Here is a 56,050-nt window from a genome sequence, read left to right as displayed (position 1 = left end):
CGTCGGCCCACTTGGCCTTGGCCGCTTCCTGCTTGGTCGGCACCGAGTTGAAGCCGCAGGCCGCAAGGCTCATCGCGGCGATGGCGGCAAACAGATAGCGCCCGGCGCGGGCGGCGAATGGAACGGACATGCAGCGATCCTCCTATGCGGGCGGCGAACCGCCAGCCCTCCTCTGTCCTGCTAGATAGCAGTCAGGGATGCGCGTTCAAGCGGCGCGGCTTTGCTTTAGCCGCTTGGCAGGCACAAATGGCTGTGGCAGGCGATAGGGAATCGAAGGCTGGACGGGAACGGGCCATGTTGCAGGAATTCAAGGCATTCATCTCGCGCGGCAACGTGCTCGACCTTGCCGTGGGCGTCATCATCGGCGCCGCTTTCGGCAAGATCGTCACTTCGCTGACCGAAAGCGTCATCATGCCGTTCATCGGCTGGATCACCGGCGGCACCGATTTCACCAACCATTTCGTTCTGCTCAGCGCCATTCCCGAAAGCTTCACGGGCGACCGGACCAATTACGCCGCGTTGAAGGAAGCCGGCGTGGCGATGATCGGCTATGGCGATTTCCTGACGCAGCTGGTCAATTTCCTGATCCTGGCCTGGATCATCTTCCTGATCGTCAAGGCGGCCAACCGGCTCAATCCGCCCGCGCCGGCCGCGCCCGCCGGCCCGAGCGAGGCCGACCTGCTCGCCGAGATTCGCGACGAGCTGAAGAAGCGCCCGGTCTGAGAGCGGCGCGCGGCCAAGGGGCCGGTGCCGGGCCGATGAGAAGGAAAGTGGGGCGTTTCTGTTGCCAGGTACGCCCCGAACCCCTGGAGTCCGCTTCTGTTGCCCGGTGGGCCCGAACCGCGTTCTAACTTTGTAACTTCAGGCCGTTAGGCCCTAGAATTACGCTGCGAGAGCAAGTGCTTCGTTGTCGTTGGCACTTATGAGTTTTGAGCCTTTAACGGGTTACTCAGCCCGGACGAAAACGCCGTCTTTCAACACACGTCGATCCTGGTTCGGCCCCGTCAACACCCCCGGAATGCGAGGATCTTGGTGGAGCCGCCGGGTACTGCCCCCGGGTCCGCTGTGCCTATTGCACGCCGCAATTTATCGTCATAGCCGGCCGAAACCGGCAGGGGTCTATATAGGCGCTCGCGGATGAATGTGAAGTGAGCGCGTGGTTCCTCCACCATACGCGGCTGCTAGGCGCGCTTGCGCGCGGCGGCTTCTTCCGCCTCGGTGTCGTTGGCCGCCACGGGTGCGAAGGCGCGGGCGTCCTTTTCGGCCTGCTCGTATTTCAGGCAATCGAGGATCTTGGCCCCGGCCATGAACACCGCGCCGGTGGTCGCCAGGAACAGCAGCTTGCCGCCGAATCCCGGAAACCGCGTGAGATAGGCGCTACCGCGCTCCACCGCGCCCAGCGCAAGGGCATAGATTATCAGGAACGCTTCCCAGCGAGTCTTGATCACGAAAAGGCGAGCGATTTTCCTGAACATTCCCATCCTCTTAGCGTGGACATAATCCAGCAATCATCGTGCCAAGCCGGCATTTGCGTCAGTTTTGGCCGTTAACGCGTTGTTATCTGTAAGCCCTTCCGACAAGCGCGGTAAGAGGCGGGGCGGGCGCCACGCGGCCGGTCCTGCAAAATTCCCCACGGGCCGTTAGCCGGCCTCATGCGCCGCTGGCCGCTGTTGCCTTCGGGCGAGGCTTGCGCCATAGGCCGCCGGTTCCCTCCCCAGGACGTTTTGGTGAAACACGGCCAGCGCGGCATTCGCGCGGGACGCAATCGGTGCGAGGCAAGATGACGGACAGGATTGAACGCGCGGGGCTGCAAGTCGATACGAAGCTGGCGGGCTTCATCGAGAGCGAGGTTTTAGCGCCCATCGGCATGGACGCGGCGGCGTTCTGGAGCGGTTTTGCCGCGCTGCTGGCCCGGTTCGCCCCGGCGAACCGCGATCTGCTGGCCCGGCGCGATGCGCTGCAGGCCGCGATCGACGCCTGGCACCTGGCTCGTGCCGGCAAGCCGATCGACCAGGCCGAATACCAGGCCTTCCTGACCGAAATCGGCTATCTCGTGCCCGAGCCGGGCGATTTCACCATCGGCACCCGCAATGTCGATGCCGAGATCGCGACCATGGCCGGCCCGCAACTCGTCGTGCCGGTGCTCAACGCGCGCTTCCTGCTCAACGCGGCGAACGCGCGCTGGGGCAGCCTTTACGACGCGCTTTACGGCACCGATGCGCTGGATGCGGCGCCGGCGCAAGGCAAGGGCTATGATCCGGCGCGCGGCGCGGCGGTGATCGCTGCGGGGCGCGCCTTCCTCGACAAAGCGGTGCCGCTTGCCGGTGGAAGCTGGGCCGACGTGGCCGGCATCGAGGTGGAACTGGCCGATCCGGCGCAATATGTCGGGACGACCGCCAAGGGCCGGCTGTTCCGCGGCAATGGCCTGCACATCGAAGTCGTGGTCGATCCTGCGCATCCGGTGGGCAAGACCGATCAGGCGGGCATCGCGGACATCGTGCTCGAAGCCGCGCTGACCACGATCGTCGATCTGGAGGATTCGATCGCGGCGGTCGATGCCCGGGACAAGCTGCTGGCCTATGCCAACTGGCTCGGCGTCATCCGGGGCGACCTGACCGATACGTTCGAGAAGGGCGGCGAGACGATGACGCGCGCGCTCGCCGGTGACAAGGCGGTCACCACCGCCAGCGGCGAAGCGGTGAACCTGCCGGGCCGCAGCCTGCTGTTCGTGCGCAATGTCGGCCACCTGATGACCAACCCGGCGATCCTGCTGCCCGATGGCGGCGAGATTCCCGAGGGGATCATGGACGCGGTCATCACCAGCGCGATCGGCAAGCAGGACGTCATCGGCCTCACCCGATACGGCAACAGCCGCGAAGGCAGCATCTATATCGTCAAGCCCAAGATGCACGGGCCCGAGGAATGCGCTTTCACCAACGCGCTGTTCGATGCGGTGGAAGACCTGCTGGGCCTGCCGCGCCACACCATCAAGGTTGGCGTGATGGACGAGGAACGCCGCACTTCGGCCAACCTTGCCGCCTGCATCCATGCGGTGAAGGACCGTATCGTCTTCATCAACACCGGCTTCCTCGATCGCACGGGCGACGAGATCCACACCTCGATGCGCGCGGGGCCGATGATCCGCAAGGGCGCGATCAAGGGCAGCACCTGGATTGCCGCCTATGAGAAGCGCAATGTCGCGATCGGTCTTCGCCACGGCCTTTCGGGCAAGGCGCAGATCGGCAAGGGCATGTGGGCCGCGCCCGATCGCATGGCGGCGATGATGGCCGAGAAGATCGGCCACCCCAGGACCGGCGCGAACACCGCCTGGGTTCCCTCGCCGACGGCGGCCACGCTGCACGCGATGCATTATCACGCGGTCGACGTGTTCGGCCTGCGCGATGCCATCGCCGCCGAGCCGGTGCCCGGCCTCGACGCGCTGCTGGCGATCCCGCTGGCCGACGGCGTGAACTGGTCCGAGGACGAAGTGCGCGAGGAGCTGGACAACAACGCGCAGGGCCTGCTCGGCTATGTCGTGCGCTGGATCGACCAGGGCGTGGGCTGCTCCAAGGTGCCCGACATCAACGACGTGGGCCTGATGGAAGATCGCGCGACGTTGCGCATTTCCAGCCAGCACATGGCCAACTGGCTGCTCCACGGCGTCTGCACCCGCGATCAGGTGATGGATTCGCTCCACCGCATGGCCGCCAAGGTCGATGCGCAGAACGCCGGCGACCCGCTCTATGAGCCGATGGCGGGCCACTGGGACACCAGCCTGGCCTTCCAGGCGGCCTGCGATCTGGTGTTCAAGGGCGTGGAACAGCCCAATGGCTATACCGAGCCGCTGCTCCATGCCTGGCGCCTGAAGAAAAAGGCGGCGGGCTGAGGCTTCAGCCCGCGCTCCTGCCTTCGTAAGTGATCCTGATCCGCACCCAGGTGCCGATCTGCGGCTTGCTGTTGATGCGCGGGGGCAGGACGAGGAATTGCCACGCGGCGTTCTGCACCGCCCGGCCGAAGCCCGAGCCGCGCGGCGATTCGCCCAGGATCTGGCAATCCTCGACGCGATAGTTCTCCACCGTGCGGCAGGCGATCAGGCCCCAGCCTTCGCGTGGGGCGTTCTGCGGCATGTAGGTGGCAAGCTGCGCGTCGGTCGGCTTGCGGTACCATTCGGCATCGTAAAGCTGCACGCCGCCCGGGCCTTCGCCGGGGCCATAGGCCGCTGCCGCGTTGTCGTTGCCCCTCGCGCCGCCGGCCGCGCCCGATGCGCGCATTCCGCCGATGTCGCCCGCGGCGAAATCGCGGCGCGACAGGCGGATGAAGGCGGGCTCCAGCGGGTCCTCGATTTTCGGCTGCTCGATCGGGCGGGGCTGCGGCGGTTGCGGCACGGGCCGTTCCCGCGCGCGCGGCTCGGGCTGCTTTCTGGCCGCCTTCTGCTTGCGCTTTTCCGGGGTGGCGCCGCCGGCCGGCCTGCCCTCCACATCGAACGTGGTGGTCACTTGCCGCGCCTCAGGCGCGGGCTTCACCTGCGTCTGCAGCAGGGCGAGCAGCAGCGCGATCAGGATGATGCACGCCGACAGCGTGATGGAGACCGCGCGCTGGCGCGGCGATCCCGGCTGGTATCCTGAAGGGGCGGGAAGCATCGCGCGCGTCCTCAGCCGGTGAGCAATCGGGCAATGCCGACGAATTCGGCCACGGTGAGCGTTTCGGCGCGGCGCTGCGGATCGATGCCCAGCCGCTCCAGCGCTTCGAGCGCGCCGGGCAGGCCCTTCAGGCTTTGCCGCAGCATCTTGCGGCGCTGGCCGAACGCGGCCTCGGTCACGCGTTCCAGCACGCGCATCGAGACGCCCGGCGGCGCATCGGCCGGCGTCACATGGACGATCGCCGACATGACCTTGGGCGGCGGGGTGAAGGCGCTGCGGTGCACTTTCATCGCCAGTTTCGCGGTGCCGCGCCACTGGGCCAGCACCGCGAGCCGGCCATAAGCGGGCGTATCGGGCGCGGCGACGATGCGGCGGGCGACTTCTTCCTGGAACATCAGCGTCAGCGATGTCCATTGCGGCGGCCAGGCCTCGCCCGAAAGCCAGCCGGTGAACAGCGCCGTGCCGACATTGTAGGGCAGATTGGCAACGATCGCGTAAGGCCCGGTGAACAGCGTTTCGGGCGCGATCTTCATCGCATCGCCTTCGATCACGCGCAACTTGCCGGGAAAGGCCTCCGCCACTTCGGCCAGCGCGGGCAGGCAGCGGCGGTCCATTTCGATCGCGGTGACATCGGCGCCGGCGCGCAGCAGCGCGCGGGTGAGGCCGCCGGGGCCGGGGCCGACTTCGAGCACCTGCTGGCCGGCCAGACTGCCGGGAATCGCCGCGATCCGATCGAGCAATTGTTCGTCGAACAGGAAATTCTGCCCCAGCGCCTTCGAGGCGGAAAGGCCGTGCCGGGCAATGACCTCGCGCAAGGGGGGAAGCATCATGCCGCCGCTCGCCGGATCGCGCATTCCCCCGCCAGCCGGATCGCCGCGATCGTCGCGCCCGCGCTGGCCAGGCGCTTGCCGGCGATGGCGAAGGCGGTGCCGTGATCGGGCGAGGTGCGCACGATCGGCAGGCCGAGCGTGACGTTCACGCCCTGATCGAAATCGAGCGTCTTGATCGGGATCAGCGCCTGATCGTGATACATGCACAAGGCGACATCGTACCGGCCGCGCTCATGCGCGGCGAACATCGCGTCGGCCGGATGGGGGCCGGAAACCGCCAGCCCCTCCGCGCGCAGCGCGGCGATGGCGGGCGCGATCATGTCGATCTCCTCGCGCCCCATGCGGCCATCCTCGCCGGCGTGCGGATTGAGCCCGGCGATCGCCAGGCGCGGGCACGGCAGGCCGAAATCGCGCGCCAGCGCGGCGGCGACGATGCGCGCGCGCCGCTCGATCAGCGCGCGCGAGAGGCGCGCGGGCACGTCCGCCAGCGCCAGATGCACGGTCAGCGGCACGGTGCGCAGCGAAGGGCCGGCCAGCATCATCACGGCGTCCTCGTGCGCCACGCCGCAGGCATCGGCGACGAATTCGGTCTGGCCGGGCTGGGTGAAGCCCACTTGCGCCAGCCGCGCCTTGGCGATCGGGCCGGTGACGATCGCCCCGGCCGCGCCTTCGCACGTCAGCCGCGCGGCCTCGCCCAGCGATGCCAGCGCCAGTTCCGCGCCTTCGCGCGAAGGATCGCCGGGCCGGTAGTCGCCATCGCCGCCGGCCAGCACGGGCAAGCCCGCGGCGAAGGCGACGCGCGCTTCGGCAGGGTCGGCGATGGCGATCGTCGGCACGTCCAGCCCGCGCCGCCGCGCCGCTTCGCGCAGTAGGCGCGCGCCGCCCACGGCGAAGAACGGAGCGAGCGCTGCGGCCTCGCGGCGCGCCCATGCCTCGGCGATCAGTTCGGGGCCAATGCCCGCCGGATCGCCCAGCGAGACGGCGAGCGGCGCCGCGACGCCCACGTCAGTTGTAATCGATGACCGCGTCACGCCTCAGGTCGCGCAGGTACATCTGCGCGCGCTTGTTGATGCGATCGTCCTCCATCTGCGACATGAGCTGGTCGAAGCTGGGGCCGCTGTCGCTTTGCGGATCGTCGCGCCCGCACAGCATCAGCATCCGCACGCCGTCCTGGATCGAGCCGAACGGGGGCGAGGTCTCGCCGATCGAGAGGTTGAGGATCGCGTTCTGCAACGGTCCGGGCAAGTCGCGCGCGCGCACCTGATCGTTGGTGACGACTTGCGCGCCAAGCTGCGCGGCCACGCCGTCGACGGCGCCGCAGCCCTTGGCCTGCTGGATCGCTTCGGCAAAGCGCTTGGCCTGCGCGTTGGCCTGCGCCTCGCTGGCGCCGGGCGGGAAATTGATCGAGATCTGCTTGAGCGCGAGCACCGCGTCGCGCGGATCGGCGGTCAGCACCTGGCGCCGGTCGATCAGGTAGATGATCGAATAGCCGCCCGGCACCTCGATCGGGCCGACCAGCTGGCCGGGGCTCAGCTCGCGCGCGGCGCTGGCCAGTTCCGGGGGAAGCTGCGCCAGCCTGATCCAGCCCAGATCGCCGCCGACCGCCGCCGTCGAGGCTTGCGAATACTGCCGCGCGTAAGCCACGAAGCTGCCGCCGTCGCGCAACTGCTCGACGATGCGCATGGCATTGTCGCGCACTTGCGCCTGCACTTCGGGCGTGGCGGCAAGGTAGATCTCGCCGATGCGGTATTCGTCGGTGCCCTTGGCCGCCTTGAGCCGGGCGAGCATCTCGTTCACTTCGTCTTCCGAGACGTTGACGAAAGGCGCGACATTGCGGCTGAGCAGCCGCTGCCAGGCCAGCTCGCCGTGGATCTGGCGCTTGAGCGAGGCGGGCGAAGAGCCGATCCGCTTCAGGTAGGCGTCCATCGCCTCGGTGCTCTGGCTGAAATTCTGCGCCGCGACGCGGGCATAGGACTGGTCGATCTCGGCCGTGCTGACTTCGATATCAGAAGCCTTGGCTTCCTGGATCTCCAGCGTCTCGTCGATCAGGTTGCGCAGCACCTGCTGGCGCAGGCGGCCCATTTCCTCCGGGCTCACCTTGTTCTCGTTGGCCGCGACGATCAGTGCCAGGCGCTGGTCGACATCGGTGCCGGTGATGACATCGCCGTTAACCACGGCCGTGGCCTTGCGGATATTGGGATTGCTGTCGCCGAAGATCTTGATGTCCTCGGGAATGACGATCTCGCCTTGCGCGGCGCCCTGGGCATGGGCCACCGGCGCGCCAAGGGCGCCCGCGAGGCCTGCGGCCAGGAGGGCGCGCGAAATAAACGTGCTGCGATTGACTGCTTTCACCGTGATCTCAATCCCGTCTCCGGCCGGATCGGTCCGGCCCCTCAAAAGGTTCGGGCCTGCGCCGGACCGATTTCCGCGCCAAGCCCGCTCCTGTCCCCAGGCGGCTTAACCTGATCTGAGCAGGTCCGATAGCGGCTTTGCGTAAGGCTGGCAAACGCCCTCCACCGCACTACTGGAAGCCCAGATTGCGCAGCGCGAAGCGGATCTGGAACGAGTTGCCCTTGCGCACGTCGCCCGTGGCGACATAGTCGCGCCGCCAGGTCAGCGCGATTTCCAGGCAATCGTCCTCATAAGCGGCGCCGATGCGGGTGCGGATCGGCTGGAAGCCGTCCGATCCGAACGTCGGGTCTTCCTTGCGGTCGGTCAGGTTGACCACGGCCGAGCCGAACAGCGACCAGTACTTGGCGAAGGCGACGCGGCCGGCGAAGCGGGCTTCCTCGCGGTCCTGCAAGTCCTCGATCGCGCTGGAGATGTCGCGGTTGAGCTTGGTATAGCCGATCTCGGCATAAGTGCCGCTGTTGCCGACGACCGCGTCGAACTCGTTGCGGCGCACCGCGAAGCCGTCCTTGTCCAGCCGGAAGCGGTGCACCAGCTTGACGATGTTGCGATAGCGCACTTCGGTGCGGCCGACGATGTCGGAGGTCTTGCTGGTCAGCCCGGTGCCGTCGGGCAGCAGCGTCGGCTCGTCGCTCAGCCGGATGGATTGTCCGATCGTCGTCTTGATCCGCCAGAGCGGCCGTTCGAACTGCCAGTCCAGCCCATAAGTGAAGCGCACGCCGTCCTCGATCCGGTCATAGCCGGGGAAGCGGTTGAGCGCGAAGAGGTTGCTGTCTTCCAGCTCGATCGCGCGGGCATCCTCGTTGGGCACCGAAAGGTTGGCGATCGAGGGGCTGGCGACGAGCTGGACGCGCGGGGTCAGCACTTGCGTGCCGCCGAACACCTGGCCGACGAACGGCCACTTCACGTCAAGCGCGGCCGTGGCGACGCCGCGCGTCTTCCAGCCCTTGTCGCCGCGATAGATCTCGGTCGAGGTCAGCTCGTTCTCGTCGGAGTGATAAAGGTCGCCGCGCAGCAGCCCGGTCAGCGTCACTTCCTGGCCCAGTCCGGTGATCTGGCGCAAGGTCCACTGCGCGCGGGCGAAGGCGCGCTGCGTGTCCTGCCCCTGGTTGCGCAGGATCGCCAGCGAGTTCACTTGCGTCTCGATCTTGCCGCCCAGCAGCGGATCGTCGAAGCGGCGGCGATAGTCGATCGCCGGCAGCGCCACCGGCTGCGCACCCTGGACGACGCCGACGCGCATCGTCTGCGTGGTCCAGCCGGCGATCGAGAGATAGCTGTCCTGGTCGATCCGCTCCACTTCCACGGTCGATCGCAGCCGGTCGTCGCGGCTGATGTCATAGCGGCGCAGGAACGTGCGGTCGGACGCGCGGCGGATCGATCCGGTCACGCTCCAGTGCGGGTCGAGCTGGAGGCGGCCATTGGCGAAGATATAGCCGCGAAAGTCGCTTTCGGCGGTGGGGGCGGAGCCGACGATCGGGATGCGGCTGCTGAACGTGGCATAGCCGGTGATCTGGTAGGCGCCCTTGTCGGTCAGCGCGCGGTACTGCAACTGCGCCATCGGCGCGACCTTGGTATAGACATAGCCGGTCGCGGTCAGATCGCGGTTTTCGGCGATGCGGACGTAGTAGGAATCGCTGATCTCCACGCCGTTCGATGGCGTGAAGCGGAAATCGGGCACCAGCAGGCCGGACACCGCGCGGCCATCGGTGGTGACGCGCAGGCCCGGCAGCGGCAGCGCCACCGTATCGAACAGCACCAGCCGCGCGCCGCGAAAGCTGATGCGCTTGTCGGCATCGTCATAGAGCACTTGCTGGGCGGTGACGCGCCAGCTCGGCTTGCGGGGGCAGCCTTGGGCATCCTCCACCTCGCAGCCGGTATAGGCGGCGCTGGTGAGGACGATATTGCCATCGCCCATGCGCTGGCCGCGCGTGGCGGCCAGCCGGCCGCCCTGGCGCAGCGCGATCAGCAGGTTCTCCATCGCGCCGGTCTTGAGTTCGTCGGTCAGCTCGACGCGTTCGGTGAAGAGCTGGTTGCCGTCCTCGTCGACCATGCGCACGTTGCCGGTGGCGACGATTTGCCCGCTGGTGCGATTCCAGGTGACGGTATCGGCCGCGACCGACTGGCCCTGCCGGCGCAGCACGACATTGCCGCTGGCGGTGACATCCTCGGTCTTTTCCGCGTATTCGATCCGGTCCGCCTCGAAAGCGATGGGAATCTCGCCCGCGGCGGTTTCGCCGGCCGGGCCCGGCGGGGGCGGAATCGCCGGCGAGGGATCGCCGATCGGCGCGGCCAGGTCCTGCGCCATCGCGGCGGCGGGCAGGGCGATGAAAGCGAGCGCCACCGCCAGCGCGCCGCGCGAAAGCGCCCCCGACGACAAGAGGCGCAGCCCCCCCAGCGACAGCGGGCGCAAGCGACCAGTAAAGGCTTGCAGCGATGACGGCGCGGCCGGGAGCATGGCTTGCCTATCGCACCGGCCGCGCCTAACTGCAATCCGGCGTTGCGGCAGTCCGCCGCCATTTCGGCACGACGCAGGAGTTACCATGCAGATCCAGTTCCTTGACGCGACATCCAGCCAGCCCTCTCGCCTGCTGGCCCGCCTTGTGAACCAGGATGCGATACCGGCCGATCTTGAACCCGTGCTGACCGAAGGCGCCCGGCTTTCGCGCTTTTCCGGCAAGGCCGCGCAGCTTTTCGAAGGTTTCGTGGAGCGCGACGGAGCGATCATGCGCGTGGCCCTGGCGGGGATCGGCAAGCCCGGCGCGGACGATCGCATCGGCGCGATCGAGCGGGCCGGTGCCAGCCTTGCCGCCAAGTACCTGACCTCGGGCGAGACCGTGCTGACGCTCGATTTCACCGGCGCGGGCCTTTCCGCCGCCGAAGCGGTGGCGGCGCTGCTGGGCCTGCGCCTGCGCGGCTGGCGGCACGATGCCTATCGCACCAGACTGACCGACGAGAAAAAGCCCTCGCTCGCCGAAATCGCCGTGGCCGGCGCGCCCGAGGGGACGGCGGCGCTCTGGGAAATCGAAGGCGCGCTGGCGCGCGGCGTCGAATTCACGCGCGAGCTGGTGACCGAGCCGGCCAATACGATCTATCCCGAAACTTTCGTCGCGCGCTGCCTGGCGCTGATGGAAGGCACCGGCCTGAAGCTGCGCGTGCTGGACGAGACGGAGATGGCCGCGCTCGGCATGGGCTCGCTGCTGGGCGTCGCGCAAGGCTCGGCCCGGCCGGCCCGCCTGCTGGTGATGGAATGGAACGGCGGCGCGGCCGGGCAGAAGCCGGTCGCCTTCGTCGGCAAGGGCGTGACGTTCGATACCGGCGGCATCTGCCTGAAGCCCGCGGCGGGCATGGAAGACATGAAGTGGGACATGGGTGGCGCCGGCGCGGTGGCGGGCACGATGCTCGCGCTCGCGCTGCGCGGGGCGAAAGCCAATGTCGTGGGCGTGTGCGGGCTGGTGGAGAACATGCCTGACGGCAAGGCGCAGCGTCCGGGCGATGTCGTCACCTCGATGTCGGGCCAGACGATCGAGGTGATCAATACCGATGCGGAAGGGCGGCTGGTGCTGTGCGACGCGCTGACCTGGGTGCAGCGCGAATACGCGCCCGCGCGGATTGTCGATCTGGCGACGCTGACCGGCGCGATCATCGCCGCGCTGGCGCACGAATATGCCGGCATCTTCTCGAACAACGACGATCTGGCCGCTGCGCTGGTGGCGGCGGGCGAGGCTTCGGGCGACCGGCTCTGGCGTTTCCCGATGGGCCCGGCCTATGACAAGCAGATCGACAGCGCGATCGCGGACATGAAGAATGTCGGCTCGCGCTTCGGCGGCTCGATCACGGCGGCGCAGTTCATCAAGCGCTTCATCGAGAACGACACGCCCTGGGCGCATCTCGATATCGCCGGCACCGTGTGGGCCGACAAGCCGGGCGCCACCTGGGACAAGGGCGCGACCGGCTTCGGCGTGCGCCTGCTCGACCGCTTCGTGCGCGACACGCTGGAAAGCTGAGGGCGAAGACCGGGGGCGGGCACGCGGCGATGCGGGTCGATTTCTACCAGCTCAGCCGCGATCCCGCCGAGGCGGCGCTGCCGCTGCTGGCCCGCGCCACGCTGAAGGCGGGGGAGCGGATGCTGGTGGTGTCGGGCGATGCCGCCCAGCTCGAACGCATCGGCCAGGCGCTCTGGTCGCTGCCCGAAAGCTTCCTGGCCAATGGTCGCGTGGGCGAGGGGGGCGAGGAACGCCAGCCGATCCTGCTGTCCGACCGGCCCGATCCGCGCAACGGCGCGCGCTTCCTCGCGATCACCGACGGCATCTGGCGTGAGGGCGAAACCCCGTTCGCGCGCACCTTCTTCCTGTTCGACGATCACACCGTGGCCGGCGCGCGCGATGTCTGGCGCCTGCTGCGCCAGCGCGAAGGCGCCGAACGGCATTACTGGAAGCAGGAAGGCGGCCGCTGGATCGAGGCCGGCTAAGGCCCCTGTCGCGGGGGCGATGGGCGCGCCTTGCCAGGACGCGCCATCGGCTTGCCGCGCGGCATTTTCCCGGCTAGGGGCCCGCGCAACTGCAGAACAGACAACCTCGCAAGGAATGTGAAACATGGCGGTCACCCGCACCTTTTCGATCATCAAGCCCGATGCCACGCGTCGCAACCTGACGGGCGCCGTCACCAAGATGCTGGAAGAAGCGGGCCTGCGCGTCGTCGCCTCCAAGCGCATCCACATGAGCCGTGAGCAGGCCGAGGGCTTCTATGCGGTGCACAAGGAACGCCCGTTCTTTGGCGAGCTGGTCGAATTCATGATCTCCGGCCCGGTGGTCGTGCAGGTTCTCGAAGGCGAGGACGCGGTGAAGCGCAATCGTGACGTGATGGGCGCGACCAACCCCAAGGACGCGGCCGAAGGCACGATCCGCAAAGCTTTCGCCGAAAGCATCGAGGCCAATTCGGTCCACGGCTCGGACAGCGAAGAGAATGCCGCGATCGAGATCGCCTTCTTCTTCAAGCCCGAGGAAATTGTCGGCTGAGCCATGGATCGCCGCAGGCGTTCAAGGCCGCCGGAGCGATCCGGCGGCCTTTTTTGCGTTTGATCCATCCTGTCTCACTGCGCTATCATCGCCGCAAAGGAGATGTGCGATGCAAGGCATGGGCGAAACAGGCGAAGCCTGCCCCTTCGAATTCAATTTCGATCCCGCCACCTTCAAGGTCGGCGATACGGTGAGCTACCGCGTCACCGGCAGTCTTGAGGGCTTTCCCTTCGTCGGCACGCTGGTCGAGGTGCATGAGGACCATGTGCTGATCGCCGGCGATCCGAACGATCCCGAAGCCCGCTATCGCGGCACGCGCGAAAGCCGCCCGGTGGTGGAATATTCACAAGTTTAGGGGATCAGGACGGGCGGCAGTTGATCTGGGGCAAGGTGGGAACCGTGCAACGGGCCTAGCCGTTGACTATCCAACACAGGAAGGAGCCCGGATGTCTCACACCCCCCACCAGCTCGTCGATGAATTCCCCGAGGATGGCGAACTGCTGCGCCACCTCAAGGCATCGAATGCCCATTTCGCCACGCTGGTCGAGCGCTACAACGAAGTGAACGAGGGTATCTATCGCATCGAGGCCGAACTCGAGCCGGCGAGCGACGATTACGCCGAGGAACTGAAGCGGCAGCGCCTGGCCCTGCTTGATGAGATCGGCAGCATCATCACGCAAGAGCGCAGCAAGGTTGCCTGATGCCTGATCCGGCGCGGCTGAATCACGGCCGGGCCGGGATCACGCGCTAAAACTCTTCCGCCGCGTCCATCAGGCTGGTCAGCTTCCGGGGTGCCACCGCGCGCCAGGAGCGGGCCAGCCAGTCGGCGATCTCGTCCCAGTCATTGCCGCCAAGGTCGATGCGGATGCCGATCCAGCCATCGCCGAAATAGGCCGGACGGAAGAAACGCGCCGCATCGCGCTCGATCAGCATCGCCTGCTCGTCCGGCCCGCTGATCTTGACGAGCAGCGCGGTTCGCCCGTCACCGTGATGATCGTGCGAGAAATAGGCGAACTTCTTGCCCTTGATGATGCCGAAGCAGGGCATCCCGTGCGAAATCGTCTCATCCGCCTCGGGCAAGGCCAACGCGCGTGTGCGCACTTGTTCGAGCAGGAATTCGGGCGAGCGGTCGCGCGTCACCAGCGCGGCCAGGCAGCGCGAATAGAGCTGGTGCTCGGCAATCAGCACGCGCGCGGCCAGCGTGCCGGGCGTGTCGCCGGGCAGGATCGCCACGGGCGTCTGGCCCAGCACGGGGCCGTCGTCCAGCGCGGCGGTGACGAGGTGCACGGTGACGCCGCCATGCGAATCCCCGGCGGCGATCGCGCGTTCGTGCGTGTGCAGCCCGGTGTACTTGGGCAGCAGCGAGGGGTGGATATTGACCATCCGGCCTTCCCACCGCGCGACGAAATCGGGCGTCAGGATGCGCATGTAGCCGGCCAGCGCGATCCATTGCGCGCCGCTTTGCCGGATCGCCGCGTCCATCGCCGCGTCATGCTCGGCACGGGCCATGCCCCGGTGCGACAGCGCGAAGGTCGGCACGCCTTCGGCCGCCGCCAGCTTGAGCCCGCCGGCCTCGGGGTCGTTCGCGGCGACCAGCACGATCTCGTATGGGCAGTCCGGCGCGCGGCTGGCATAGAGCAGCGCGGCCATGTTGGTGCCGCTGCCCGAGATCAGGACGGCGACCTTGGCGCGTTCAGCCATCGGCGCGATCAGGCATTGTGCGTGGCCGACCACGCTTCGCGCGCCGACCATGCCTCGGCACTGCCGGCAACCGTGCAGCCGCGCGCGCCCCGGCGAATCGCGCCGATGCGATAGACCGTCTCGCCCGCTTCGCTGAGCGCCCAGGTGATGTCGGGCACGTCCTCCACCGCGACCGCCAGCACCATGCCGATGCCGCAATTGAACGTGCGGGCCATTTCCTCCGGCTCGATATGGCCTTGCGCCTGCAGGAAGGCCATCAGCCGGGGCTGCGCCCAGGCATCGGCATCGACATGGGCGTGGAGCCCCAGGGGCAGCACGCGCGGCACGTTTTCCAGCAGCCCGCCGCCAGTGACATGCGCCAGCGCGTGGATGCGGCCCGATCGGACCAGCGGCAGCAGGCTTTTCACATAGATCCGCGTCGGTTCGATCAGCGCGTCGATCAGCAGCGTTTCGGGATCGAACAGGGCGGGGCGGTCCAGCCTCCAGCCCTTGTCCACCGCCAGCCGCCGCACCAGCGAATAGCCGTTCGAATGGACGCCGGAGGAAGCAAGGCCCAGCAGCACGTCGCCATCGCGCACCTTGTCGCCGGTCAGCTGCTCGCCGCGCTCCACCGCGCCGACGCAGAAGCCGGCAAGGTCGTAGTCGCCCGGCGCGTACATGCCCGGCATCTCGGCGGTCTCGCCACCGATCAGGGCGCAGCCGGCGATGCGGCACCCCTCGGCGATGCCGGCCACGACGCGCTCGGCGACGCCGTTGTCGAGCTTGCCCGTGGCAAAATAATCGAGGAAGAACAAAGGCTCCGCGCCCTGGACGATCAGGTCGTTGACGCACATGGCGACAAGGTCGATGCCGATCGCATCGTGCCGGTCATGATCGATCGCCAGCTTCACCTTGGTGCCCACGCCATCGTTCGCGGCGACCAGCAGCGGATCGGCATAGCCGGCCGCGCGCGGATCGAAGAAGCCGCCAAAGCCGCCCAGTTCCGCGTCGGCGCCGGGCCGCGCGGTCGCTTTCGCCAGCGGCGCGATCGCCTTTACCAGCGCGTTTCCGGCGGCGATCGAGACGCCGGCCTGTTCATAGCTATAGCTTGTCGGAGATTTATCGTCGGCCATTCGCGCCGCCTAGCGCTTTACAGCTTGGATTTCCACTTGCCTTTGGGCAAAAGGCGCCCGGTTCGAATATGGCTATGGCAAACCCCAGCGATTTCCCGCGCCCCCGTTTTCTCAAGGGCTTGCGCCCGGGGCCGGCTGCGCAGCTCCTGCTGGCGCTGGGGGCGGGGCTGTGCGCCGCGCTGGCGGTGATCGGGCCGGATCGGCTGATCGCCCAGATCGAGGGCGATCGCGGCATTCCCCCGATCGCCAATTCCGACGATATCCAGGTTTCCGGCATCGACGTGGAAACCACCGGCAAGACGGGCGAGGAAGCGCGCGCGGCGGGCTGGAAGCTGGCCCAGCGCAAGGCCTGGGAAAAGCTGAGCGGCCCGCAGATGAGCGACGAGCAGATCGACGCGCTGGTTTCGGCCGTGGTGATCGAGCGTGAGCAGATCGGCCCGCACCGCTATATCGCGCGGCTGGGCGTGATCTTCGATCGCGCGCGTGCCGGCCAGTTCGTCGGCCGCGCCGATGGCGGCGGCCTGCGCGCGCGATCGGCGCCGCTGCTGGTGATCCCGGTGCTTTATTCGGGCGGCGTGCGGCAGGTCTTCGAAGTGCGCGGGCCGTGGCAGCGGGCCTGGGCGAACTTCCAGACGGCGCAAAGCTCGATCGATTATGTCCGTCCGGCCGGCTCGGGCGGCGAATCGCTGATTCTCACCGCCGGCCAGCCGGGCCGGCGCAGCCGCCTGTGGTGGCGCAACATCCTGGACCAGTTCGAGGCGGCCGACGTGCTGATCCCCGTTGCCCGGCTGGAACGGCAATGGCCGGGCGGCCCGGTGCGCGGCACGTTCACCGCGCGCTACGGCCCGGACAACACTTTCCTCGAAAGCTTCACGCTCACCGCCAGCGATGAGCAGGCCGTGCCCAGGATGCTCGATCAGGCGATGCTGCGGATCGACGGCATCTACCAGCGCGCGCTGGCGCAAGGCGTGCTGACGCCCGACCCCTCGCTGCTGAGCGGGCAAATGGCGTTTGATCGCGCGATCGAGCAATTGCGCGCCCGGCTGCTCCCGCGCGAAGCGGCGCTGGCCGGGGAGGCGGGCGAAGGCCCCCTGGCCACCGGCGCGCCTTTGGCCACGCCTTCGCAGACCGGCGCGCCCGCGGCGATCGCCAGCGTGACCGTGCAGTTCGCCACGCCCGATGCGGCGGCGGTCGATTCCGCGCTGGCGGCGGTGCGCGGCATTGCCGGCGTGCAAGGCGCGGCAACGACCAGCCTGGCGATCGGCGGCACCTCGGTCATGCGGGTCACGGTCGCGGGCGGGGGCGATGCGCTGGCCGCCGCGCTGCGCGCGCAAGGCTGGCAAGTCACCGGCGGCGGCGGCACGATCCGGATCAGCCGTTAGGCGAGCTTCGCCGATGAAGCAGATCGCGCTTCCCCTGACCCCTGCCGCCGGCAGCCCCTCGCGCATTGTCGTGGGCAATGCCAATGCCGCCGTGCTCGATGCTTTCGCGGGCGCGGCAAGCTGGCCGTTCCGCACCGCGATCCTCACCGGGCCGCCGCGTTCGGGCAAGTCGCTGCTGGCGCGCTGGTTCGTGGAGAGCGGCGCGGGCGACGCGCTCGACAACGCGGACAGCATGGACGAGGCCGAGGTGTTCCACCGCTGGAACCGCGCGCAGGAAAGCGGCCGGCCGCTGCTGATCGTCAGCAACGCGGGCGAGGGGGGCTGGAATGTCACGCTGCCCGATCTCGCCTCGCGGCTGGGCGCGGCGCTGCCGCTTGCGATCGGCGAGCCGGATGACGACATGATGGCCGAGCTGATCGCGCTTCACGCGCAGATGCGGGGCCTCGTCCTTGACGATTCCGCAACCGCCTATCTTGTACCCCGGTGCGAGCGTAGCCACTTGGGCGCGGAAAGGCTGGTCGCGGCAATCGATCGGTTGAGTTTGGAACGCAAGCAGGCCCCCACCATGGCGATCTGGCGAGACGCCCTGGCGGAAAACGGCAAGGGATAAGCGTCCCGCTTGCCATGCGGGCGGAATGGTGGGAGATTCGGTAGATGTTCGGTGGTCTTGTCCGCTATCTGGATTCCGTCGTCGCGCGTGATCCGGCGCCTCGTTCGCGCTGGGAAGTCTTGCTGTATCCCGGCGTCTGGGCGCTGTTCTGGCACAAGATCGCGCATCGGCTGTTCAACGCGCGGCTCTATTTCCTCGCGCGCGTGGTCAATCACTTCTCCCGCTTCATGACCGCGATCGACATTCATCCGGGCGCCACCATCGGCCGGAATTTCTTCATCGACCACGGCTTTACCGTGATCGGCGAGACGGCGGTGATCGGCGACAACGTGACGATCTACCAATGCGTGACGCTGGGCGGCACCAACCCGACCAACGGCAAGGCGGGCAAGCGGCACCCGACGCTGGAGGACAACGTGATCGTCGGTTCGGGCGCGCAGATCCTCGGGCCGATCACGGTCGGCCGGCGCGCGCGCATCGGCGCCAGCGCGGTCGTGACCGAGGACGTACCCGAAGGCGCGACGATGATCGGCCTGAAGGCGCGCTCCACGCTCGTCGCGGCCGAAACCTGGGCCAAGGAATTCATGCCTTACGGCACACCCTGCAAGGAGCCGTGCGAGCCGGTCGGCGGCACCCAGCGCATCGACGAGCTGGAAACCGAAGTGGCGCGGCTGCGCGAACAGGTCGAAGGGCTCGCGGCCGAGCGCCGCCCGGCCGAACGCGTTGGGCCGACGGCCTGCAAGGGAAGCTGACCGCTAGATGGCGTCATCCGTGGCAGGGCTGAACCCGGCATCCGGCACCGTCATCGCATTTCCGGGCCAGCGGCCGCTTCAGGTCGGGTTCGACCGGCTTGAGCTTCAGCGCATCCTCGATCTTTACGGGCGCATGGTCGCGGCCGGGCTCTGGCGCGACTATGCGATGGATTTCGGCAAGGAAGCGGCGAGCTTCAGCGCGTTCCGCCGCGCCGCCGAACGCCCGCAGGCCCGCATCGAAAAGCGCCCGACGCTGCGTGGCAAGCAAGGCATGTGGACCTTGTTCGGCGAGGCCGGCCAGGTGCTCAAGCGCGGCCACGAACTGGCCGGCGTGCTCAGCCCGATCGAACGCAAGCTGCTGAAAGTGGTCGACGGCTGAGAATCGGTCTGGAAATGCGCGGAAAAGCGCATTTCAAAGCGGCACCGGCTCGCTGCCCCGCAACCTAACCCTTCGCGGCCCGCATCAGCAGTGCCATCGCGTGCTGTGACTGTTCCATGCCGTTGCCGATCGGCGCGTCGCTGGCGGGATCGGCGATGCGGTCCCACGCGGCGGCGAAGCCTTCGGGGGTGCGCTCCGCTTCGGGTAGCAGCACGCCTTGGTTCATCACGATCCGCGCGGTCTGGAAGACGCCGCCGCCCGCGCCGACGATCACGTTGGACGGGGCATCGTCGGAAACCAGATAGAGCGCGGCGGGCACCACGTTTTCCGCGCCGAACGCCTTGAAGGCTTCCTCGGGAAAGATGTCCTGGGTCATGCGCGTGCCGGCTGTCGGGGCGATGGCGTTGACGCGGATGCCGTATTTCGCGCCTTCCAGCGTCAGCGTGCGCGCCAGCCCGACCACGCCCAGCTTGGCCGCGCCATAGTTCGCCTGCCCGAAATTGCCGCCCAGGCCCGAGGACGAAGTGGTCATCAGGATGCGGCCATAACCCTGTTCGCGCATGATTTCCCACACCGCCTTGGTGGCAAAGGCGGTGCCGAGCAGATGCACGCGCACGACCAGCTCGAAATCGGCCGGGTCCATCTTGCCGAACGTGCGATCGCGCAGGATGCCGGCATTGTTGATCAGGATATGGATGCCGCCCCAGGCCTGCCTTACCCGGGCGGCCATCGCCGCCATTTGCGCGAAATCGGCCACGTCGCCGCCATCGGCCATGGCCTCGCCCCCGGCGGCGCGGATTTCCTCGACCACGGCGAGCGCCGCGTCGGAATGGCCGGTGCCATCGCGCGAGGCGCCCAGATCGTTCACCACCACTTTCGCGCCGCGCCGCGCCAGTTCCAGCGCATAGGCGCGGCCCAGGCCATTGCCCGCCCCCGTTACGATGGCGACGCGATCATGGAACGAGATGGTCATGGCAAGGCGGGCTCCGGGCGACGGTCTTGTAGGGTGAGTCTTGTGGGATGCGCCCTGGCGGCGCGCATCGGGGGATGACACGGGGGATAACGCCGTTCAATGCCGTGATGCGCCTGGCGGGCAATTCGGCTGGCGACTTGCCCGCGCGCGCCGGGAAGGCCATAGGCTGACCGCGAATCCTCACGTCCGCAACGCGAAAGGCCATGCGATGAAAGTGCGCGTGCACGTCAGCCTCAAGCCCGGAGTGCTCGATCCGCAGGGACGGGCCATTCACCACTCGCTCGAAGGGCTCGGTTTTTCCGGCGTGAACGATGTCCGTGCCGGCCGGCTGTTCGAGTTGGATGTCGACGAGGCGGTCTCCGACGAAGCGCTGGACGACATGTGCCGCAAGCTGCTGGCCAACATGGTGATCGAAAACTACCGCATCGAGAAGGTCGCGGCATGAACGCGTTTCGCTCGGCGGTCGTCACCTTCCCGGGCTCCAACTGCGACCGCGACATGGCGGTGGCGCTCGAGGCGATTTCGGGCGCCGCGCCGCACCGCGTCTGGCACGGCGATGCCGATCTGCCCGAGGGGCTGGACTTCATCGCGCTGCCGGGCGGGTTTTCCTATGGCGACTATCTGCGCTGCGGCGCCATCGCCTCGCGCTCGCCGATCATGCGCGCGGTGATCGCGGCGGCGGAACGCGGCGTGCCGGTGCTGGGCGTGTGCAACGGCTTTCAGGTGCTGACCGAAAGCGGGCTGCTGCCTGGCGCCTTGCTGCGCAATTCGGGCATCCGCTTCGTCTGCCGCGAAGTGGCGCTGAGGGTCGAGAACGCGCAATCGCTGTTCACCGCCGGCTATGCGGCGGGCCAGACGATCCGCATCCCCGTCGCGCATCATGACGGCAACTACTATGCCGACGAAGCGACGCTGGACCGGCTGGAGGGTGAGGGGCGCGTGGCCTTCCGCTATGCCGAAGCGGTCAATGGGTCCGCCCGCGCGATCGCCGGCGTGCTCAACCAGGCGGGCAACGTGCTGGGCATGATGCCGCACCCCGAACGCGCGATCGAGCCGGCCCATGGCGGCAGCGACGGGCGCGCCCTGTTCGAAAGCGCGATCAGGGGGCTGGTCGGGGTTTGAGTTTTGGTGGGGAAATGCGCGCAAGAGCGCATTTCAGAGCGGCACCGGCCCACCCCCCCACCCAGCCTCCCATCAAGTATGCTTCCATGGGAGGCCGGGTGGGGGCGCGGGCCGATGCCGCCATGCGCCGAGAGGCGCATTTCCCGACAACATTCACGCCGCGTTGGCCTTGCCGCTGTGCAGCGGCGGGCGCGGTTGGAACAGCTTGAGGGCATCGGCGGCCACCATCGGCCGGCCGAAGTAATAGCCCTGGATCTTGCGGCAGCCCAGCTTGCGCACAATGGCCAGTTCCGCCTCGGTCTCCACCCCTTCGGCGGTGGTGGACATCTCCAGGCTGTCGGCCATGGCGACGACGGCGCGGATGATCGCCAGGCTTTCCGGGTTGCCGCCGGCCGCGCCCTGCACGAAGCTGCGGTCCACCTTGATGGTGGAAAAGCGCAAGTTGCGGATATAGCCGAGCGAGGAATAGCCGGTGCCGAAATCGTCGAGCGCCACGCCGCAGCCCAGCGCCATGACTTGTTCCAGCGCCGCGCGGGCCATCGCCGCATCGCGCAGGAAGATGCTTTCGGTTACTTCGATCTCCAGCCGGTGCGCCGGCAGGCCGCTGGCCGAAAGTGAGCCGACGATGCTGGCCGCGAAGTTCGAATCGAGCAATTGCTCGCACGAGACGTTGACCGCGACTCGCACATGGCTGGGCCAGCGGGTCGCTTCCTGGCAGGCCTGGCGCAGAATCCATTCGCCGATCGGCACGATCAGGCGCGTATCCTCGGCCAGCGGGATGAACTTGGCCGGGCTCACCATGCCGTGTTGCGCGCTGTTCCAGCGCAGGAGCGCCTCGAAGCTGACCACCGCCTCGGTATCGGCATCGACCACCGGCTGGAAATTGAGCGAGAACTCGTCGCTTTCCAGCGCGCGGCGCAGCGCGAATTCCAGCTGGCGGCGCTCTTCGGCATGGGCATGGAGCGCCGGTTCGTACGTATAGTGCGCGCCGCCGCCGCCGTCCTTCGCGCGATAAAGCGCGAGATCGGCATTGCGCATCAGCGTTTCGACCGTGGCGCCATCGTGCGGGCCGATCGCCGATCCGATGCTGGCGCCGACGAACAGCGTGTGGTGATCCACCTCGTAGGGCTGCGACAGGCGTTCGATGACGCGTTCGGCGACGCGGTTGACGTGATCGAGGTCGGAGGCATCGCGGATGACGATGCCGAACTCGTCGCCGCCCAGCCGGCCGCAAAGCTCGCTTTCGGTCATCTGTTCCTTGAGCCGTTCGGACACGCGCGCAAGAAGCTGGTCGCCGATGAGATGGCCCAGCGAATCGTTCACCGCCTTGAACCGATCGAGGTCGATCATCAGGAAGGCGCAGCGGGTGCGCCACTGTTCGGCAAAAGTCAGCGCATCGCCCAGCGCCTCGGTCAGCATCATGCGGTTGGGCAGGCCGGTCAGCGTGTCGTACCGCGCGAGGTAGGCGATCTTGTCCGAGCTTTCGCGGGCCTCGGTCACGTCCGAGCCGACGCCGCGGAACCCGTCGAACATGCCGTTCTCGTCCAGCTTGGGCGTGCCGGACAGCTCCCACCAGCGCGGCTGGCCGTGGATCGTCACGCGCACCAGCAGGTTGGAGAAGTTCTCGCGGCGTTTGAGCCGCTCGGCCAGATCGTGCAGGCTGGACGGGAACTGGCCACTTTCCCAGGCGGAGCCGGCGACGAGCTGGATGAACGGCTTGCCTTCCACGTCGCGGGCATCCTCGCCCAGAGCATAGGCAAAGCGGGGCGAGACCGCGCGGACCCGGCGCGCGGGGTCGATCTGCCAGAGCCAGTCGGCCTCGCCTTCCTCGAACTCGCGCAGCAGCAGCGAGACCACCTCGTTGCGTTCGAGCACGCCGGCCTCGGCCACTTTGGTGGCCAGGAAGCGGCGCGCGTTCTCGATCGCGCCCAGGAACACCGTGGCGACAAAGGCAATGGCGATCGCCGCCATGTCGAACGCGCCTTCGAACAGGAAATAGACGATGCCCGCACCGCCGACGATGCCGGTGAACATCAGCGTGCGCATCGGCACGGCCGGCAGCAGGATGGCCGACGCCGTCATCAGCATGGCGAGCACGGTCCAGAACTTGAGCTGGATCTGGGCATCGGCCATGAAGCCGAAGCAGGCGATCGGCAGCACCCAGGCCAGCGCGTTGGCGGTGGCGGCCAGCGATTGCGCCTTGACCTCGTCATGCGAGAGCCGGCGCCGATCGGCATCGGCCAGCGAGCGATCGATGCGCTGCCCGTGATAAAGCGTGGCGAAGATCGCCGCGAGCCACGCGAGAATCGCGAAAATGCTGATATGGCCCAGGAACAGCCAGGCGGATGCCAGCGCCCCGCAGCACTGGATCAACATGCGGGTCAGCGCCGCGCCGGCCAGGCTTGAATATTGCAGGCCGCGCAGCCGCGCCCAGTCCTCCCCCTTGGGATCGGTCAGGCCCAGGACCGCCAGCGCGGGTAGCGCGGCTGGAAGCGTGGCGCTGGAAGGGTAATGTCTGAGCACACCCTGCGCATAACCGCGTAGTGGTTATTAGCCGGTAAAGTTTAATCCCGGCGGGCCGGACCAGCCCGGAAATGCACCGAAAACGGAGCAAAATGCCGGTGCCGGCGCGCCGCGAACGCCCGTGAGCGCGCCCGGCGATGCGCCGTCGGCTCGCGCCGGCCCGGAGGCCGGCGTTCACTCCACGGTAACGCTCTTGGCCAGGTTGCGCGGCTGATCGACATCGGTGCCTTTGACGCAGGCGACGTGATAGGCCAGCAATTGCACCGGCACGGCATAGACCAGCGGCGCGATCAGCGGGTGGACCTTGGGCATCTCGATCGTCGCGATGCAGCCTTCGCCGGCCTCGGCCAGCCCCTCGGCATCGGAGATCAGCACGATCTTGCCGCCGCGCGCGCGCACTTCCTGCATGTTGCTCACGGTCTTTTCGAACAGCGGGCCCGATGGGGCGAGCACGATGACCGGCACTGCCTCGTCGATCAGCGCGATGGGGCCGTGCTTCATTTCGCCAGAAGCATAACCTTCCGCATGGATATAACTGATTTCCTTTAGTTTCAGTGCGCCTTCAAGCGCCAGCGGGTAGTCCGGCCCACGCCCCAGGTAAAGCACGTCGCGCGCTGGCGCGATCAGGTGCGCCATGGCAGCGATCTCCTCGTCATGGGCCAGCGCGGCGTTGAGGCAGGCCGGGGTCTGGATCAGATGGCGCACCACCTCGGTCTCCTCGGCCCGGTCCATCCGGCCGCGCAGCACCGCCAGGTGCGCGGCGAGCGCGGCCAGCACGGCCAGCTGGCAGGTGAACGCCTTGGTCGATGCGACGCCGATCTCCGGGCCGGCGTGGGTGGGCAGCAGCAGGTCCGCCTCGCGCGCCATCGTGCTGGTCGGCACGTTGACCACCACCGCGATGGTCTGGCCCGCCGCCTTGCAGTGGCGCAGCGCCGCCAGCGTATCGGCCGTCTCGCCCGATTGCGAGATGAACAGGGCAAGCCCGCCCGGCTCCAGCACCGGGTCGCGATAGCGGAACTCGCTGGCGACATCGATGTCGACGGGCAGGCGGGCGAATTGCTCCAGCCAGTATTTCGCGACCATGCCGGCGTAATAGCTGGTGCCGCAGGCGACGATGGTGATGCGGTTGATCTTCGACAGGTCATAGTCGATCTGCGGCAACGCCACCGACTGATCGACCTGGCGCACATAGCTGCGCAGCGTCTGGGCGACGACGGTGGGCTGCTCGAAGATCTCCTTCTGCATGAAGTGGCGGTAATTGCCTTTCTCGATCGCCACGGCCGAAGCGCCCGAGGCCACGATCTCGCGTTCGACCGGATTGTTGGCGGCATCGAAGATCTGCGCGCCCTCGCGCGTGATGACCACCCAGTCGCCCTCGTCCAGATAAGTGATGCGCTGGGTGAGGGGGGCAAGGGCCAGCGCGTCGGACCCGAGGTAGGTCTCGCCATCGCCATAGCCGACCACCAGCGGCGATCCGAGCCGCGCGCCGATCAGCAGGTCGGGATAGCGGCGGAAGGCGATGGCCAGCGCGAAGGCGCCGCGAAGCTGCGGCAGCACCGCCTTCACCGCATCCTGCGGGCTTTGTCCGGCCTCGACCAGTTCGGATACGAGATGGGCGACCACTTCGGTATCGGTCTGGCTTTCGAAGGTGCGGCCGCGCGCTTCCAGCCCTTCGCGCAAGGGGCGGAAGTTCTCGATGATGCCGTTGTGGACCAGCGCCAGTTCGGCGGTAGCGTGGGGGTGGGCATTGGCGGCGGTGGGCGCGCCGTGAGTGGCCCAGCGGGTGTGGGCGATGCCGATCAGGCCGGGGGCGGGATCGCGCGCCAGTTCCTTGACCAGATTGAACAGCTTGCCTTCGGCGCGGCGGCGGATGAGCTGGCCGTCATGGACGGTGCAGACGCCGGCGGAATCATAGCCGCGATATTCCATGCGCCGCAGGCCATCGACCAGCCGGTCCGCGACTTCTTCCTTGCCCACGATGCCGATGATTCCACACATGCGCGTAACGGTCTTTCTCTAGAGGGTGTAGGGTATGCGGATGCCCGGCATGTTAGCCGGGAAATCCTTGGTATTTCGTGTCACCAGGATAGCGCCGTTGACTTGGGCCGTCGCCAGGATCAGCGCGTCGAGCAGCTTGATCCTCATGCGATAGCGGATGTCCGCCGCGGCCGATGCGATGCGGCCATCGATTTCGACGACTTCGAACGGGGCGATCAACTGCTGGATCGTCTCGCGCGTCTCGATCGGCTCGCCAGCGAGGATCTCGGTCCAGACGATCCTGCTGATCCGGTGGCTGGGATAGCGCCCGAGCTCAAAGGCTGCTTGCGGATGGTCGCGCAGCCAGTCGATCAGGATATTGGTGTCGAAGAACGGATCGGACACGGATCGTCAGTCGAAACTGCGATCTTCGCGCATGGCGCGCTGGTATTCCACCGCATCGCCAATGTCATCGCGGTGCTTCCAGTAGCCCGCGCCGCGCGCGATCCAGTCATTGCCCGAGGTGTTCAGCAGGTAGAGCCTGATCGCCTCGCGAATGGCGGCCGCGCGCGATCGCTTGCTCCGGGCCGCAAGGGCGTCAAGCTTCTCGATATCCTCATCGGGAATGTCGACCAGGGTTCGCATGATATCATGATATCATATCATGATATCATTGCAAGCCGGTCTTGCGTTCAGTCGCCGTCGAGCAGGTCGCCAAGGCCGCCCAGGATCGAGCCTTCGCCACGGCTCTGGCCGCCGCGCGATCCGGCCGCCGCCAGCATCCGGCCGGCAAGGCGCGAGAACGGCAGCGACTGGATCCAGATCTTGCCGGGGCCGCGCAGCCGGGCGAAGAACACGCCTTCGCCGCCAAAGAACATCGACTTGATCGAGCCGGCGCGGATCACGTCGAAATCGATGGTCGAGGTGAAGGCGGCGACGCAGCCGGTGTCGATATGCACTTCCTCGCCGGCGCGCAGCTCGCGTTCGATCACCGTGCCGCCCATCTGCACGAAGACCCAGCCATCGCCTTCCAGCTTCTGCATGATGAAGCCTTCGCCGCCGAACAGGCCGGTCATGATCTTCTGCTGGAAGTGGATGCCGATCGAAACGCCGCGCGCCGCGCACAGGAACGCGTCCTTCTGGCAGATCAGCCGGCCGCCGACATCGTCCAGCTTGATCGGCAGGATCGCGCCCGGCACCGGCGCGGAGAACGCGACGCGCGCCTTGCCCTGGCCGTGATGCGTGAATACGGTGGTGAACAGGCTCTCGCCCGTCACCAGCCGCTTGCCCGCGCCCAGCAGCTTGCCCATGAAGCCGCCGCCACCCGCGTCGCTGCCATCGCCGAACACGGTGGTCATCTCGATGCTGGCGTCCTTCCACACCATGGCGCCGGCTTCGGCCACCGCGCTTTCGCCGGGGTCCAGCTCGATCTCGACGAACTGCAGTTCCTGCCCCTTGATCTCGAAATCGACATCGTCGCTGACGGACGAGTTGCGGGCGTGGTTCCAGGGGCTGTTTGACATGGCAATGGCTCCGGTATGCGGATGTTGGAAAGCGATTATCGGGCCTTTTCGGCCTTTTTCTTCTTCATGGCATCGTGAAAGCGGTCAGCCCAGCCGGGCTTGACCAGCTGTTCGGCGCGCACCAGTCGCAGCTCGCCATCGGCGACGTCGCGGCTCACCGCGCTGCCCGCCGCCACGATCGCGTCGGCGCCGATCCGCACCGGGGCGATCAGCGCGCTGTTCGATCCGATGAAGGCGCGCTCGCCGATCACGGTCTTGTGCTTGAAATAGCCATCGTAATTGCAGGTGATCGTGCCCGCGCCGATGTTCGCGCCGGCGCCCACCTCGGCATCGCCCAGATAGCTCAGGTGATTGGCCTTGGCGCCGGGGCCGAGCACCGCCTTCTTCATCTCGACGAAATTGCCGACCTTGGATCGTTCCTTGAGCACCGCGCCCGGCCGCAGCCGCGCATAAGGGCCGACCTCGACCCCGCTGGCCAGGCTGGCGCCCTCGATATGGCAGAAGGCGCGGATGGTCACGTTGTCGGCCACTTCGACACCGGGGCCGAACACGACATTGGGCTCGATCGTCACGTCGCGGCCCACCCTGGTGTCCCAGGCGAACCAGACGGTTTCGGGCGCGACCAGCGAGGCGCCGTCGGCCATGGCCTGCCGCCGCCGCCGCGCCTGCCAGCGCGCCTCGGCCTCGGCCAGTTCGCCCCGGCTGTTGATCCCGGCCACCTCGTCGGGATCGTCGGTGACGATCACCGCGCAATGGTGGCCGTCGTCGGTGGCGATGTTGACGATGTCGGTCAGGTAGTATTCGCCCTGCGCGTTATCGTTGCGCAGGCGCCGCAGCAGCGCGAAGAGATCGCGCGAGCGCACCGCCATCAGCCCGGAATTGCACAGCTTCACCGCGCGCTGCTCGGCCGTCGCGTCCTTGTGCTCGACCATCTCCAGGATCTTGTCCGCATCGGCGACGATCCGGCCGTAATTCAGCGAATCCTCTGGCTCGAAGCCCAGCACGACGACGGGCGGATTGTGCCAGCCATGCAGCCGGTCGAGCATCGCGCGCATGGTCTGCGCGCGCACGAACGGCACGTCGCCATAGAGGATCAGCACATCGCCTTCGAAGCCGGCCAGCGCCGCTTCGGCCTGCAGCACCGCGTGGCCGGTGCCGTGCTGCGGTTCCTGCACCGCGATCGTGGCGCGGCCGGCCAGCACGGCTTCGAGCTGCTCGCGCCCATGGCCGGCGACCACGACTTGCCGTTCGGGCGCGAGTTCGGCCGCGCTGGCCAGCAGGTGCTCCAGCATCGGCCGGCCGGCGATCGGGTGCAGCACCTTGTGCAGCTCGCTTTTCATGCGAGTGCCCTTGCCGGCGGCGAGGATGACGATGGCAAGCGGAGATGCGGCGAGCGGAGATGCGGCGTCGGTCATGCAGCGCCATGTGCCAGCAAATTGTTGCCGTTTCCACTGCAAGCCGCCACTGGAGCGCGCATGAATCGCTTTCCTTTCGAAATCGTCGGGTTCGACCTCGACGGAACCCTGCTCGACACGCACGGAGACCTTGCCGCCGCGGTCAATTTCGCCACCGGGCTGGAGGGGCGGCCATCGATTCCCTCGGCCGAAGTGCGCGACCTGATCGGCGGGGGCGCGAAAGTCATGCTCGCGCGCGCGCTGGAAGTGACCGGCGGCATGGTATCGGAGGCCCGCTTCGAGGAACTGCATCGCGCGCTGATCGCGTTCTATGAAGACAATATCGCGCATCATACGCGCCTGTTCCCCGGCGGCGAGGCGATGCTGGACGGGCTGGCCACGCGCGGCGCGAAGATCGCCATCGTCACCAACAAGCTGGAACGGCTGGCGGTGCGGCTGATCGGCGATCTGGGCCTGTCGGAGCGGTTCTATACGGTGATCGGCGGCGATTCGCTGGGGCCGGGCAGGGCCAAGCCCCGGCCCGACATGCTCAATGCCATGATCGCGCGCGGCGGCGGCGGCCGCGCGGCCTTCGTCGGGGATACGACATACGATACCGGCGCGGCGCTTGCCGCCGGCATTCCCTGCGTCGTCGTCAGCTTCGGCTTTTGCGACCTGCCGCCGGCCGAACTGGGCGGATCGGCGGTGATCGACCATTACGACGCGCTGATCCCCACGCTGGAAGCGCTGGTTTGAGGATGCGGGTTTAGGCGCAGAGCGGTACCGGCCCGCTCCCCCGCCCGGCGCCGCGACGAAATGCGCTCTTCCGCGCATTTCCCGCCAACGCATCGCCACGGCGCGCTGATCGCGCGCGTGGGCACGGATGCTTGCCTCACGCGCGCGATCATGCAACCGCTGGCGCAAGCGGACGATCCGCGAGCGATACCATGGGGAGATGTGACGATGCCGACGCCGGGTGAGAAACTGCGTGCCCTGATCGACAAGGGCGAACACTTCGTCGCGGCCGAGGCCTATAGCGCGCTGACCGGGCGCATCGTCCAGCATGTCGGCTTCCCGGCGGCGTACCTGGGCGGCCATGCCTGCTCCGCCTTCCACTATGCGGTGCCCGACAACGGCATCTACAGCCAGGTCGAACAGATCGAGCAGGCGGGGCGCATCGCCCAGGCCATGGACATCCCGCTGATCGCCGATGCCGATACGCTGGGCGAAACCGTGGCCGATGCGTTCCACTTCACGCGCCGCTACGTGCAGGCGGGCGTGGCCGGTGTCCATGTCGAGGATGAGGTCAATCCCAAGCATTCCAAGCATGTGAACGGGCTGTGCTCGGTGGCCGACATGCAGTGCCGGATCGAGGCATCGCGCAAGGCCGCCGGCGATTCGGGCTTCGTCATCATCGCCCGCTGCGACGAGCTTTATCCCAGCACGCGCGGCGGCGGCGGCGGCGGCTCGATCGAGGAAGCGATCCGGCGCGGCAAGGCCTATGCCGAGGCTGGCGCCGATGCGCTGGTGTTCCCGATCGCCTCGCCCGAAGCTCACCAGCAGATCATTCCCGAAATGCCCGTGCCGGTCTGCACGCTGGGCTTCAACCTGCCCGATACGCTGTTCACGCTTTCGACCGGCTGGGGCTGGGTCTCTGCGGCGGTGGGCCACCTTCGCATGGCGCGCGAGCTGATGGAAACCGGCGCGGTCGCCAGCGCGGGGGCGTCCTTCGCCAACTTCCCCGAGAAGTACGACCTGATCGACCAGAACCTTTATGACGAACTGATCGTGGACTGGGCGGAGAAGACCGGCCGCCCCACGCGTCCCAACCACGCGCCCTGAAGGGCGCGAGCGGGCCGGTGCCGCAAGGCCATGACGGATGCCATGGCCGCTCCCTTCAAGGCTCCATGCCCGCCGCTGGCGGCGCGGCCTCGGGGGGAACCTCCACGCCATCGGGCAGGACGAGCACTTCCAGCACTTGCGCCGGTTCGAGATAGCGTGCGGCCATGATCCGCACGTCTTCGGCGGTCAGCGCGAGCAGCCGGTCCTTGCCCGTCAGATAGCGGTCGATCCGGTCAGGCTCGGTCTGCGCCTGATCGACCAGCGAGAGCCAGCCCTCGTTGGACTTGAGCCCGTTGAGGAAGCCTTCGACCATCGGCTGCCGGGCGCGCTGCAGGATATCGGGCGTCACCGGCGCGGAGCGCAAGTCCGAGACGGTGCGCAGGATCGCCGCGCGCGCCGCCGGCACGTCACGCACGTCGAGCGAGGCGGCGATGCCGAACGTGCCATAGCCCTTCCATTCGCGTGAAAGCGAGCTGGCCGCGGCGGGGGAATAGGCCTTGCCCAGCGCCTCGCGCAGCGTGTCGGACAGCTCGATGCGCACCACCCGCTCAAGCAGTTCGAGTTCCAGCGATTCGAGCGGATCGCCATCGTCGCGCGTTGGCCAGGTCAGGCGCAGCAGCGCCTGGTCCTTCGCGCCCGCGTGGCGCAGCACGCGCGGCGTCCGGTCCGCAGTGAAGAGGCGCGGCGGCTGGTTCTCGTATGCGCGGAACGCCGGCTCGCGCGCGGGCAGCGCGCCGAACGTGGCGGCGACCAGTGCGATCGCCTGGTCCTCGGCGATATCGCCCACCAGCCCGATCTCGATTGCGCCGTGCGCCAGCCGGTCGGAAACGTCCTGCCTGAGCCGGGCGAACGTGAGCGCGCGATAGGCATCCACCTGCTGGAGCGTGAAGCGCGGATCGTCATTCGACAGGATACCGCCCAGGTCCGCGCGTAGCGAGGAATTGGGCGTGGCGCGCAAGCGGTTGAAATAGTTGTTCATCTGATGGCGATACTGGATCTCGCCTTCGCGTCGGTAGCCCGGATCGGTGGTCAGCGCGGCAAGCAGCTGCAATTCCACTTCCAGATCGCGCGGGGTGGTCACGGCCGAGGCATCGAAGCTGCTTTCGCCCGTGCCGAAGCTGGCCGAAACCTTGCGCCCGGCCAGGATGGTCTGCAATTCGTCAGCGCTGTGCCTGCCCAGCCCGCCTTCGTCGAGGTAGGGCATCATCTCGGTCGCCAGCGGGTTCTTCGGGGTATCGAGCATGTCGCCCCCGTCGATGCTGACGGCGATATGCACGCGATCCTTTTCCAGCGCGGTCTGCTTGAGGTTGAGCATCACGCCATTGGCGAAGCGCACTTCGCGAATGGCCAGCCGGGGCTCGCGCCGATCGCTCACCACCACGCCGGCCGGGCCGAAATCGGTATAGGCGAAGCCCGCCAGATCGGTGGAGCTTTCCGCGCTGACCGATGCCTTCATCGCCTCGCGCCAGGCGGCGCGGATCGCCTCGGCCCCGCCGGCCGGAGCGAACCGGCTGCGCAGGCGCATCAGCGGATCTTCCAGCGGTACCGCTTCGGCGCGCATGGCTTCCAGCACGCGTTCGGGCGTGATCCGGGGGGCGACCGCGTTGAACCGTTCGAGCTGCGCCACCGGATCGGAAGGCACCAGCCGTTCGTGCAGCAGGGCGAAGACGGCGCCGACCAGATCGTCGTTGCCGCGCGTCTCGGCGGCGGCGGCACTGTCTTCCACGGCGGTGCGGACATTGGCGACCTGTTCGGCCACTTCCTCGGCGGTGAAGCCATACGTCAGCGCGCGGCGATATTCGCGCGCGACCGCGATCAGCCCGCGCCGCCACTTGCGCTCCACCGTATCGACGATGAGGCGAGTCGATCGCGCCGTTTCGAACACGTCGCCCGTGCCGAAGCCGGCGCCGCGAAACGGCGCGTCCTGCTGGCGCGAAAGGCGCTGCAGGCGGCGGTTGACGATGTCATAGCCGATGTTGCGCAGCAGGTTGTGCTCGCGGATCGCGGCGGTATCGGTCTGCTCGATCCATGGGCCGCTGCGCATCACGGTGACGCGTTCGGCCATGGCCGGGTCGATATAGATGTCGATCCGGTTGCGGTCGCGCGGGGCGATCGGGCCGGCGTCGGGCTGGGGCTCGGCCGGCGCTCCCGCCCAGTCGCCGAAGCGGGCGAGGATGGCGGCTTCCACCGCGGTGACGTCAAAATCCCCGATCACCACCAGCGTGGTATGCGCGGGCACGTATTCGCGCTTGTAGAAAGCCTTGAGGGTGTCGGCGGTGGCCGCATCGACGGTTTCGGCCATGCCGATCGGGAAGCGCTGGGTGAAGCGCGCTTGCGGGTAGAAGAAGCGGTTGCCTTCCACCGTCTCACGAAACTGCCAGGTGTTGCGATCGCGCATTTCGGCCAGCACCACGCCGCGTTCGCGATTGACCGCTTCGGGCGCGACGGTCAGCTCGCTGGCCGTCTCGCGCATCAGCATCAGCGCGGTATCGAGCAGCGCGGGATCGTTGCGCGGCAAGTCGAGCCTGTAGGTCGTGCGTTCGAACGAGGTGGAAGCGTTGGTATCGGCGCCGAAGGCCAGGCCATCGCGTTCCAGCAGCCGGACCATCTCGCCTTCGGGCACGCGCGTGCTGCCGTTGAAGGCCATGTGCTCGATGAAATGGGCATAGCCCTGCTCGCCCTCGGCCTCGTCGAGCGAGCCGGCGGCCACTTCCATGCGCACCAGCCCGGTGCCGGCCGGCGTCGCGTTGTGGCGGATGACATAGCGCATCCCATTGGCCAGCCGGCCGAAGCGGTAGGCGGGATCGAGCGGGATGTCGCTGTTTTCGAAGCCCCACGCCGTCTCGCGCGATGCGCGTTCGGGCGTGGAGACGATGCCCCCGGGCTGAGGGGCGCAGGCGGCGAGTAGCGCAAGAAGTGCGGCGAGGACCGCAAATCTCAGCGGCAAATCACTTCCCCCGCATTTTCCTGTGCTTGGAAAGGTCGAACACTTCGCTCGGGCCGCCATCGTCCTGCAGCAGGCCCAGCCGGCGGGCCACTTCCTGATAGGCTTCTTCCTCGCCGCCCAGATCGCGGCGGAAACGGTCCTTGTCCAGCTTTTCGCCGGTCTGCATGTCCCACAGGCGGCAACCGTCGGGGCTGATCTCGTCCGCCAGGATCACGCGGCTGTAGTCGCCGTCCCAGATGCGGCCGAACTCCAGCTTGAAATCGACCAGGCGGATGTTGATCGCGGCGAACATGCCGCACAGGAAATCGTTCACCCGGATCGCCATCGACGAGATGTCCTGCATCTCTTCGTTGGAGGCCCAGCCGAAGCAGGCGATGTGCTCTTCGGCGACCAGCGGATCGCCCAGGGCATCGTCCTTGTAGCAATATTCCAGCAGGGTGTGCGGCAGCGGCTCACCCTCGGGAATGCCCAGCCGCTTGGAGATCGAGCCCGCCGCGACATTGCGCACCACCACTTCGATCGGGATGATCTCGACCTGCCGCACCAGCTGCTCGCGCATGTTGAGCCGGCGGATGAAGTGGTTGGGCACGCCGATGTGATTGAGGCGGGTGAAGACGTATTCGCTGATGCGGTTGTTGATGACGCCCTTGCCCTGGATGGTGCCGCGCTTCTGCGCGTTGAAGGCGGTGGCATCGTCCTTGAAATACTGGATCAGCGTGCCGGGCTCAGGCCCCTCATAGAGGATCTTGGCCTTGCCTTCGTAGATCTGGCGCCGACGCGACATGGTGAAATCCTTGATCGAAAGACGACAAGCCCCGGTACTGGCGGATCGCCAAAGGCAATCGCGTGACCGGGGCAATTGCCGTTGGCATATAGGCCAAGCACCTTCAAAAGCAAACCGGCTAGGCCGCGAAGATGTGACTAATGCGCAGCCTTGAACATGGGCAAGCATCGGGGCGCGCGCGATTGCCGGCCGGAGGGCAGGATCGCGCGGGTTCTGAGAGTCTGTTTTGAAATGCGCCTATCGGCGCATGGCGGCACCGGCCCGCTCCCCCACCCGACCTCCCATCGGAATGATACTCTGTGGGAGGTCGGGTGGGGGAGCGGGCCGGTGCCGCCACGAAATGCGCTCTTCCGCGCATTTCAAAACAGACTCTCAGTCCGTTTCGCGGCCGAGCTTGCGCACCAGTTCGCGCGCCGCGCGCGTCACTTGCGCCCAGGTCTGTTCGAAGCCTTCGGCGTCGCCGAAATAGGGATCGGCCACGGCCTGCCCCTCAAGGCCCGGCACATGGTCGAGCAGCAGCGAGAGGACATGTTCGCGGCCGGCCGGCGCCAGCCGCGCGAGATGGGCGAGGTTATCGTGATCGAGCGCGAGGATATGGGTGAAGCGCGCGAAATCGGTCGGCCCCGCCTGCCGCGCGCGATAGCCGGAAATGTCGATGCCGTGGCGCCGCGCGGTGGCCTGCGCGCGCCGGTCGGGTGGCTGGCCCACATGCCAGTCGCCCGTGCCGGCGGAATCGACCAGCAGGTCGAGCCCGGCCGCCCCCGCCTCATGGCGCAGCGCCGCCTCGGCCAGCGGCGAGCGGCAGATATTGCCCAGGCAAACGAACAGCACGGCAGGTGGCGGCATGGTGCTTTGCCTAGCGCTCCGGGCTGGCGCCGTCACGCATTGCCGCACCAGCTTGGCGCAAATCGCTGATGCGCCAGCGGAATGGCGTGATATGAGGCAGGGATGACCAGGGGGCGAGCCCGGTTGCGGCAGGCGAGGCGCGGGCGGCGCGCGGAACAAGCGGTGAGGGCGGCGAACCGATCATGGTGACATCCAGCGAAATCGTCTCGACCACTGACTCGGGCAACATCTTCATCGATTCCCTGACCTATGATTTCGCCTACGTGCCCGGAACGAAGATCACTTACGTGTTCCAGGGCGCGATAGGGCAGGGGCAGAACGGCGGCACCACCTGGAGCGCGAACGGCGCGCGCGCCGGCTTCAACGCAGCGCTCGCAAGCTGGAGCGCGGTGGCCAATATCACCTTTATCGAAGCGCCCGGGCCCTACAACGGCACCGGCAGCATCGGCGCCTATGACTGGATCGAATCGCTCGGCGAGCTGGACGAGGATACGCTCGGCCAGCACGGCCTGCCCGGCGTCGGCACGCTGCTGGGCGAATACAACACGCTCGATGGCCTGATCACCAGCGAGACCACGCGGCCGGGCGGCTATTCCTACGATACCTTCGTGCACGAGATCGGTCACGGCCTGGGCCTGCTGCACCCGCATAACGACGGTGACGAGGCGCCGGGCGATCCCACCTTTCCCGGCGTCTATGGCGAATACCAACTGGGCCTCTACAACCTGAACCAGGGCGTGTTCACGGTGATGAGCTACAATTCGGGCTATGAGGAGGTCGGCCTCTCGCCCGATCCCGGCTATGGCTGGGCCCTGGGGCCGATGGCGTTCGATATCGCCGCGATCCAGCGGCTTTATGGCGCCAACATGAGCACCAATGCCGGCAATTCCACGTTCGTGCTGCCCGGCGCCAATGTCGCGGGCACGGGCTGGCTGGCGATCTGGGATGCGTCGGGCAGCGATACGATTGCGGCGGGCAATGCCGGCGGGGCGCCCGCGACCATCGACTTGCGCGCCGCGACGCTGCTCGACGCGCCGGGCGGCGGCGGCTTCGTCTCGCGGATCGGCGGCGTGATCGGCGGCTTCACCATCGCCAACGGCGCGACGATCGAGAACGCGCTGGGGGGCGATGGCGATGACCGGCTGCACGGCAACGCGGGGGCCAACCGGCTCGATGGCGGGGCGGGCTTCGATATCGTCAGCTATGAAGGCGTGACCGCCGATCTGGTGATCGACCTTGCCGCCGGAACCGCCACGGGCGACGGTGCCGATACGCTGGTCTCGATCGAGGGCGCGGTCGGCGGCGCGGGCAACGACACGCTGATCGCCAGGGCGGGCCAGGTGGATATCGACGCGCTCAACGAAGTCTACCGGCCGTTATATCTGGACAATACCAGCCGCGACACCGCGATGGACCTCGACTACAGGTTCGTTGCCGGCGCCAGCGACCCGGTCGTGCGGATGGATGCGGGGATGGCCAGCGTCACGGTTCATGCCGCGCCAGGAGGTGGATCGCATTTCTATTCCTTCACCGCTGGCGGCGCGGGGCCGGTCTATATCGATATCGACAGCAGCTTCGCGATCGACGCCGAGATATGGGTCTACGGCGAAAGCGGCGCGCTGATTGCCAGCAATGACGATGGGCCGGGGCTCGATCCCGGCGGTGCCAATGTCTTCGACAGCTTTCTGGAATTGAACGGCCTGCAGGCGGGGCAGCGTTATTACGTCAAGGTCAGCGATCATCGGGGCGGAATCGAGTCGGTCGCGTCCTACGATCTCAACATCGCGCAGGCGGCCGCGCGCTTGGCGGACAGCGCGGAACCGCTTGGATCGATGCTCGATGGCTGGGCGGGCGATGACACGCTGGTGGGCGGTTCCGGTTTCGATCGCCTGTTTGGCGGCTATGGCGACGATTCGCTGCGCGGCGGCGCGGGCAACGATCTGCTGGTGGGAGGCGAAGGGAGCGACTTCGCCCGCTATTCCGGGCTCCATTCGGCCTATAGCGCGAATGGCCTGGCTTCGGACGATATCGTCGTGGCGGGGCCGGACGGAACCGATCACCTGATCGGCGTAGAGGGGTTCCTGTTCGATGACGGGCTGTTCCAGTGGGCCGCCGATCTGGGATTCTTCCACGACAATCGGGGGCCTTTGCTCACGGTCGACACCGATGTGATGACCGCCGAGGACGTTGCCGTGGCATTCACCATAACGGCCAGCGACCCCGATGGCGATCCTGTCACCCTGACGATCGGCCAACCGACGCACGGTATCATAACCGGCGGTGAGGATGGGAGGTTCACGTACACTCCCGATCCCGATTTCTTCGGTGAGGACTATGTGTCAGTCCTGGCGAAAGACGATTCCTCAGGGGGCAACACTGCCCGGATTACGCTCCACGTCACGCCGGTCAACGACGCGCCCGAAGCCGCCACGAGCCAGACGGTGAGGACGCAGGCCGGCGGGCCGGCAAGATTCGCGATCGGTGCCTCCGATCGCGATGGGGACGCGCTCACCTATTCCGCCAGCGCGCCGGCGCATGGCACTGTCGCCTTTGCGCCGGGCGGCATCGCCACGTACCTCCCGGATGCCGGCTACAAGGGCGACGACGCTTTCACCATCACCGTCGCGGACGGACATGGAGGGACGATCATGCAAGCAATCGCCATCGAGTTCGGCGATCCCGCCTTCGGGGTTCTGGCCACCACGGGTTTCGCCGGTACGGTTGGCGGCAATGGCACGGTGTTCGGCACCACCGGCTTTCAGGACATCACCATCGCGCCGTCCGACAGCGCGATCGTGCTCGATCCCTCGTTCAACCGGGGCGGGGACATCGTGCGCCTGCCTGGCGACGCGGCCGATTATACCATCGCGCGTTCGGGCTCGCTCGCGGATATCATCGGGCCGGACGTGACGCTTTCGGTGCCGTTCGGGCCCAACGGCACGCTGATCGTGTTCGACGACGGCATCCGCTCGCTCCATGTCAACGCGACGGGAACCGCCGTGCTGTTCGGCGCTCAGGAAGTGACCGTAACCGCCACCGCCATCAGTGCGCCGCCGCAGAATCCGGTGCTGCCGACCGGCGAAGACCCCGGTGCGAGCGCGCGCGTGCTCTACGAGGAAGGCGCGCACGCCACGCTGGGCGGGGATTTCCAGATCTTCGGCACCGGCGGGGCCGAGACCGTGACCTGGCTTGCCGGCGACATGACGCTCGACCCCTCGTTCAACCGGGGCGGCGATACGCTGGAGATCGTCGATACGGCCAGCGATTTCGCGGCGTACCGGCAGGGATCGGCGGTGGTGCTGGTCACGGACGGCGGGTCGATCCTCGTCCCGGTCGGCCGGGGTGACATGACGCTCGATTTCGCGGGCGACGCGCGCACGCTCCATCTCGATACGGCGGCCGGCACCATCCTGGTCGGATCGCAGGCGATCACCGCGACCAGCCTTGCCACCGCGCAGGATCTGGCCGCGCCCACGCTGGCGATGCTGGTCCCGTTCGAGGCGGAAGCGAGCGCGCTGTCCGCCTGGGGCTGACCGCGCGCCGGCTTTGGTCTCTCAGGGCGCGGGTTGCACTGCCGCCATCACCGCTTGCCATGACACGAGCTTGAAGTTCTGCGCGTGCGGGCTGTTGTCGCCATCCTGCGCCACGAACAGCCCCTGCGGATAGGCCGCGCCGAAGCTGCCGCCGACCAGCGCGATGCCGTCGGTTTCCGAAGTGGCGCCGTAAGCGCCCGCACCGATGCGGAAGCGGCCGGCCGGCGCCATCCCCGGCAGGCGATAGAGCGCATAGGCATTGTCGCCCTGGCTCGATGCCACCAGCAGCCCGCCCTGATCGCCTTGCGGCAGGATCGCCAGCCCCTCGGTATCGGCGACAAGCTGCTTGCCGTCGGCCGGCGCCACCAGCGTGCCTTGCGTCTCGCTCGCGCCGAAACGCCAGATGCCGACGTCTTCCTCGCCGACGTAGAGCGTGCCGTCGCGCGGATCGACCACGCAGCCTTCGGTCTGCGTCGCCAGCTTGCGCGTGCGCAGATGCCGGGCCTGCGGCGCGCCGTCGAGCAGCAGCAGGTATTCCTCGATCGTTCCGTCCTTCAGCACCGAATAGGCGTGAAGGTCCGCGCCCTGGGCCCACAGGCACAGGCCATAGCCTTCACCCGTCCCGCCGCCGACCGTGCCTAGCGGCACCAGCCGCGCGGCGGCGGTATCGAGGCGGTAGAGCCGCAGCAGGGCGTGGAGCGGATCGTTGCGATCGCTGGCCGCCACGATCACGCCCCGGCCGGGCACGTCCACCAGATCGACATTGTTCAGCCGGCCATCGGCATCGAAATCGCGCCGCTTGCCGTCCAGGCCATAGACGTAGAGGCCGGCCTTCTTGTCGGTGGCGACGATCAGGCTTGCGGCCGGATCGGCGGGATTGCGCCAGATCGCCGGATCGTCGGCCGCGTCGGCGGCGGCCGTGCCCACCGGCTCGGTTTCGGCCGAGGCCGTCACCGTTGCGGCGGGAAGCGAGTTGACCGGCGGCGGCGTGGCGGCGCAGGCCGAACAGGCCAGCGCCGCCAGAAGGATGGTCGCCTTGCGCATCAGAAGCTCACCCGTGCGCCGAACTTCATCGTCCAGTTGTATTCCTCGAACTGCAGCAGGTTCCGGCGCGAGCCGATGGTGTTGTAGGCATAGTACTTCGCGTTGTTGATGTTCACCCATTCGTAGAACAGCTGCACCTGCTGGGTTACGCGGTACTTCGCGCTCATGTCGAGTTGGAAGTGATTGTCGATGATCCGGTCCTCGCTGACATCGTCGCCCAGCTCGTCAAGGTACTTCGAACGATAGGTGCCGGCCACGCGCAGGCTGACCGGGCCCTTCTCGTAACCCAGCGCCAGGTTGAAGGTGTGCTTGGACGTCGCGGGCAGGGTGATCTTGCGCAAGTCCAGCGGATCGCCGTCGACCGGCACTTTGCCGGTGGCGTCGGTGTAGGTGTAGTTGGCCTGCGTGATCAGCCCGTCGAACGGTGAGGGCAGGAAGCCGAAGGCTTGCGAATAGCTCAGTTCCAGGCCCCAGATCTTGGCCGACTTGCCGTTCTGCGGGATCGTCGCCTCGTCATAGGGGATGCCGTTGTACGTGCCCGGATCGTCGATATTCACGTCGAACGAAAAGTTCTTCACGTCCTTGTAGAAGAACGCCGCCGAAAGCGCGCCGTTGTTCGACAGGTAGTATTCGAGCGAGGCATCGAAGTTCCACGCCTCGTAGGGCCGCAGCTCGGGATTGCCGAACTCGCCCTCGCGCTCGTTGTCGTCGTTCTGCTCGATGGTGAAGCGCGGTGCCAGCTTGGACAGCTTGGGGCGAACCACGCTGCGATAGCCGGCCGTGCGCACGATCAGGTCCTGCGAGGGTTCCCAGCGTACGTTCAGGCTGGGCAGCCAGTGGCCATAGCTGCGCTTGAAGGCGTTGGGCACCACCAGCACGGTATCTTCCGCAGCGGTCGACCCGTCGGGCAGGGTGGCGTCTTCGGCGAAGAGCGTCACGGTGTTGGCGCGGATGTCGTTCTTGGTGTGCTCATAGCGCACGCCGCCGATCACCCGCAGCGTGCTGCTGTCCCAGCGGCCCAGCAGGTAGCCGGCCATGATGTCTTCATCGACCGTGTAGTCCTCGACCGCCGAATCGTACTGGCTGTCGATCGGGTTGAGTTCGAAGGCGCCGCGATCGCCGAAGAAGATATCGCGCACGCCGTTCTTGTTCAGCACCGGCGAGATGTCGGTGATGCGATAGGTCTGCTCGCCCAGCACGTCGGCGAGCGTCAGGTCTTCGTTTTCCCAGTACTCGGCTTCCAGGTTGTACAGCTTCTTGCGCCAGCGGCCCTTGGCGCCGGCCTGGACGGTGAACGTGCCGCCATCCATCTGGAAATCCCGGCCGAGATCGAGCCTGGCCGCGTATTCGCGGTCACGCGAATCCGACAGCGCGGTCAGCGTGATGTCGTCCAGCTCGAATTCCGAGGGGTTCGAGAAGTCGGCGACCGCGCCGGGGCTGCCCGAAACCGAATAGAGCGGCTTGCGCGGATCGGCGAAGTCGAGCCCCAGCTTCAGTCCGTCGCCATCGAAGCCCTTCTCGAAGTTGGCCGGGTCGATCGAGCCGTTCTCGCGCTCGGAGGACTTGGCCCAGCTCACCGAGTATTTCGCGTGCCAGTCGCCGTCGTTGGTTTCGCCGCCGAACACCAGCGAGCGGATCCGCTGGCGCTCGAAACGGTCCTTGAGCGAGCGCTGGACCGAGATCTCGCCATCGGCATCGTCATACAGCACGCTGTCGCCGCTGCCCGACGAAGGCGCTTCATCGAACTTGAAGCTGGTCTCGCGGCGGTATTCCTGATCGTCGAACTGGCTGTAGATGCCACGCAGATAGAGCGTCGTGGCATCGCCCAGCCTGAAGTCGAAGCTCAGGTTGGCGCTGAGGCGTTTGCGCTCGACGTCATAGTCGCGATAGTTGATCTCGTCGGGGAAGACGCGGCCATCGTCCTCGTCCCAGCCGTCGGCCTCGATGTTGTCGGTCTCGAACTTGCGCTGATAGTACGAGATGCCGCCCGAGATGCCGAAGTTGTCGGAGATCCGCCGCGAGAAGTCGAGGCTGCCCTTGGGCGTCACGGTGCCGGTGTAATCGTTGTAGCTGCCTTCGGCCTTGAGCGTCAGCAAGTCGCGCTTGCGGTTGAACGAGCTGGTCGTCTCGATCTCGATCGAGGCGCCGATGGTGTCGGCGTCCATGTCGGGCGTAAGCGACTTCTTGACTTCGATCGATTCGATGTTGTCGCTGGAAATCACGTCGAGCGCGACCGAGCGCACGTCGCTTTCCGGGGCGGGCACGCGCACGCCGTTGAGCGAGGTCGCGTTGAGTTCCGGGTCAAGCCCGCGCACCGAGACGAAGCGGCCTTCGCCCTGATCGTTGAGGATGTTGATGCCCGGCAGGCGGCGCAGCGATTCGGCCACGTTCTGATCGGGGAACTGGCCGATGGCATCGCGGCTCAGCACGTCGCTCACCGTGTCGGCGGCGCGCTTGCGCGACAGGGCGCTGGCCTGATTGGCGCTCTGGCCGTAGACGATGATCTCGGCCTTGTCGCCGCCCAGCGCGATATCGGCGCGCACCATGCCTTCGGCCGGCACCGTCACACGGCGCTGCACCGTGGGCGCGCCGACATAGCGGACTTCGATGGTGTAGTCACCGGCCGGCACGTCGCCGAACAGGAAGCTGCCGTCGTCTTCCGACACCGCGGTGCGCTTCAGTTCGACGATGGTCACTTGCGCCGAGCGCAGGGCGATCGTGTTGCTTTCGTCGATCACCGTGCCGACGATCTCGCCCGCCAGCGCCGGCGTTACCAGCGCCAGCGCGAGCGCCGACACCGAGCCCGAGAATATAACGGTATTGATTTTCATTTGCGCCTCCACCTCCTGAACCGGGTGGCGGCTAGCCGCGATTATTGACCTCGCGGTGACAGTTATGTGTCTCTTTTATGAAACATCCGTGGCGACATGCTTTCCGGCTGATGAACCCGGCGTGGTTTTCCAAGGCAAGACATGGGCTTGCTGCCGGCCGTTGCCAGCTATCGCTTGCGTGCTGGAAAATTGGTCGGGGAGAGAGGATTCGAACCTCCGGCCCCTGCCTCCCGAAGACAGTGCTCTACCAGGCTGAGCTACTCCCCGACCGATCGCGGCCACCCAGGGGCAGCGCGAGGCAGGAGCGCGCCTATAGAGAGGCAATCGCGCAGTGGCAACCCGCCTTTCGCCGCTTGTGACGAGAATCATACAGCGGGTCCGCCGGCGGGGCTTTGTCCGCCCCGCCGGCTTCGCGCTTGGCAGTGCCGGGGGTGGCGGTTACGATCAGGCATGGCCCAGCCCCTGACCCTTGCCCGCGACCCGCAACGCCGCCACTGGGAATGGCAATACCTCGACCTGATGCGCCGTATCTGGGAATCGGGTGATGAGCGGCGGGACCGTACCGGCGTCGGCACGCGCGCGCTTTTCGGGGCGACGATCCGCTTCGATCTGGCCGACGGGGTCATGCCCCTGCTCACCACCAAGCGCGTCTACTGGAAGACCGCGACGCGCGAGCTGCTGTGGTTCCTGACCGGCGAAACCAATATCCGCCCGCTCTGCGCGCAAGGCGTGGAGATCTGGACCGACTGGCCGCTCGATCGCTATCGGCGCGAGACCGGCGAGGCGATCGACCGCGCGGCGTTCTCGCGCCGGATCGTGGAGGATGTGGATTTCGCGGCGCGCTGGGGCGATCTCGGCCCGGTCTACGGCAAGCAGTGGGTCGACTGGCCGACGTATGTGCCCGCGGGCGACGGGCTGTTCCGCGCGGGGCCGGGCATCAACCAGATCGCGCAAGTGGTCGCAAGCCTGAAGGCCAATCCCGGCAGCCGCCGCCACATCGTCGAGGGCTGGAACGTCGCCGAGCTTGACGCCATGGCGCTGCCGCCATGTCACAAGACCTATCAGTTCCATGTCTCCGGCAATCGCCTTTCGGGCCTGCTCTATCAACGCAGCTGCGATCTTGGCCTGGGGTTCGCCTTCAACATGTGGTCGCTGGCGCTGCTGATCCGTATGCTGGCGCAGCAGTGCGAACTGGAACCGGGCGAGGCGGTGTGGATGGGCGGGGACGTGCACCTCTATCTCAACCACGCCCCGCTGGTGGCCACGCAGCTTGGCCGGGAGCCCGACGGCGAGCCGAGGCTGGCGATTCTCAGGCGTCCGGCCTCGATCTTCGACTATCGGATCGAGGACTTCGAAGTCACCGGCTATGCGCCGCAGGCGCATATCGCGGCGCCTGTCGCGGTCTGATTGACGTCGCGGTCTGATTGACATTGCGGGATTGCGAAATATTATGACGCCTCGTTAGAATTTTACTTCATTGGTCCCTGGTGGACCGAGCACGCGGGGGGAGCGCGAACGATGGCCGATGGTCGAACCGGTGCTGGCATATCGCGCGGCAATCTGCCGCCGCTGGAACTTCACGTGCCCGAGCCGCGCTACCGGCCCGGCGACGCGGTCGATTATTCCTATCTGGCGATTCCCGAGGCGGGCAAGCAGCCCCGCCCGGACGAGACCTGCCCGGCAGCGGAGACCTTCCCGCTGTGCGACGACCTGATTCGCGTGCTGGACGAGGATCATCGCGCGGTCGGCCCGTGGAATCCCCGGCTCGATGCCGAAACGCTGCGGCGGATGCTGCGCGCCATGGCGCTGACCCGCGCGTTCGATGACCGGATGTACCGCGCCCAGCGCCAGGGCAAGACCAGCTTCTACATGAAGTGCACCGGCGAGGAGGCCACCTCGGTCGCCTCGGCCTTCGCGCTGGCTTCGGACGATATGGTGTTCCCCAGCTATCGCCAGCAGGGCATCCTGATCGCGCGCGGCTATCCGTTGGTCGAGATGGTCAACCAGATCTATTCGAACCGCGCCGACGTGCTGAAGGGCCGGCAATTGCCGATCATGTATTCGGCGCGCGATTACGGCTTCTTCTCGATCTCGGGCAATCTTGCCACGCAATATCCGCAAGCGGTGGGCTGGGCGATGGCCAGCGCGATCAAGGGCGACACCCGCATCGCCACCAGCTACATCGGCGAGGGATCGAGCGCGGAAGGCGATTTCCATTCCGCGCTGATGTTCGCGGCGGTCTACAACGCGCCGGTGGTGCTCAACATCGTCAACAACCAGTGGGCGATCTCGAGCTTTTCGGGTTTCGCCGGGGCCGAGCGTTCGACGTTCGCCGCGCGCGCCATCGGCTATGGCATCGCGGGCCTGCGGGTGGACGGCAACGATGCGCTGGCGGTCTATGCGGCGATGCGCTGGGCGGCCAACCGCGCGCGCGCCAATGGCGGGCCGACGCTGATCGAGCATTTCACCTATCGCGCCGAAGGCCATTCCACTTCGGACGATCCTTCCGCCTACCGTTCCGCGCGGGAGCGCGAGGAATGGCCGCTGGGCGACCCGGTGATGCGCCTGAAGCGCCACCTCGTCGCGCTGGGCGAATGGTCGGTGGAGCAGCACGAGGCGATGGACCGCGAGCTGGTGGAAGAAGTCAAGACCGCGACCAAGGAAGCCGAGAAGAACGGCATCCTGGGCCACGGGATGCATCACCCGTTCCACACCATGTTCGAGGACGTGTTCGAGGAACTGCCCTGGCATTTGCAGGAGCAGGCCGAGCAGGCGATCCGCGAGCGTCGGGTCAAGTGGCCGGACTGGAAGGAATAAAGGCCATGCTTGAAGAGGAACCCGTCAGCCTGGCCGAAGCGCCCACGCGCAGCCTCAACATGATCGAGGCGATCAACGAGGCGCTCGACATCATGCTGGCCCACGATCCCGACGTCGTCATCATGGGCGAGGATGTCGGCTATTTCGGCGGCGTGTTCCGCGCGACCGCCGGACTCCAGAAGAAATACGGCAAGACCCGCGTGTTCGATACGCCGATCAGCGAATGCGGCATCATCGGCGTCGCGGTGGGCATGGGCGCTTACGGGCTGCGCCCGGTGCCGGAGATCCAGTTTGCCGACTATATCTATCCGGGGCTGGACCAGCTCGTCTCGGAAGCGGCGCGGATGCGCTATCGCTCGGCCGGCCAGTTCATCGCGCCGCTGACGGTGCGCTCGCCTTTCGGCGGCGGCATCTTCGGCGGGCAGACGCACAGCCAGAGCCCCGAAGCGCTGTTCACCCATGTCGCCGGCCTCAAGACGGTGGTGCCCTCCACCCCGCACGATGCCAAGGGCCTGCTGATCGCCGCGATCGAGGACAACGATCCGGTGATCTTCTTCGAGCCCAAGCGCATCTACAACGGCCCGTTCGACGGCTATTACGATCGCCCTTCGAAGACCTGGAAAGGCCATCCCGGCGGCGAAGTGCCCGAAGGCTATTACACGATCCCGCTGGGCAAGGCGCGGGTGGTGCGCGAAGGTTCGGCGATGACCGTGCTGGCCTATGGCACGATGATCCACGTCGCGGCCGCCGTGCTGGAGGAAAAGGGCATCGATGCCGAGATCATCGACTTGCGCACGCTGGTGCCTATCGACATCGAGACTGTGGAAAAGTCGGTGGAGAAAACCGGGAAATGCCTGGTGATCCACGAGGCGACGCGCACCTCCGGCTTCGGCGCCGAACTGGCCGCGCTGGTGCAGGAACGCTGCTTCTACCACCTGGAAGCCCCGGTCGAACGCGTCACCGGCTTTGACACGCCTTATCCGCACAGCCTGGAATGGGCATATTTTCCCGGTCCCGTTCGCATCGGCGAAGCGATCGACCGGCTGATGGAGGATTGATTCGATGGGACGCTATACGTTCCGGCTCCCCGATATCGGCGAAGGTATCGCCGAGGCCGAAATCGTCGCCTGGCATGTGAAAGTGGGCGACACGGTCGAGGAAGATGGCCGGCTTGCCGACATGATGACCGACAAGGCGACGGTCGAGATGGAAAGCCCGGTATCGGGCAAGGTGATCGAGGTCGCCGGCGATGCGGGCGATGTGATCGCCATCGGCTCGCCGTTGGTGGTGATCGAGGTCGAGGGCGCCGGGAACGAGGAGGGCGATGGTCCTTCGGGCAGCGGCGCACAGGCCGTGGAACCGGCAAGACCCGCTCCGCCCGAATTGGCGGAAGCGCCGGTGGCCGAAACGCCGCCCGCGCCGGTCCCCGCGCCCGCGATGGAGCGGCAGCAAGCCGCGCCGCCGCCGCCCGCTCCCGAGCCCGTGGCCGCTCCCCCGCCGGCCTCGCACGCCAAGGTCTTGGCCAGCCCCGCCGTGCGCAAGCGCGCGGCGGACCTTGGCATCGACCTTGGCGAAGTGCGCCCGGCCGAGGACGGCCGCGTGCGCCATGGCGATCTCGACGCGTTCCTGGCCTACAACGCGGCCGGCGGCTTCCGGCCGGCGGGGCGCAAGGGCAAGGACGAGCACGTCCGCGTCATCGGCCTCAGGCGCCGCATCGCCGAGAACATGGCGGCGTCCAAGCGCCACATTCCGCATTTCGCCTATGTCGAGGAATACGATGTCACCGCGCTGGAAGAAGCGCGCGCGCAGCTCAATGCGGCGCGGGGCGAGCGGCCCCGGCTGACGATGCTGCCGTTCCTGATCACCGCGATCTGCCGCCTGCTGCCCGATTTCCCGATGCTCAATGCCCATTACGACGATGAGGCGGGCGTGGTGAGGCGCCATGGCTCGGTGCACCTGGGCATCGCGGCGCAGACGCCCGCCGGGCTGATGGTGCCGGTGATCCGCGACGCGCAGGATCGCAACCTGTGGCAGCTGGCCGCCGAGATCGCGCGGCTGGGCGCGGCCGCGCGCGATGGTTCGGCCAAGTCGTCCGAACTTTCCGGCTCGACGCTGACGGTCACATCGCTCGGCCCGATGGGCGGCGTGGCGACCACCCCGGTGATCAACCGGCCCGAAGTGGCGATCATCGGCCCGAATCGGATTGTCGAACGGCCGATGTTCGTGAAAGATGCGAGCGGTATCGAGCGCATCGAGAAGCGCAAGCTGATGAACATCTCGATGAGTTGCGATCACCGCGTCGTCGATGGCTGGGACGCGGCGAGCTTCGCGCAGGAGCTCAAGACGCTGATCGAGACGCCGGCGCTGCTGCTGGTGAGCTAGAGGGGAATGCGGCATGGCGAAGGATACGCGGGTGGATGCATACATCGCCGGGGCCGCCGACTTCGCCAGACCGATCCTGGAACACTTGCGCGATCTGGCGCATCGCGCACTGCCGGATGCCGATGAGACCATCAAGTGGAGCAGGCCGCACTTCACCGTGAAGGGGAAGAACATCGCCGGCATGGCGGAGTTCAAGGCGCATTGCATTTTTACCATCCATGGCGAGGGCCGGCAGGGTGAGGCGATGGGCCAGTATGGCAGGATCACCGCGCTGGCGGATCTGCCGCCCGATGCCGATCTTGTCACCAGCCTGCAGGCGGCCAGGGCGCGCGTGCTGCAACAAGGCAGCGCCAGGAAGGAACCCGTCGTGCGCGCGCCTAAACCCGAAATCCCGATGCCCGACGATTTCGCCGCGGCGCTGGCGGCGGTGCCGGCGGCACAAGCCGCTTATGACGGCTTCCCGCCATCGGCCCGGCGCGAATACCTGGAATGGATCACCGAGGCGAAATCCGAAGCGACGCGCCACAAGCGCGTGGCCCAGGCGATCGAATGGATCGCCGAGGGCAAGAAGCGCCACTGGAAATACCAGAGGGGCTGAAACGTCGGTGCCCGTGCGCCTTGCCGCCGGAACCGAGTGGCAAGCGGACCTAGCGCACGATGCCGCTATAGGCGATATGGCCTGAGCCCCTGGCGGCGGTGAGCGCGGAAATGCGCCAGCGCACGTGCGTCACGTCCTCGGGCGTCGCCATGCGCGATCCGATGCGCAAGTCTTCCAGCTTGCCCCAGGTGCGGCCCCCGTCGACCGATACTTCCTGATTCTCGCGCGCGCTTTCCTGATAGGCCAGCCGCGCGGGCAGGGGATTGGTGATGACGAAGCTGCCGTCACCGCCCATCCGGTACCAGCTCACGATCGTCACCACCCGGTCGCCACGACTGAGCCGCGCGGCGGGTTCGAGCCGGCGGTCCCGGTCGGCCTCCTGCCGCTCGACATAGACGGCGCTCTGGGTCGAGATATTGGGCGTGGCCGCTGCCGCCACTGGCGAAAGCATGGCTGCCATGCCGGCAAGCGCAGCCGCAAGGCGCGCAAACGCGGTAACGGAATTCACGTGCGATGGTCCCCCTGTCGTCCACCCGGATGAAGGAATCTTGCCCGCCAAGCCCCAAGATATGGTTAACCGCCGTGCGGAAATTCCGGGTTTCCACAGGCCGATCGGGGAATTTCACGCAAACATGGCAAGGCGGTTGACAGGCTTTGCGACCTGCCTTAGTGGCGCGGCTCCCCAAGGGGTGCACGCCCAAACACGCGGGTGTAGCTCAGTTGGTTAGAGCGCCGGCCTGTCACGCCGGAGGTCGCGGGTTCAAGTCCCGTCACTCGCGCCACTTGGGGATTTTCCTTCCTGTTCAGCGGAAAATCCGGGCCGGCCGGGCGCATGATCGCCCGGACGCATGGCGCCTGTGTGACGGTGGCGGCAAGGAACGCGGCGGCGCCTTCCAGCTATCCCCAGCGGCCGGTTTCCATCCAGATCAGGAAACGCCGCAGCGGCAGGATCCACACGATTCCCAGCGCGATATAGACCGGCATCTGCGCCAGCGTGTGCCACCGGGCGATCAGCGGCGCGATCCAGGCGGCAACGGCGATGCCATAGAGCGCCAGCCCCAGGCAGAGCCCCAGGATGCCGGCGGGAATGCGCCAGGTTGGTTCTTCGCGCATCATTCGCTTTCCGTGTAGAGCCGCGTCGGGGTGACGACGGCGTGCAATGGGCGGTCGTGCGGTTCCACCGCGAGCGATTCGACAAGCTGGCAATCCCAGCCCAGCCCGATCGCCACGGTTTCAGGATGCGCGGCCAGCCAGCGGTCGTAATGCCCGCCGCCTTGCCCCAGCCGGTCGCCCCGCGCGGTGAAGCCCAGCAGCGGCACGAAGACCACGCCGGGCGTCACATCGTCCGCATCGGCGCGGGGCTGCGCCGCGCCGAACGGGCCGGCTTCCAGTTCATCCTCGTCGTAAGGGTCGGTCCAGCGGCCGAATGTCATCGGCGCGTCGCGGCTGGCGAAGCGGGGCAGGGCAAGCTGGCGCCCGTTCTCGTGCAGCCATTTCGCGTAAGCCAGCGTCGGCGCTTCGGCGCCCACCGGGCGATAGAGCCCGACAGTGACGCCTTCGGGCACCATCGCGGCCACCGGCACCGGCGGGCGCAGGAACATCAGCGCCATCATGCTTCCGGGCAGCGCGGCGACATGATCGCGCCGCAAGCGCCGCAGCGCTTCGCGCAGGCGCGCCTTCTGCTCGGGTGCTGGCAAGGGGGGTGACGGGTCCACCGTGGGTCGTTTTCCTAGAAATCCTCTGACGCCTCAACGTCAGGTGGGAACCATGTACGCCGGACCAGGATCCGGGCAGGGACAGCTCCCAAGGATTGCTTATAGCCTCAGGGATGTTCGAACGGTTCGTACCGGGCAGATCCCGTCAGCAGCCTATCTAGGCGCTGGGAGCCCGACCCTCAAGCCGGCTGGCGAGATTTTCAAGCTGGGTGGCGATCGCGGCGATCCGCGCGTCAAGGCCCGGCGGGATGCTCGCGGGGGCCGGCACGGGTTGCTGGCGCAGTTCGTACAGCTCGTCCGCCAGCAGCAGCGCGGCGAACAGCAGCATACGCGGCTCGCTCTGCCCGCTGACGCCGCCGGCCGCTTCCAGCCGCGCGTCGATCATGCGGCCCAGGCTGGCGATATGCGCCTCCTCGCCATCGGCGCAGGCGACCGTGAAGCCACGGCCGCCGATCACGAGCGAGACATTGCTCATCGCCGTGGCCCCACGCCGGCCGGCCTCATGCGTCGTCCCCGGCGATCAGCGCATCGAGGGCCGCGATCGAATTCGCCACGCTTTGCTTGAGCGCTTCGTGCCGCGCCGCCAGCGCATCGGCATCGCCTATCGGCTTTTGCGTCGCCGCCAGGATGCGCGAAAGAGCCGCCTCGATCCTGTCGAACGATCTTTCCAGAGACCCCCCGTTCATCGCCTCTGGCTAACCCAAAATGACAAAAACGCAAGCAATTACATGCGGCACTTCGTGTTCCGTATCGGACTGGCGCGAGCGCGGCGGGCGGGAAGGGCGGAGCGGGGAACGGGCGGTGAACTTGACGCGGCGGCCCCTCTCCCTAAAGGAGCCCCGAACTCGAATCGTCTTGTCTTTCCCGCTTTCGGAGCCTTTTCATGACCCTCGACCATACCCGCCTCGCGCCGATGGCCAATGCCATCCGGGCGTTGTCGATGGACGCGGTGCAGGCGGCGAACAGCGGCCACCCCGGTATGCCGATGGGCATGGCCGATGTCGCCACGGTGCTTTTCGCGCAGGTGCTGAAGTTCGATCCGGCCGCGCCGAAGTGGCCCGATCGCGATCGCTTCGTGCTTTCGGCCGGCCATGGCTCGATGCTGATCTACTCGCTGCTGCACCTCACCGGGTATGACAGCCCGACGATCGAGGATATCCGCAATTTCCGCCAGATGGGCAGCCCTTGCGCCGGCCACCCGGAAAACTTCCTGATCCCCGGCGTCGAATGCACCACGGGCCCGCTGGGGCAGGGACTGGCGATGGCCGTGGGCATGGCGATGGCCGAACGCCACCTCAACGCCATGTTCGGCGATGGCCTGGTCGATCACAAGACCTGGGTGATCGCCGGCGACGGCTGCCTGATGGAAGGCATCAACCACGAGGCGCTTGGCCTGGCGGGCACGCTCAAGCTTGGCCGGCTCAAGGTGCTCTGGGACGATAACCGCATCACCATCGACGGCGATACTTCGCTTTCGACCAGCGAGGACATTCCCGCGCGCTTCCGCGCCGCCGGCTGGGAAACGCTTTCGTGCGACGGGCATGATTTCGCCGATATCGCGCGCGCGTTGGCCGAGGCGGCCGCTTCGGACAAGCCGACGCTGGTCGCCTGCCGCACCGTGATCGGCAAGGGCGCGCCCAACAAGCAGGGCAGCCACGATGTCCATGGCGCCCCGCTCGGCGCTGAGGAAATCGCCGCCGCGCGCGCCGCGCTGGGCTGGACCGCCGCGCCGTTCGAGATTCCCGCCGAAATCCTGGCCGACTGGCGCTCGCTGGGCGCGAAGGGTGCCGCCGCGCGGGCCGCATGGGAAGCGCGGCTGGCCGCCGACAGCCAGGGCGCGGAATTCTCGCGCCGCATGGCGGGCGACTTGCCGGCGGGCGATGACGTGGCGCGCACCTTTGCCGGCTGGCTGGATGGCGACCAGAATGTCGCCACGCGCAAGGCTTCGGAAAACTGCCTCAACGTGCTGGCACCGCTGGTGCCCGAGCTGGTTGGCGGATCGGCCGACCTCACCGGATCGAACAACACCAAGGCCAAGGTGCAGGCACCCTTCACCGCCGCCGACTATGCCGGCAGCTACGTCTATTACGGCATCCGCGAATTCGGCATGGCCGCCGCGATGAACGGCATGGCGCTGCACGGCGGAGTGATCCCCTATGGCGGCACGTTCCTGATCTTCTCCGACTATTGCCGCAACGCGATCCGCCTTTCGGCGCTGCAGCAGGCGCGCGTCGTCTATGTGCTGACGCACGACAGCATCGGGCTGGGCGAGGATGGCCCGACGCACCAGCCGATCGAGCAGGTCATGTCGCTGCGCCTGATCCCGAACCTCAACGTGTTCCGCCCGTGCGACGTGATCGAGACCGCCGAGTGCTGGATGCTCGCGCTGCAATCGCCGGATGCGCCGTCGGTGCTGGCGCTCAGCCGCCAGAACCTCGCGCAAGTGCGCCATGACGGCGAGATGCTGAGCGCCAGGGGCGCCTATCGCCTGCGCGCCGCGAGCGCCGCCCGCAAGGTGGTGCTGATCGCCACGGGTTCCGAAGTGCAGCTTGCGCTGCAAGTTGCCGATCAGCTTGAGGCGAGCGGAATTGGATCGGATGTGGTCTCGATGCCGTGCATGGAACTGTTCGAGCAGCAGGATCATGGCTATAAGGCCGACATCCTCGGCGGCGCGGACGTTGTGCGAGTCTCGATCGAGGCCGGCTCCACGCTGGGCTGGGAACGCTATACGGCGGGGGGCTTGCAGATCGGCATCGACCGTTTCGGCGCTTCCGCGCCCGCGAAGGATCTGTTTGCCCGCTTCGGCTTCACCGCCGATGCGATCGTCCCCAGGATCATGGGAAAAGTCAGCAGCTAACGAGGAGTTTCTCATATGGCGACCAAGGTTGCGATTAACGGTTTCGGACGTATCGGGCGCAATGTGGCGCGCGCCATTCTCGAGCGCCCGGATTGCGGCCTTGAGCTGGTTTCGATCAACGACCTTGCCGACGCCAAGGCCAATGCCCTGCTGTTCAAGCGCGACAGTGTCCACGGCACGTTTCCGGGCACCGTCGAGGTGGATGGCAATGACCTGATCATCAACGGCAAGCGCATCCACGTGACGGCCGAGCGGGACCCGGCCAACCTGCCGCACGCCGCCCACGGCATCGACATCGCGCTGGAATGCACCGGCTTCTTCACCGACAAGGCGAGCGCGGGCAAGCACCTGGAAGCCGGCGCCAAGCGCGTGCTGATCTCGGCCCCGGCCAAGGGTGTCGACCTGACGGTGGTCTATGGCGTCAACCATGACCAACTCACCGCCGATCACCTCGTCGTCTCGAACGCCTCGTGCACCACCAACTGCCTCGCGCCGTTCGCCAAGGTGCTGCACGAGACGGTGGGGATCGAGCGCGGCCTGATGACCACGATCCATTCCTACACCAACGACCAGAAGATCCTCGACCAGATCCACAAGGACCCGCGCCGCGCCCGCGCCGCTGCGATGAGCATGATCCCGACCAGCACCGGCGCCGCTGTCGCGGTCGGCCTCGTCCTGCCCGAGCTGAAGGGCAAGCTCGATGGTTCCTCGATCCGCGTGCCGACGCCGAACGTCTCGGTGGTGGACCTGACCTTCCAGCCCAAGCGCGACACCACCGCCGAGGAAGTGAACGGCCTGCTCAAGGCCGCCGCCGAAGGGCCGCTGAAGGGCGTGCTCGCCTATACCGAGGAGCCGCTGGTCTCGATCGACTTCAACCACGATTCGCATTCGTCGACGATCGACAGCCTCGAGACCGCCGTGCTCGAAGGCAAGCTGGTGCGCGTGCTGTCGTGGTATGACAACGAATGGGGCTTCTCGAACCGCATGGTCGATACCGCCGGCGTCATGGCCGGCCTGCTCTGAAGCGAAACGCGGCGGCAGGGACCATCCGGTTTCCGCCGCCGCGCCACTTGTAGAACGCGACACGCACGCAAACGAGACAAGGATCGGGAATGGCCACCTTTCGCACGCTGGATGATCTGGGCGAGGTAAGCGGCAAGGTCGCGCTGGTCCGGGTCGATCTCAACCTGCCGATGCAGGATGGCCGCGTCAGCGACGATACTCGCGTGCGGGCTTCGGCGCCAACGATCCTGGAACTGGCCGCGAAGGGCGCCAAGGTGCTGCTGCTGGCGCATTTCGGCCGTCCCAAGGGAGAGCGCGTGTCCACCCAGTCGCTCAGCATGGTGATCGGCGCGGTCGAGGCGGTGCTGGGCAAGGAAGTGATGTTCGTGCCCGAAGTCGCCGGGCCCGTGGTCGAACAGACCATCGGCATCCTGCGGCCGGGCGATATCGCCATCCTGGAGAACACGCGTTTCTGGAAGGGCGAGGAAAAGAACGATCCCGAATTCGCCAGGGCCATCGCCGCGAACGGCGATTTCTATGTGAACGATGCCTTTTCCGCCGCGCACCGCGCGCACGCGACCACCGAGGGGCTGGCGCGCCTGCTGCCCGCCTATGCCGGCCGGTCGATGCAGGCCGAACTGGAGGCGCTCGACAAGGCGCTGGGCAACCCGGAAAAGCCGGTCGCGGCGGTCGTCGGCGGGGCCAAGGTCTCCTCCAAGCTCGACGTGCTCAAGCATCTGGTCACGCAGGTCGACCACCTGATCATCGGTGGCGGCATGGCCAACACCTTCCTCGCCGCCAAGGGCGTCGATGTGGGCAAGTCGCTGTGCGAGCATGATCTTGCCGCCACCGCGAACGAGATCCTCGAACGGGCCGACAGCGCGGGCTGCACCGTGCATTTGCCCTATGAAGTGGTGGTGGCCAAGGAATTCGCCGCCAATCCGCCCAGCCTGCGCACCTGCAATGTCCACGAAGTCGCCGGCGACGAGATGATCCTCGATGTGGGGCCGGCCGCGGTCGAGGCGCTGGCCGACGTGCTCAAGACCTGCCGGACGCTGGTGTGGAACGGACCGCTGGGCGCGTTCGAGACCTCGCCGTTTGATGCGGCGACGGTGGCTCTGGCGAAGACGGCGGCGGCGCTGACGCGCGAAGGATCGCTGATCTCGGTCGCGGGCGGCGGCGATACCGTGTCGGCACTCAACCACGCCGGTGTCGCGCAGGATTTCACATATATTTCAACCGCCGGGGGCGCCTTCCTGGAGTGGATGGAAGGCAAGGAACTGCCCGGTGTCGCCGTGCTTGCCGCCTGAAGGCGCGGCCCGCGCGCCGGGTTCGCGCGCGTGAGGGCGCCGAACCCCGCCGAAACCGCATCGCATGGGGCCGATCGCTACGTCACGCTGGACGGAATGCGCGGGATCGCCGCGCTGGCGGTGGCGCTGTTCCATTTCGATCAGTCGCTGGTGCCGCACGGCTACCTTGCGGTGGATTTCTTCTTCGCGCTGTCGGGTTTCGTGTTGTATCGCGCGTACCGGCCGCGCTGGGAAGCCGGGCTGGGCACGCGCCAGTTCCTGCTCCAGCGCGTGGTGCGGCTCTATCCGCTATTCCTGCTCGGCGTGCTGCTGACCACCGCCCTGGCGGTGCACAAGGTCACGCATGGCCTGCCTTTCGGGCTGGATTTGCGCGGCATCGCGGTGAGCGCGATGTTCAACGCGGCCATGCTGCCATCGCCGATGGACATGCCGCTGTTTCCGCTCAACGTGCCGTCGTGGTCGCTGTTCTTCGAACTGGTCGCCAATGTCGCGCTGATCGTGCTGCTGTTCCGCCTGCCGCGCCTGGCGCTGGCGGCGATCTGCGTGTTTGCCGCCGTGAACCTGGCGCCGATCATCCTCGATCACGGCTCGGGCAATATCGGCGCGCTGTGGGGCGAATATGGCGTGGCCCTGCTGCGCACGGCCTTCTCCTTCACGTTCGGCGTGCTGGTGGGCACGCTGCCGCAGGACCATGCGCGGCCGAGCGGGCCGGGGCTGCTGTGCTTCGTGCTGATCGTGGTGGTGCTGGCGGCCCAAGTCTCGCGGTTTTCGGTGGCCGCCTATGACCTTGGCGCGATCCTTGTCGCATCGCCCGTGCTGCTGCTGATCGGCACGCGGGTGGAGCCGGGGCGGTTCATCGCGCCTGTCGCCACGTTCGTGGGCGACATGTCCTATGCGCTTTACGCGGTGCACTGGGCGTTCATCGGCCTGTTCCGCCATATCCGCGATACGCTGCACATTCCGCAATTGCCGATGGCCGCGATCTTCCTGGGCGCGATGCTGGCGCTCGCCTGGCTTTGCGTGCGCTGGTTCGACGCGCCGATGCGCCGGCGCATGGGCCAGTGGATCGCCCCCCGGCAGACCGCGCGCGTGCCGTTGCCCAACGTTTGAAAGGTGGTTTGGCAATGCGCTCTACCACTACTTTGGCAGAAGTGTAATTTTTGGGATTCCCATGACGCAAGATGCGTGATTCATGGGGAG

51 protein-coding genes, 2 tRNA genes and 1 other RNA gene (1 of these 54 cut by a window edge) are annotated in these 56,050 nt (G+C 67.1%); 26 read left to right on the top strand and 28 right to left on the bottom strand.

Annotated elements, in window-relative coordinates; genetic code table 11:
- A protein-coding gene (locus PYV00_RS16360; RefSeq protein ID WP_275229375.1) for a LemA family protein crosses the window boundary here: on the bottom strand, positions 1 to 130 show its beginning. The gene continues 476 nt to the left of window position 1, outside the view; the window shows 130 of its 606 coding nt (coding positions 1–130); its start codon is at positions 128 to 130; the stop codon falls past the left edge of the window.
- A gap of 164 nt (positions 131 to 294) precedes the next feature.
- Between PYV00_RS16360 and mscL the strand changes: the two genes are divergently transcribed.
- Positions 295 to 723: a large conductance mechanosensitive channel protein MscL gene (gene mscL, locus PYV00_RS16355; RefSeq protein ID WP_275229374.1), complete on the top strand. Its 429-nt coding sequence runs from the start codon at positions 295 to 297 to the stop codon at positions 721 to 723.
- 85 nt (positions 724 to 808) lie between these two features.
- Here mscL and ssrA read toward each other — a convergent pair.
- Positions 809 to 1,152, bottom strand: a transfer-messenger RNA (tmRNA) gene (ssrA, locus tag PYV00_RS16350).
- A 29-nt stretch (positions 1,153 to 1,181) separates the two neighbouring features.
- Entirely contained in the window at positions 1,182 to 1,475 is a 294-nt protein-coding gene (locus tag PYV00_RS16345; protein ID WP_275229373.1) for a hypothetical protein, read from the bottom strand.
- A gap of 305 nt (positions 1,476 to 1,780) precedes the next feature.
- On the opposite strand from PYV00_RS16345, the gene PYV00_RS16340 reads away from it, so the two are divergent.
- Positions 1,781 to 3,886: a malate synthase G gene (locus PYV00_RS16340; protein ID WP_275229372.1), complete on the top strand. Its 2,106-nt coding sequence runs from the start codon at positions 1,781 to 1,783 to the stop codon at positions 3,884 to 3,886.
- Between the two features lie 4 nt (positions 3,887 to 3,890).
- Here PYV00_RS16340 and PYV00_RS16335 read toward each other — a convergent pair whose 3' ends face one another.
- From PYV00_RS16335 to PYV00_RS16315, 5 genes are all read right to left on the bottom strand, one after another.
- Positions 3,891 to 4,640, bottom strand: coding sequence for a hypothetical protein (locus tag PYV00_RS16335; protein WP_275229371.1), 750 nt, complete (start codon positions 4,638 to 4,640; stop codon positions 3,891 to 3,893).
- Positions 4,641 to 4,651: 11 nt separating this feature from the next.
- Positions 4,652 to 5,470 carry a 16S rRNA (adenine(1518)-N(6)/adenine(1519)-N(6))-dimethyltransferase RsmA gene (rsmA, locus tag PYV00_RS16330; protein ID WP_275229370.1) on the bottom strand — a complete coding sequence of 273 codons (819 nt, stop codon included), beginning with the start codon at positions 5,468 to 5,470 and terminating at the stop codon, positions 4,652 to 4,654.
- On the bottom strand, positions 5,467 to 6,474 hold the full coding sequence (gene pdxA, locus PYV00_RS16325; RefSeq protein WP_275229369.1) for a 4-hydroxythreonine-4-phosphate dehydrogenase PdxA: 1,008 nt from the start codon (positions 6,472 to 6,474) through the stop codon (positions 5,467 to 5,469). The genes rsmA and pdxA overlap by 4 nt, the downstream gene beginning before the upstream one ends.
- A 1-nt stretch (position 6,475) precedes the next feature.
- Positions 6,476 to 7,822 carry a peptidylprolyl isomerase gene (locus PYV00_RS16320; RefSeq protein ID WP_275229368.1) on the bottom strand — a complete coding sequence of 449 codons (1,347 nt, stop codon included), beginning with the start codon at positions 7,820 to 7,822 and terminating at the stop codon, positions 6,476 to 6,478.
- A 169-nt stretch (positions 7,823 to 7,991) separates the two neighbouring features.
- Entirely contained in the window at positions 7,992 to 10,334 is a 2,343-nt protein-coding gene (locus PYV00_RS16315) for an LPS-assembly protein LptD (protein ID WP_275229367.1), read from the bottom strand.
- Positions 10,335 to 10,419: 85 nt separating this feature from the next.
- Here PYV00_RS16315 and PYV00_RS16310 point away from each other — a divergent pair, with 85 nt between their 5' ends.
- From PYV00_RS16310 to PYV00_RS16290, 5 genes are all read left to right on the top strand, one after another.
- Positions 10,420 to 11,883, top strand: a complete 1,464-nt coding sequence (locus PYV00_RS16310; RefSeq protein WP_275229366.1) for a leucyl aminopeptidase — start codon at positions 10,420 to 10,422, stop codon at positions 11,881 to 11,883.
- A gap of 29 nt (positions 11,884 to 11,912) precedes the next feature.
- Positions 11,913 to 12,347, top strand: coding sequence for a DNA polymerase III subunit chi (locus PYV00_RS16305; protein WP_275229365.1), 435 nt, complete (start codon positions 11,913 to 11,915; stop codon positions 12,345 to 12,347).
- 124 nt (positions 12,348 to 12,471) lie between these two features.
- A complete protein-coding gene (gene ndk, locus PYV00_RS16300; RefSeq protein WP_275229364.1) occupies positions 12,472 to 12,894 on the top strand; it encodes a nucleoside-diphosphate kinase in 423 nt (140 codons plus the stop codon).
- Positions 12,895 to 13,003: 109 nt separating this feature from the next.
- A complete protein-coding gene (locus tag PYV00_RS16295) occupies positions 13,004 to 13,249 on the top strand; it encodes a hypothetical protein (protein WP_275229363.1) in 246 nt (81 codons plus the stop codon).
- A gap of 91 nt (positions 13,250 to 13,340) precedes the next feature.
- Entirely contained in the window at positions 13,341 to 13,595 is a 255-nt protein-coding gene (locus tag PYV00_RS16290) for a YdcH family protein (protein WP_275229362.1), read from the top strand.
- A 46-nt stretch (positions 13,596 to 13,641) separates the two neighbouring features.
- On the opposite strand, the gene purN is transcribed toward PYV00_RS16290, so the two are convergent.
- On the bottom strand, positions 13,642 to 14,595 hold the full coding sequence (purN, locus tag PYV00_RS16285) for a phosphoribosylglycinamide formyltransferase (RefSeq protein WP_275229361.1): 954 nt from the start codon (positions 14,593 to 14,595) through the stop codon (positions 13,642 to 13,644).
- Positions 14,596 to 14,603: 8 nt separating this feature from the next.
- Complete coding sequence (gene purM / locus PYV00_RS16280; protein ID WP_275229360.1) at positions 14,604 to 15,707, bottom strand: phosphoribosylformylglycinamidine cyclo-ligase; 1,104 nt, start codon at positions 15,705 to 15,707, stop codon at positions 14,604 to 14,606.
- A gap of 74 nt (positions 15,708 to 15,781) precedes the next feature.
- Between purM and PYV00_RS16275 the strand changes: the two genes are divergently transcribed.
- From PYV00_RS16275 to PYV00_RS16260, 4 genes are read left to right on the top strand one after another with little or no spacing between them, the layout of a single operon-like run.
- Positions 15,782 to 17,089 (top strand): heavy-metal-associated domain-containing protein, encoded by a 1,308-nt coding sequence (locus PYV00_RS16275; protein WP_275229359.1) that lies wholly within the window; start codon positions 15,782 to 15,784, stop codon positions 17,087 to 17,089.
- Between the two features lie 13 nt (positions 17,090 to 17,102).
- Positions 17,103 to 17,699, top strand: coding sequence for an ATPase (locus tag PYV00_RS16270; RefSeq protein ID WP_275229358.1), 597 nt, complete (start codon positions 17,103 to 17,105; stop codon positions 17,697 to 17,699).
- Between the two features lie 44 nt (positions 17,700 to 17,743).
- A complete protein-coding gene (gene epsC / locus PYV00_RS16265; RefSeq protein WP_275229357.1) occupies positions 17,744 to 18,451 on the top strand; it encodes a serine O-acetyltransferase EpsC in 708 nt (235 codons plus the stop codon).
- Positions 18,452 to 18,458: 7 nt separating this feature from the next.
- Positions 18,459 to 18,830, top strand: coding sequence for a DUF2794 domain-containing protein (locus PYV00_RS16260; RefSeq protein WP_275229356.1), 372 nt, complete (start codon positions 18,459 to 18,461; stop codon positions 18,828 to 18,830).
- Positions 18,831 to 18,894: 64 nt separating this feature from the next.
- Here the strand turns inward: PYV00_RS16260 and PYV00_RS16255 are convergent, their stop codons facing one another.
- The gene (locus PYV00_RS16255; RefSeq protein WP_275229355.1) at positions 18,895 to 19,803 is read right to left on the bottom strand and encodes an SDR family NAD(P)-dependent oxidoreductase; all 909 of its coding nucleotides are present in this window, start codon (positions 19,801 to 19,803) and stop codon (positions 18,895 to 18,897) included.
- A gap of 208 nt (positions 19,804 to 20,011) precedes the next feature.
- Here PYV00_RS16255 and purS point away from each other — a divergent pair, with 208 nt between their 5' ends.
- Positions 20,012 to 20,248, top strand: a complete 237-nt coding sequence (purS, locus tag PYV00_RS16250; RefSeq protein WP_275229354.1) for a phosphoribosylformylglycinamidine synthase subunit PurS — start codon at positions 20,012 to 20,014, stop codon at positions 20,246 to 20,248.
- Entirely contained in the window at positions 20,245 to 20,925 is a 681-nt protein-coding gene (purQ, locus tag PYV00_RS16245; protein ID WP_275229353.1) for a phosphoribosylformylglycinamidine synthase subunit PurQ, read from the top strand. The genes purS and purQ overlap by 4 nt, the downstream gene beginning before the upstream one ends.
- A gap of 153 nt (positions 20,926 to 21,078) precedes the next feature.
- Here the strand turns inward: purQ and PYV00_RS16240 are convergent, their stop codons facing one another.
- The 6 genes from PYV00_RS16240 to glmU form a co-directional block, all read right to left on the bottom strand.
- Positions 21,079 to 23,448, bottom strand: a complete 2,370-nt coding sequence (locus PYV00_RS16240; protein ID WP_275229352.1) for a putative bifunctional diguanylate cyclase/phosphodiesterase — start codon at positions 23,446 to 23,448, stop codon at positions 21,079 to 21,081.
- A gap of 174 nt (positions 23,449 to 23,622) precedes the next feature.
- Complete coding sequence (gene glmS, locus PYV00_RS16235) at positions 23,623 to 25,446, bottom strand: glutamine--fructose-6-phosphate transaminase (isomerizing) (RefSeq protein WP_275229351.1); 1,824 nt, start codon at positions 25,444 to 25,446, stop codon at positions 23,623 to 23,625.
- A gap of 18 nt (positions 25,447 to 25,464) precedes the next feature.
- The gene (locus tag PYV00_RS16230) at positions 25,465 to 25,830 is read right to left on the bottom strand and encodes a type II toxin-antitoxin system VapC family toxin (RefSeq protein ID WP_275229350.1); all 366 of its coding nucleotides are present in this window, start codon (positions 25,828 to 25,830) and stop codon (positions 25,465 to 25,467) included.
- A gap of 6 nt (positions 25,831 to 25,836) precedes the next feature.
- Positions 25,837 to 26,070 (bottom strand): ribbon-helix-helix domain-containing protein, encoded by a 234-nt coding sequence (locus PYV00_RS16225; protein ID WP_275229349.1) that lies wholly within the window; start codon positions 26,068 to 26,070, stop codon positions 25,837 to 25,839.
- A gap of 47 nt (positions 26,071 to 26,117) precedes the next feature.
- Positions 26,118 to 26,948: a TIGR00266 family protein gene (locus tag PYV00_RS16220; RefSeq protein WP_275229348.1), complete on the bottom strand. Its 831-nt coding sequence runs from the start codon at positions 26,946 to 26,948 to the stop codon at positions 26,118 to 26,120.
- A gap of 35 nt (positions 26,949 to 26,983) precedes the next feature.
- Entirely contained in the window at positions 26,984 to 28,363 is a 1,380-nt protein-coding gene (gene glmU, locus PYV00_RS16215; protein WP_275229347.1) for a bifunctional UDP-N-acetylglucosamine diphosphorylase/glucosamine-1-phosphate N-acetyltransferase GlmU, read from the bottom strand.
- Positions 28,364 to 28,423: 60 nt separating this feature from the next.
- Here glmU and PYV00_RS16210 point away from each other — a divergent pair, with 60 nt between their 5' ends.
- Together PYV00_RS16210 and PYV00_RS16205 are read left to right on the top strand one after the other, a co-directional pair.
- Positions 28,424 to 29,098 carry an HAD-IA family hydrolase gene (locus PYV00_RS16210; protein ID WP_275229346.1) on the top strand — a complete coding sequence of 225 codons (675 nt, stop codon included), beginning with the start codon at positions 28,424 to 28,426 and terminating at the stop codon, positions 29,096 to 29,098.
- A gap of 207 nt (positions 29,099 to 29,305) precedes the next feature.
- Complete coding sequence (locus PYV00_RS16205) at positions 29,306 to 30,184, top strand: isocitrate lyase/PEP mutase family protein (RefSeq protein WP_275229345.1); 879 nt, start codon at positions 29,306 to 29,308, stop codon at positions 30,182 to 30,184.
- A 55-nt stretch (positions 30,185 to 30,239) separates the two neighbouring features.
- Here PYV00_RS16205 and PYV00_RS16200 read toward each other — a convergent pair whose 3' ends face one another.
- From PYV00_RS16200 to PYV00_RS16190, 3 genes are all read right to left on the bottom strand, one after another.
- The gene (locus PYV00_RS16200) at positions 30,240 to 33,131 is read right to left on the bottom strand and encodes a M16 family metallopeptidase (protein ID WP_275229344.1); all 2,892 of its coding nucleotides are present in this window, start codon (positions 33,129 to 33,131) and stop codon (positions 30,240 to 30,242) included.
- Position 33,132: 1 nt separating this feature from the next.
- Positions 33,133 to 33,915: a phosphoribosylaminoimidazolesuccinocarboxamide synthase gene (gene purC / locus PYV00_RS16195; RefSeq protein ID WP_275229343.1), complete on the bottom strand. Its 783-nt coding sequence runs from the start codon at positions 33,913 to 33,915 to the stop codon at positions 33,133 to 33,135.
- A gap of 372 nt (positions 33,916 to 34,287) precedes the next feature.
- Complete coding sequence (locus PYV00_RS16190; RefSeq protein ID WP_275229342.1) at positions 34,288 to 34,761, bottom strand: low molecular weight protein-tyrosine-phosphatase; 474 nt, start codon at positions 34,759 to 34,761, stop codon at positions 34,288 to 34,290.
- Positions 34,762 to 34,943: 182 nt separating this feature from the next.
- Here PYV00_RS16190 and PYV00_RS16185 point away from each other — a divergent pair, with 182 nt between their 5' ends.
- Positions 34,944 to 38,294, top strand: coding sequence for an Ig-like domain-containing protein (locus PYV00_RS16185; RefSeq protein ID WP_275229341.1), 3,351 nt, complete (start codon positions 34,944 to 34,946; stop codon positions 38,292 to 38,294).
- A 21-nt stretch (positions 38,295 to 38,315) separates the two neighbouring features.
- On the opposite strand, the gene PYV00_RS16180 is transcribed toward PYV00_RS16185, so the two are convergent.
- From PYV00_RS16180 to PYV00_RS16170, 3 genes are all read right to left on the bottom strand, one after another.
- Positions 38,316 to 39,338, bottom strand: a complete 1,023-nt coding sequence (locus tag PYV00_RS16180; RefSeq protein ID WP_275229340.1) for a phytase — start codon at positions 39,336 to 39,338, stop codon at positions 38,316 to 38,318.
- Positions 39,338 to 42,169, bottom strand: a complete 2,832-nt coding sequence (locus PYV00_RS16175) for a TonB-dependent receptor (RefSeq protein WP_275229339.1) — start codon at positions 42,167 to 42,169, stop codon at positions 39,338 to 39,340. The genes PYV00_RS16180 and PYV00_RS16175 overlap by 1 nt, the downstream gene beginning before the upstream one ends.
- 190 nt (positions 42,170 to 42,359) lie before the next feature.
- Positions 42,360 to 42,436, bottom strand: a tRNA-Pro gene (locus PYV00_RS16170).
- Between the two features lie 183 nt (positions 42,437 to 42,619).
- Between PYV00_RS16170 and thyA the strand changes: the two genes are divergently transcribed.
- The 5 genes from thyA (at position 42,620) to PYV00_RS16145 (ending at position 47,966) form a co-directional block, all read left to right on the top strand.
- Positions 42,620 to 43,576 (top strand): thymidylate synthase, encoded by a 957-nt coding sequence (gene thyA / locus PYV00_RS16165; protein WP_275229338.1) that lies wholly within the window; start codon positions 42,620 to 42,622, stop codon positions 43,574 to 43,576.
- A 111-nt stretch (positions 43,577 to 43,687) separates the two neighbouring features.
- Entirely contained in the window at positions 43,688 to 44,986 is a 1,299-nt protein-coding gene (locus PYV00_RS16160) for a 3-methyl-2-oxobutanoate dehydrogenase (2-methylpropanoyl-transferring) subunit alpha (RefSeq protein ID WP_275229337.1), read from the top strand.
- A gap of 5 nt (positions 44,987 to 44,991) precedes the next feature.
- Complete coding sequence (locus PYV00_RS16155) at positions 44,992 to 46,044, top strand: alpha-ketoacid dehydrogenase subunit beta (RefSeq protein WP_275229336.1); 1,053 nt, start codon at positions 44,992 to 44,994, stop codon at positions 46,042 to 46,044.
- A 4-nt stretch (positions 46,045 to 46,048) separates the two neighbouring features.
- Positions 46,049 to 47,368, top strand: coding sequence for a dihydrolipoamide acetyltransferase family protein (locus PYV00_RS16150; protein WP_275229335.1), 1,320 nt, complete (start codon positions 46,049 to 46,051; stop codon positions 47,366 to 47,368).
- Between the two features lie 13 nt (positions 47,369 to 47,381).
- Positions 47,382 to 47,966 carry a YdeI/OmpD-associated family protein gene (locus tag PYV00_RS16145; RefSeq protein ID WP_275229334.1) on the top strand — a complete coding sequence of 195 codons (585 nt, stop codon included), beginning with the start codon at positions 47,382 to 47,384 and terminating at the stop codon, positions 47,964 to 47,966.
- 49 nt (positions 47,967 to 48,015) lie between these two features.
- Here the strand turns inward: PYV00_RS16145 and PYV00_RS16140 are convergent, their stop codons facing one another.
- Complete coding sequence (locus PYV00_RS16140; protein ID WP_275229333.1) at positions 48,016 to 48,426, bottom strand: hypothetical protein; 411 nt, start codon at positions 48,424 to 48,426, stop codon at positions 48,016 to 48,018.
- 245 nt (positions 48,427 to 48,671) lie between these two features.
- Here PYV00_RS16140 and PYV00_RS16135 point away from each other — a divergent pair.
- Positions 48,672 to 48,748, top strand: a tRNA-Asp gene (locus tag PYV00_RS16135).
- Between the two features lie 115 nt (positions 48,749 to 48,863).
- Here PYV00_RS16135 and PYV00_RS16130 read toward each other — a convergent pair.
- From PYV00_RS16130 to PYV00_RS16115, 4 genes are all read right to left on the bottom strand, one after another.
- The gene (locus PYV00_RS16130; RefSeq protein WP_275229332.1) at positions 48,864 to 49,079 is read right to left on the bottom strand and encodes a DUF2842 domain-containing protein; all 216 of its coding nucleotides are present in this window, start codon (positions 49,077 to 49,079) and stop codon (positions 48,864 to 48,866) included.
- Positions 49,079 to 49,681, bottom strand: coding sequence for a 5-formyltetrahydrofolate cyclo-ligase (locus PYV00_RS16125; RefSeq protein ID WP_275229331.1), 603 nt, complete (start codon positions 49,679 to 49,681; stop codon positions 49,079 to 49,081). The genes PYV00_RS16130 and PYV00_RS16125 overlap by 1 nt, the downstream gene beginning before the upstream one ends.
- A 157-nt stretch (positions 49,682 to 49,838) precedes the next feature.
- Positions 49,839 to 50,156 carry a cell division protein ZapA gene (locus PYV00_RS16120; protein WP_275229330.1) on the bottom strand — a complete coding sequence of 106 codons (318 nt, stop codon included), beginning with the start codon at positions 50,154 to 50,156 and terminating at the stop codon, positions 49,839 to 49,841.
- Positions 50,157 to 50,181: 25 nt separating this feature from the next.
- Positions 50,182 to 50,367, bottom strand: coding sequence for a hypothetical protein (locus tag PYV00_RS16115; protein ID WP_275229329.1), 186 nt, complete (start codon positions 50,365 to 50,367; stop codon positions 50,182 to 50,184).
- 197 nt (positions 50,368 to 50,564) lie between these two features.
- Between PYV00_RS16115 and tkt the strand changes: the two genes are divergently transcribed.
- The 4 genes from tkt to PYV00_RS16095 all read left to right on the top strand — a co-directional run bounded on the left by tkt (position 50,565) and on the right by PYV00_RS16095 (position 55,960).
- The gene (gene tkt, locus PYV00_RS16110) at positions 50,565 to 52,538 is read left to right on the top strand and encodes a transketolase (protein WP_275229328.1); all 1,974 of its coding nucleotides are present in this window, start codon (positions 50,565 to 50,567) and stop codon (positions 52,536 to 52,538) included.
- Positions 52,539 to 52,553: 15 nt separating this feature from the next.
- Positions 52,554 to 53,561, top strand: a complete 1,008-nt coding sequence (gene gap / locus PYV00_RS16105; protein WP_275229327.1) for a type I glyceraldehyde-3-phosphate dehydrogenase — start codon at positions 52,554 to 52,556, stop codon at positions 53,559 to 53,561.
- An 89-nt stretch (positions 53,562 to 53,650) separates the two neighbouring features.
- A complete protein-coding gene (locus PYV00_RS16100) occupies positions 53,651 to 54,850 on the top strand; it encodes a phosphoglycerate kinase (protein ID WP_275229326.1) in 1,200 nt (399 codons plus the stop codon).
- Between the two features lie 30 nt (positions 54,851 to 54,880).
- Positions 54,881 to 55,960 carry an acyltransferase family protein gene (locus PYV00_RS16095; protein ID WP_275229325.1) on the top strand — a complete coding sequence of 360 codons (1,080 nt, stop codon included), beginning with the start codon at positions 54,881 to 54,883 and terminating at the stop codon, positions 55,958 to 55,960.
- Positions 55,961 to 56,050: the final 90 nt, after the last annotated feature.

The sequence above is a fragment of the Novosphingobium album (ex Liu et al. 2023) genome (genome assembly GCF_029076845.1).
In the GTDB taxonomy this organism is placed as follows: domain Bacteria; phylum Pseudomonadota; class Alphaproteobacteria; order Sphingomonadales; family Sphingomonadaceae; genus Novosphingobium.
Note: the sequence above shows the minus strand (reverse complement) of the source record. Positions and strands in the feature narration are given on the sequence as shown.

Excerpts from the sequence above, each read along its gene's own strand:
- PYV00_RS16160 (WP_275229337.1), top strand. The coding sequence starts at position 43,688 with ATGGCCGATGGTCGAACCGGTGCTGGCATATCGCGCGGCAATCTGCCG.
- PYV00_RS16185 (WP_275229341.1), top strand. The coding sequence starts at position 34,944 with ATGGTGACATCCAGCGAAATCGTCTCGACCACTGACTCGGGCAACATC.
- PYV00_RS16140 (WP_275229333.1), bottom strand. The coding sequence starts at position 48,426 with ATGGCAGCCATGCTTTCGCCAGTGGCGGCAGCGGCCACGCCCAATATC.
- PYV00_RS16100 (WP_275229326.1), top strand. The coding sequence starts at position 53,651 with ATGGCCACCTTTCGCACGCTGGATGATCTGGGCGAGGTAAGCGGCAAG.
- PYV00_RS16120 (WP_275229330.1), bottom strand. The coding sequence starts at position 50,156 with ATGAGCAATGTCTCGCTCGTGATCGGCGGCCGTGGCTTCACGGTCGCC.
- PYV00_RS16315 (WP_275229367.1), bottom strand. The coding sequence starts at position 10,334 with ATGCTCCCGGCCGCGCCGTCATCGCTGCAAGCCTTTACTGGTCGCTTG.
- purC (WP_275229343.1), bottom strand. The coding sequence starts at position 33,915 with ATGTCGCGTCGGCGCCAGATCTACGAAGGCAAGGCCAAGATCCTCTAT.
- PYV00_RS16290 (WP_275229362.1), top strand. The coding sequence starts at position 13,341 with ATGTCTCACACCCCCCACCAGCTCGTCGATGAATTCCCCGAGGATGGC.
- PYV00_RS16335 (WP_275229371.1), bottom strand. The coding sequence starts at position 4,640 with ATGCTTCCCGCCCCTTCAGGATACCAGCCGGGATCGCCGCGCCAGCGC.
- PYV00_RS16255 (WP_275229355.1), bottom strand. The coding sequence starts at position 19,803 with ATGACCATCTCGTTCCATGATCGCGTCGCCATCGTAACGGGGGCGGGC.
- PYV00_RS16115 (WP_275229329.1), bottom strand. The coding sequence starts at position 50,367 with ATGAACGGGGGGTCTCTGGAAAGATCGTTCGACAGGATCGAGGCGGCT.
- purS (WP_275229354.1), top strand. The coding sequence starts at position 20,012 with ATGAAAGTGCGCGTGCACGTCAGCCTCAAGCCCGGAGTGCTCGATCCG.
- PYV00_RS16155 (WP_275229336.1), top strand. The coding sequence starts at position 44,992 with ATGCTTGAAGAGGAACCCGTCAGCCTGGCCGAAGCGCCCACGCGCAGC.
- glmS (WP_275229351.1), bottom strand. The coding sequence starts at position 25,446 with ATGTGTGGAATCATCGGCATCGTGGGCAAGGAAGAAGTCGCGGACCGG.
- rsmA (WP_275229370.1), bottom strand. The coding sequence starts at position 5,470 with ATGATGCTTCCCCCCTTGCGCGAGGTCATTGCCCGGCACGGCCTTTCC.
- PYV00_RS16305 (WP_275229365.1), top strand. The coding sequence starts at position 11,913 with ATGCGGGTCGATTTCTACCAGCTCAGCCGCGATCCCGCCGAGGCGGCG.
- mscL (WP_275229374.1), top strand. The coding sequence starts at position 295 with ATGTTGCAGGAATTCAAGGCATTCATCTCGCGCGGCAACGTGCTCGAC.
- PYV00_RS16190 (WP_275229342.1), bottom strand. The coding sequence starts at position 34,761 with ATGCCGCCACCTGCCGTGCTGTTCGTTTGCCTGGGCAATATCTGCCGC.
- glmU (WP_275229347.1), bottom strand. The coding sequence starts at position 28,363 with ATGACCGACGCCGCATCTCCGCTCGCCGCATCTCCGCTTGCCATCGTC.
- PYV00_RS16175 (WP_275229339.1), bottom strand. The coding sequence starts at position 42,169 with ATGAAAATCAATACCGTTATATTCTCGGGCTCGGTGTCGGCGCTCGCG.
- PYV00_RS16220 (WP_275229348.1), bottom strand. The coding sequence starts at position 26,948 with ATGTCAAACAGCCCCTGGAACCACGCCCGCAACTCGTCCGTCAGCGAC.
- PYV00_RS16205 (WP_275229345.1), top strand. The coding sequence starts at position 29,306 with ATGCCGACGCCGGGTGAGAAACTGCGTGCCCTGATCGACAAGGGCGAA.
- PYV00_RS16130 (WP_275229332.1), bottom strand. The coding sequence starts at position 49,079 with ATGCGCGAAGAACCAACCTGGCGCATTCCCGCCGGCATCCTGGGGCTC.
- epsC (WP_275229357.1), top strand. The coding sequence starts at position 17,744 with ATGTTCGGTGGTCTTGTCCGCTATCTGGATTCCGTCGTCGCGCGTGAT.
- gap (WP_275229327.1), top strand. The coding sequence starts at position 52,554 with ATGGCGACCAAGGTTGCGATTAACGGTTTCGGACGTATCGGGCGCAAT.
- PYV00_RS16275 (WP_275229359.1), top strand. The coding sequence starts at position 15,782 with ATGGCAAACCCCAGCGATTTCCCGCGCCCCCGTTTTCTCAAGGGCTTG.
- PYV00_RS16295 (WP_275229363.1), top strand. The coding sequence starts at position 13,004 with ATGCAAGGCATGGGCGAAACAGGCGAAGCCTGCCCCTTCGAATTCAAT.
- purQ (WP_275229353.1), top strand. The coding sequence starts at position 20,245 with ATGAACGCGTTTCGCTCGGCGGTCGTCACCTTCCCGGGCTCCAACTGC.
- PYV00_RS16210 (WP_275229346.1), top strand. The coding sequence starts at position 28,424 with ATGAATCGCTTTCCTTTCGAAATCGTCGGGTTCGACCTCGACGGAACC.
- PYV00_RS16145 (WP_275229334.1), top strand. The coding sequence starts at position 47,382 with ATGGCGAAGGATACGCGGGTGGATGCATACATCGCCGGGGCCGCCGAC.
- PYV00_RS16150 (WP_275229335.1), top strand. The coding sequence starts at position 46,049 with ATGGGACGCTATACGTTCCGGCTCCCCGATATCGGCGAAGGTATCGCC.
- PYV00_RS16260 (WP_275229356.1), top strand. The coding sequence starts at position 18,459 with ATGGCGTCATCCGTGGCAGGGCTGAACCCGGCATCCGGCACCGTCATC.
- PYV00_RS16270 (WP_275229358.1), top strand. The coding sequence starts at position 17,103 with ATGAAGCAGATCGCGCTTCCCCTGACCCCTGCCGCCGGCAGCCCCTCG.
- PYV00_RS16340 (WP_275229372.1), top strand. The coding sequence starts at position 1,781 with ATGACGGACAGGATTGAACGCGCGGGGCTGCAAGTCGATACGAAGCTG.
- ndk (WP_275229364.1), top strand. The coding sequence starts at position 12,472 with ATGGCGGTCACCCGCACCTTTTCGATCATCAAGCCCGATGCCACGCGT.
- thyA (WP_275229338.1), top strand. The coding sequence starts at position 42,620 with ATGGCCCAGCCCCTGACCCTTGCCCGCGACCCGCAACGCCGCCACTGG.
- purN (WP_275229361.1), bottom strand. The coding sequence starts at position 14,595 with ATGGCTGAACGCGCCAAGGTCGCCGTCCTGATCTCGGGCAGCGGCACC.
- PYV00_RS16310 (WP_275229366.1), top strand. The coding sequence starts at position 10,420 with ATGCAGATCCAGTTCCTTGACGCGACATCCAGCCAGCCCTCTCGCCTG.
- PYV00_RS16225 (WP_275229349.1), bottom strand. The coding sequence starts at position 26,070 with ATGCGAACCCTGGTCGACATTCCCGATGAGGATATCGAGAAGCTTGAC.
- purM (WP_275229360.1), bottom strand. The coding sequence starts at position 15,707 with ATGGCCGACGATAAATCTCCGACAAGCTATAGCTATGAACAGGCCGGC.
- PYV00_RS16180 (WP_275229340.1), bottom strand. The coding sequence starts at position 39,338 with ATGCGCAAGGCGACCATCCTTCTGGCGGCGCTGGCCTGTTCGGCCTGC.
- tkt (WP_275229328.1), top strand. The coding sequence starts at position 50,565 with ATGACCCTCGACCATACCCGCCTCGCGCCGATGGCCAATGCCATCCGG.
- PYV00_RS16345 (WP_275229373.1), bottom strand. The coding sequence starts at position 1,475 with ATGTTCAGGAAAATCGCTCGCCTTTTCGTGATCAAGACTCGCTGGGAA.